Here is a 54,506-nt window from a genome sequence, read left to right as displayed (position 1 = left end):
CCGGAGAAGGTGTTCCGCCGGCTCCTCCCGCGCAACCAGGCCCTCGCCGTGCCGGTCGCGGGGGCCGCGGGCGTCGTGCTGCCCGGGTGCGAGTGCGCGTCCGTGCCGGTGGCCGGGAGCCTGATGAGCCGGGGGGTGGCCCCCGCGGCCGCCCTCGCCTTCCTGCTCTCCGCGCCCGCGATCAACCCGGTGGTGCTGGTGGCGACGTCCATCGCCTTCCCCCGGCAGCCCGAGATGGTCCTCGGCCGGCTGGTCGCCTCGCTGGGGACGGCGGTGGTGATGGGCTGGCTGTGGGTCCGCTTCGGGCGGGACGAGTGGATACGACTGCCCGAGCGGCGCGCCCCGGCCGGCGGGGGCGGTCTGCGGGCTTTCGGCGCCGGCCTCCAGCACGACTTCCTGCACGCCGGCGGTTTCCTCGTCGTCGGCGCGGCGGCCGCGGCGACCTTCGACATCGCCGTCCCGCGGTCCGTCCTCGACCTCTTCACCGGCTCGGCCTGGCTGGCGGTGCTGCTGCTGGCCCTCCTGGCCGTCGTCCTGTGCGTGTGCAGCGAGGCCGACGCCTTCGTCGCCGCCTCGCTCAGCGGCTTCCCGCCCACCGCCCGGCTCGCGTTCATGGTCGTCGGGCCGATGGTCGACCTGAAGCTGATCGCCCTGCAGACGGGGACCTTCGGGCGCGCCTTCGCCGTACGGTTCTCCGCCGCGACCTGGGTGGTGGCCGTGGCGAGCAGCGTGCTGGTCGGGTGGTGGCTGCTGTGACTTTGGGCCAGTACGGTTCCCCCCTCCTCCTCGTCCTCACGGGCGCGGCGGTCCTGCGGATCTCGCTGTTCAGCGAGCTGTACCTGCGGTACGTACAGGCGGGGCTGCGGCCCTACCTGGTCGTGTCCGGGGTGGTGCTGGTGCTGCTGGGCGCGGTGATGGCGGTCGTACGGGGGTCCGCGCACGCGGGTCATGAACCCGCGCCGGACGGTCACGAACCCGCGCGGGAGGAGCACGAAGAGGAGGAGCACGACGGGCACGGTCATCACCACGAACACGGCCCCCGCATCGCCTGGCTCCTCACCCTCCCCGCCCTCGCCCTGCTGCTCTTCCCGCCGCCCGCCCTCGGGTCGTACAGCGCCGGGCGCGAGTCCGCCCAGCGGGCCGCGCAGGGGGTCGGGGCCTTCCCGGCGCTCGCCGGCGGGGACCCGGTGGAGCTGACCCTCGGCGAGTTCGGCTCCCGGGCGATCTACGACAGCGGGCGCTCGCTGCAGGGCCGTACGGTCCGGCTGACCGGCTTCGTCACCCACGGCGACGACGGCACCTGGTACGTCACCCGGCTCCTCGTCAGCTGCTGCGCCGCCGACGCGACGGCCGGCCGGGTCGAGGTGCGCGGGGACGACGCGCCGCCGGTCGACACCTGGGTCACCGTCACCGGCACCTGGCACCCCGAGGGCGCACTCGGCACCGACGCGGCCTGGCCGGCGGTGCTGGACGTCACGTCGGTGCAGCGGGTGAAGCAGCCGACGGATCCGTACGAGCAGCGCTGACCGCGCACGGGTGCCGTCCCGCCGCCTCATTTCCATCCGCCCGGGTACTCGTCGGCCGGACCGTTCCCGGACGGAGGAGGCTCGTCATGACGGATCCCCCCGCAGTGCCCCTTCCCGGCGATCCGGAGCGCGGCGAACAGATCCTGGTCCGGCTGCAGGACCTGCTGCTGGAGTCCGACCGGCTGGACGGCTTCCTCCAGCAGCTCGTCACCCTCGCCGCGACCGCCCTGCCCGTCCCGGTGCACTGCTCGGTGACGCTCGGCACCGAGAACCGCCACGACCCCTACACCGCGGCGGCCGGCGACGAACTGGTGGGCCGGTTCGACCAGCGCCAGTACGAGGTGGGCGAAGGCCCCTGTCTGGAGACCCTGCGGACCGGCTCACCGCACGGCATCGAGGACGTCGACGAGGAGCAGCGCTTCGGTTCCTTCCCCGGACTCGCCCGAGAGCACGGCATACGGAGCGTGCTCGCCCTGCCGCTCGCCCCGGCCCGCCAGCAGGTCCCCGGTGTCCTGAACATGTACTCCGAAAAGCGGCGCTCCTTCACCCCTCAGGTCCGCGAGCAGGCCGCCGTCTTCGCGGGATACGCGTCGGGCGCGCTCGGGGTGGCGCTGAAGTTCGCGGGGCAGCTCCAGTTCAGCCTGGACCTGCAGAACGCGATCTCCTCGCGGACGGTCATCGACCAGGCGCTCGGCATCGTCATGACCCAGGAGTCGTGCTCCTCCGAGCGGGCCTTCGAGATCCTCACCCGGGCCTCCCAGCACCGGAACGTGAAGCTGCGCGACCTCGCCACCGAGATCGTCACCAAGGTCGGCGGTGAGCCGCCCTCCGTCCGCCCGCTGTGGCCCCGTGCCTCACCGCTCGGCGGTGACGGTCCGAGCGCGTTTCGCGGGTCGGACGACGGGTAGTCGACCGGGGCGCTCTCGGTCGCGCCACGAACCCTGACCTGGTCCTGATGAGTCCGCTCCCAGGGCTCACGGACGAGACTGGGTGCGCTGGATCGAAGGAGGCGGTGGCCGTGCGGCCCAGGGACGACCGCGACGGCGCCCCCGGCGACGACCACGGTGCCTACGGCACGTCGGGCGGCGGCGACCCCCGGCTGTCCGGCGACGCCGCTCAGGAGCAGCAGGGCGAGCGGGTGGAGACGGCCCATGTGATCGCCGAGGGGGTGCGGGGCGCCCAGCCCGTGGAGATCCCCGGACGGCTGTGCAGGGTGGCGGTCAAGCTGTTGCCGGTGATCGGCGCGAGCGTGTCGCTGCGCAGTGACGGCATGCCCGTCCAGCTGGTCTCCAGCAGCAACCAGGCCGCGCACCTGTCGGAGATCCAGGCCACTCTGGGCGACGGGCCCTGCATGCACGCCGCCGAAATTGGTGCCCCGGTGCTCGCCTGTGACCTCACGAGCGGGCGGGACGCCCGCCGCTGGCCGGTCTTCGCCCAGCAGGCGACGGAGGCCGGCGTGCAGGCCGTGTACTCGGTTCCGCTCGGGAACGACGCCGTGTGCGTGGGTACGCTCGACCTCTACCGCGCCACCCCCGGCGAGCTCGACGCCCGTGGCCTGCGCACCGCGCAACTCGTGGCGAGTGTCATGACGGTAGCCCTTATGGCGCTGCCCCGGGGGGAAGAGAACGGGCCGGAAGGAACGGAACCCTGGTTGAGCGGTCTGGCCGCGGACCACGACGAGGTCTACCAGGCCATCGGCATGATCATGGTGCAGCTCGGAGTCGGCTCGGACGAGGCGCTGGCCCGGTTGCGTGCCGACGCCTTCGCGCACGACCGCACCGCCGCCGAGGTGGCGCGCGAGGTGGTCTCGCACAGGAAGAGGTTCGACCGCGACTAGGAACTGTCCGGCTCGCCGACCGGCGGACCGGCGTGGTGGTGACGGTGTGAGGAGGCTGGGATGAACCGGGAGGTGCGGCTCATCCGCGCCTTCGTGGACCTCGCGGACACGCTGGGCGCGCACTTCGATCCGCTCGATCTGTTCGCCCGGCTCTCCGAGCACTGCACGGGGCTGCCGGCCGTGGACGCGGTCGGGGTGGTGATGGCCGACGCGCGGGGCGCCCTGCGCGCCATGACGGCCTCCGACGACGACCTCGGCCGGCTGGACACGCTCCAGGTGCGGCAGGGGCGGGGACCGTCCGTCGACTGCTTCCGCACCGGCGATCCCGTCACCGCGGACGATCTGCGCGAGGGCGCCCGCTGGCCCGACTACACCGCTCACGCCCTGTCAGCCGGATACGTCTGTCTGCACGTCCTGCCGCTGCGCCTCGACGGCCGCACGATCGGCGCGGTGTCCCTCGCCAACCGGCACGGTGACGTCCTGCCCGCCGACGACATCGCCGTGGCGCAGGGGCTGTGCGACATCGCCGCGCTCACCCTGTCCCACTGGCCCGCCGAAGCCAGGCGGCCGCACGATCTGCTCACCTCCCTGCAGGCGGCCAAGGGGCTCGTGGCGGAGTACGCGGGTGTCTCCCTCAAGGAGGCGCTGGTACTGCTGCGCCAGTACGCGGAGAAGGAACGGCTGCCCATGACGACCGTCGCCCGCGCGCTGGCGGAGCGCATGCTCGGTTCGGAGGAACTGCTGGAAGGCGTCCCGGGCCGCGCCTAGGATCGTCGATCATGGACACCCTGGGACTGTTCCTGATCGCCGCGGTCGTACTGGTGGGTATCGCCGGTGTGGAGAGCCGCATCTCCCGTGCGGACCGCCGAGTCGCGCGAGTCGAGCGCAAACTCGACCTCGTCCTGAACCACTTGGGGCTGGCCGAGCACGACCCGCGGATGGACGAGGTCGCCTCGCTCGCCCGCGAGGGCAGGACCGTGCAGGCGGTGAAGCGGTACCGGGAGATCACCGGGGACGGTCTGAGGGAGTCCAAGGAGGCGGTCGACCGGCTGGTCTAGATCTCCGCCCGGCCGTGCTTGTGGACCTCCGCCAGACGCCGCGCGCCCAGGTCCACGGCCGCCCCGGTGACGTCGGCCGACACGTCGCCGAGACCGCCGTGGGTGAGGCCGATCGCGTCGGCGCCGACGCGGACGACGGCGACGTCCAGGGTGAGCAGGACCGGTTCGCCGTTCAGCGTGGCGCCGGACACGGTGACCCGCAGACCTTGACGGGCGTCCCCCACCTCCGGCAGCCCCGCGTCGGTGACCTGGACCTCGGTCACGTTGCCCTGGGCGGTCGTCGACGTGAACCGCGCGCACTTCTGCGGCAGGGTCTTCAGCCAGGCCAGACTCCGGTCCACGTCTGCCGGCCTCTGGGTGACGACCTGATAGCGCAGCTGGGAACCGTTCCACACGTCGTCGAGGCCGATCACCGCGCGGGGGCGGGTGTCCGCGCCGAACAGCTCCTCGGTGTAGAGAACGTCGAGCAGGCGCCGGCATTCGGGCCACTCCGCCGTCGCCTTCAGCAGCCCGTCGTGCCAGGTCGCGGACCCCTGCGTAGGAGCCCAGGACTCGCCGAGATCGACCTCCGTGACGAGGGCGGCCTGCGCCTGCGCCTGGGTGAGGCCGGCGGGCGACGGGGCGGCGGACGTCACGGGTGCGCTGGTCGAGCGCCCGTAGTCCGGCTTCTGGGCGGTGGGCGGCGTACTGAGGGCGGAGCAGCCGGCCGTACCGGCCAGGGCACTCAGACTGACGGCGCAGGCGGCGAGCGCGCGGGCCGGGGGCGGGGTCATCGGGGGGGTGCCTCCTTGAGGCCGTCCAAGATCGAGTACGCCCTCCTACGGCACCATCAGCTCCGCCCTCCCACCAGCGAGCCGGGCCGTACGGGTGAGCGGGCCCGGCGCCGGGGCCGGCGCGGGCCCCGAAAACCGATCGCCCGGCTCCCCACCCCCTTGTTACCGTCCCCCCATGCAGCGCGCCCACGTAGTACTCGTGTCTCTCACGACGACGCCGGAGAGTGTCCCGGCGCGCTGACAGCTGACCCAGTCGAAAGCCCCGGGGCGAGTGCCCCGGGGCTTTTTCGTGCGGGGGCTCGCCGCCGGTCACCGTGAGGAGACGACCGCCATGACCACCATCTGCGGACCGCACGACCACCGCCGGCTCGGCCGGGAACTCGGCCTGTTCGACACCGACCCGCTGATGGGCGCGGGCCTGCCGTACTGGCTCCCCGACGGGGCCGTCGTCCGGCACACCCTGGAGGAGTACGTCCGGGAGGCCGAACGCGCCGCCGGCTACCGGCACGTGTACTCGCCGGTCCTCGGCAAACGCGAGCTGTACGAGATCTCGGGGCACTGGTCGCACTACAGCGAGGACATGTTCCCGCCGATGGAGCTGGGCGCGGAGGAGGTCGTGCTGCGGCCCAGCCTGTGCCCCCACCACGCGCTGATCTACCGCTCCCGCTCCCACAGCTACCGTGAACTGCCTTTGCGGATGGCGGAGTTGGGCGGCATGTACCGCTCCGAGCCGTCCGGGGTGCTCGGCGGCCTGACCCGGGTCCGGGCCATCCAGCTCAACGACGCGCACATCTTCTGCACCCTGGACCAGGCCGTGGACGAGGCCCGGGACGCCCTGGAACTGATCGGCCGCGCGTACGCCGATCTCGGCATCCGCCCCGCCCGATACCGGCTTTCCCTGCCCGGCGAGGGCGGCAAGTACGTCGCCGACCCGGCTCTGTGGCGACGGGCCACCGCGCTGCTGCGGGAGGTGCTCGACGCCTCGGGGATCCCCTACGAGGCCGTCGAGGGCGAAGCCGCCTTCTACGGCCCCAAGATCGACGTCCAGATCACCGACCCCGCCGGCCGCGAGAGCACCCTCTCCACCGTCCAGATCGACTTCCACCAGCCCGAACGCTTCGACCTGCACTACATCGGCGCCGACGGCGCGAAACACCGGCCGGTCATGGTGCACCGCAGCATCATCGGCAGCGTGGAACGGGCGGTCGCGCATCTCCTCGAGCAGCACGGCGGCGCGTTCCCGGCGTGGCTCGCGCCCGTGCAGCTGGTGGTGCTGCCGGTCTCGGACGCACAGGAGGAGCGGGCCCACGAGGTCGTCCGGCAGGCTCTGGCGCGGGGGCTCCGGGCGGAAGTCCACGGCCCCGGCGACGGCACCCTCGGCGCCCGGATCCGGGCGGCGCGGCTCGTGCCGTACCAGGCGGTGATCGGGGAGCGGGAGGCCGACGGTGACCTGGCGGCGCCGCGGCTGCGGGACGGGAACCGTCCGGGGGCGATGCCGGTCGGTGAGCTGCTGGACCGGATCGCCGCCCGGGTCGGTGATCGCGGGACCGGACTGTGGGCGGCTGCGTAAGGTCGCTGTCGTAACCCGTCGTAGCCCGGAGAGAGGAACCCAGCCGTGACCGGTCAGCCCATCCCGGTGATCATCGACTGCGACACGGGCGTCGACGACGCCCTGGCCCTGCTGTTCGCCGTACGCCACCCCGCGCTCGACGTGCGGGCGGTGACCTGCGTGGCCGGGAACACCGACGTGGACGGGGTCGTCCGCAACACCCTGACCGTGCTGGAGCAGGCCGGGGCCGGTGACATCCCGGTCGCGCGGGGTGCCGAGCGCCCGCTGATCGAGCCGGTGCGGACGGCGCGGCACGTGCACGGCGAGGACGGGATGGGCGACCTGGGGCTGCCCGCGCCGACCCGCCGGCCGGTCGACGTGGACGCGGTGACGCTGCTGCGGCGGGAGATCCTCGCCTCGCCGACGCCGGTCACCCTCATCCCCATGGCGCCCCTGACGAACATCGCGCTGCTGCTGCGCACCCACCCGGAGGTCGTGCGCAACATCGAGCGGATCGTGTTCATGGGCGGCGCGGTGACGACCGGGAACGCCACGGCGGTCGCGGAGTTCAACGTGTGGCACGACCCGGAGGCGGCCGCGATCCTGCTCACCGCCGGGGTGCCGATCACGATGTACGGCCTGGACGTCTTCAAGCAGGTCCTCGTCCCGGCCGGGGACGTCCAGCGGCTGCGCGCGAGCTCGGAACCCCGCCTCCGGCTGGCCGGCGAACTCCTCGCCCACCGCGACCCGGCCACCTCCGGCGACCCCACCCCCACCGGCGGCCTCGGCGACGCGGGCGCGGTCTGCGCGGTCGTCGACCCGGGCGGCATCACCACCGAACGCCTCCCGGTCGAGGTGAGCCTGGCCCCGGGCGCCACCCGGGGCCAGACGATCGTCGACCGGCGCCCCCGCCCCGGCGAGTCCGAGATCCACGAGGGCACCCGTGAACAGCGGCTGGTGGACGTGGCGTTGAGCGTGGACGTGGAGCGGTACGTGAAGCTGTGGCTGACGACGGTGGAGGGCGTCTAGGGGCCAGGGTCTAGCGGGTTTCCGCCGCCGGCCGTACCGCCCACCGCTGTTCCACCTTCGCGAGCCGCCAGTAGCCGATGGCCGCCGCCCACACCACCACGAACAGGCCGACGATGACGTAGCCGACGCTGTCGAGGTTGATGTCGGCGATCCAGGTGGTGACCGTGTCGCTCAGGTCGAGCTTCTCGTGCAGGACGCCGACGAGTTCGATGGTGCCGATGAAGAAGGCGACGGCGATGGACAGGCCGGTGATCGTGAGGTTGTAGAAGACCTTGCGGACCGGGTTGGAGAACGCCCACTGGTAGGCGAAGTTCATGAACGTCCCGTCGAGGGTGTCGAACAGGCTCATGCCGGCGGCGAACAGGAGGGGCAGGGAGAGGATCGCGTACCAGGGCAGGCCGGCCGCCGCGCCCGACCCGGCCATCACCATCAGGGTGACCTCGGTCGCGGTGTCGAAGCCGAGGCCGAAGAGGAAGCCGAGCGGGTACATCTGACCGGGCCGGGTGATGGACTTGGTGAGGCGGCCCAGGATGCGGTTCATGAATCCCCGCGAGTCCAGGTGCTGTTCGAGCTCCTTCTCGTCGTAGGCGCCCGCCCGCATCGCCTTGAACACCTTCAGGATGCCGAGCAGGGCGGCCAGGTTGAGGGCGGCGATGAGGTAGAGGAACGTGCCGGAGATCGTCGTACCGAGGACGCCGAGCACCTGGTGGGTGCCGGAGTCCTCGTTCATGACCTTTCCGGCGAGCTGGGTGCCGCCCGCGATCAGCAGGGCGAGGAGCACCACCACGCTGGAGTGGCCGAGCGCGAACCAGAAGCCCACCGACACCGGGCGCTTGCCGTCGGCCATCAGCTTGCGGGTGGTGTTGTCGATCGCGGCGATGTGGTCGGCGTCGAAGGCGTGCCGCATGCCGAGGGTGTAGGCGGTGATGCCGAGGCCGATACCGAAGGCCTTGTCGCCGACCTCGTAGTGCCCGGGGACGACGAGGAGGAACAGGATTCCGAAGGCGACGACGTGCAGTGCGGCGACGGCCGACATGAGGCCGGCGGTCTTGAGGGTGTCCTCGCGGCGCCACTTGAAGGACGTCGGGGCGGGGACGGGCGCAGACTTCTGGGCAGGCTTGGGCAGGGTCATCCGGTCACGCTCCAGCACCTCGTGGATCAACTCGTGAGATGCCGTGGCCGGTCTCCTGGCTTACGGGTCGTACGTGTCCGTTCCTGCCTTCCCGGTCGTGCTCGACCAGTGGCCCGGCTGGCGCCGGACGGGACGGAAACTCCCCGATCACAGTGGCGAGGGCCGCTCCGGCATGGACCCCCTGAGGGGTCGTCACCGGCTTCCCGAGCACCACGGCCCGCCCACCGTAGGGTTGCAGGCGGTCTCCTGCATAGCTGCGTACCTGCGCAGGTATGGAAGATCACATGGGGGTGCCTGCGAGGATGGCGGCATGCATCTCGTTCCGGCCGACCGAGCGGATCGCCGAACCATCGACGGGCATCGGGTGTGCGACGCGATCGCCGCGATCGGCGATGCGGGTCATGTACGCACCTGGGCCGACCGCTTCTCCCTGCTCGCCGATCCCAAGCGGCTCGCGCTGCTGCTCGCCCTGCACCGGACCGGCCCGCTGGCCGTATCCGACCTGGCGATCGCCACCGGCATGAACGACCCCGCCGTGTCGCAGGCACTCAGGCTGCTGCGGGCGGCGGGTGTCGTGGAGGGCGAGAAGGAGGGAAGGATCGTGCGCTACCGGGTGGTGGACGCCGACATCGCCTCGCTGCTGAAGCAGTGTGCGACCAGCCCGTCTGGGGGTCCCCCCTCTGGGGGATTTTGAGGACGAGGCCCTTCGGGCCGAAGCGGGGTCTGGGGGCGCAGCCCCCAGGGACGGGACGGGAAGGGGCGGCGGGGGCGAATCCCGTGTCCTCAGCCCGAAGCCGGACGCCGGCCGGGCTGAAACAGCCCGACCGGCGCCGACCACACCGACTGCGCCTGATTACGAGCGGGCGGCCTTGCGACGCCGCGTCGCCAGCACGATGCCCGCACCGCCCGCGAGCAGCACCGCCGCACCGATGGCGATCGGCCCGGTCGCGCTGCTGCCACCGGTCTCCGCGAGGTTGTCGCCGCCGCCGTTCGGGGTGGCGGCGGGAGCGGTGGTGGACTCGGAGGCAGACGGGCTCGGGGCCTCGGTGGACGGCGAGGGGGACTCGGCGGGGGGCTCCGTCGCCGGGGGAGTCGTCTCCTCCGCCGGCGTCGAGGGCTCGGTGGCCTCCGGGGTCGACGGGGTCGGCGTCGGGGTGGCCGGCGGCTCGGACGGAGCCGTCGTGCAGTCCTTCGTGCCGCCGTTCCAGGCAGCGATCAGCTTGTCCTTGATGACCGGGCGGTCCGGACCCTTGGGCAGGTCGCCGTGGACGAAGCCGTCATCGGAGTCGAGGACGCCGTCGAACTTGACCGCGCCGCGGTAGAGGTCTATCTGCGCGAAGCAGCCCGCGTCCGGCACCGCGATGTCGAGGGTGTCGGTCTGGCCCGGCTTGACGGTCACCGTGTCGAAGTCGACGAAGACCTGCTCGCCGGAGGTGCCGAAGGTGGCGCCGTGGGCGAGGTAGGAGGCCAGGGAGGCCGTGCACGTGCTGGCGTCGCCGGCCGTGCGGACCTTGATGTGGACCTTGCCGTCGTCGGTCGGCTTGAGGTTCTGGTCGTCGACCTTGACCGAGTCGTAGAAGCTCGTGCCGTCCAGCGAGAACTGGCAGCGGTCGGTCCCGGTCTCCGTGCCCGCGCCGGTGCCGGGCTTGTAGGTGCCGCCGGAATTCCAGCCGTCGCCACCGGGCGTGCCGGTGGCCCAGGCGCCGGAAGCGGCGGCGACGGAGGCGGAACAAAGGACGAGTGCCGCGGCGCCCGTCCCCAGCAGGCGGCGCGCGGTGACACGTCTGACTGTCGACATGCGGATCCCATCGGATGTGTGTGAGGGGTGGTGAAGTGCTTTGCAGCAGCTCTGAGAAACACTGGGCTCATTGGTCACATGCGCCACAGTGTTCGCACATCGTGGATCTCCCAGCGGAACGCTGTCAACCTGCGGATATGCAGAGGGAGTTCAGGACTCCCTCACAATTCCGACACACAGGGAATGAACCGCTCCGGACGGCGTTCGAGTTCGCTTTCCCGACAATGTGGACAGATACCTGAGTACCGTTGCCACCGTCACGACCGCCACGAGGGAGAACGCCGCGTGACCGACGCGAACCCCGAGCACCGACTCCACCTTCCCGACCTGTCCTCCAGGAACCCCGACTGGTGGCGGCAGGCCGTCGTCTACCAGGTCTACCCCCGCAGCTTCGCCGACGCCGACGGCGACGGGCTCGGTGACCTGCGCGGGATCACCCGGCGTCTGAACCACCTCGCCGCACTGGGCGTCGACGCCCTGTGGCTCAGCCCCTTCTACCCCTCCGAACTCGCCGACGGCGGCTACGACGTCGCCGACCACCGGGACGTCGACCCCCGCCTGGGCACCCTCGACGACTTCGACGCGCTGGCCGCCGAGGCCCACCGCCTCGGCCTCAAGGTGATCGTCGACCTCGTCCCCAACCACACCTCCCACCGGCACGCCTGGTTCCGGGAAGCCCTCGCCGCGGCTCCCGGCTCGTCCGCCCGCGACCGCTACGTCTTCCGCGACGGCCGTGGCGGCCACGGCGAACTCCCGCCCACCGACTGGCAGTCCGTCTTCGGCGGCAGCGCCTGGAAACGGGTGCCGGACGGCCAGTGGTACCTGCACCTGTTCGCCCCCGAACAGCCCGACCTGAACTGGGACAACGAGGAGGTCCGCGCCGACTTCCGCACCACCCTGCGCTTCTGGTCGGACCGCGGGGTCGACGGCTTCCGCGTCGACGTCGCCCACGCCCTCGCCAAGGACCTGGAGGAACCGCTGCGCGACCTCGGCGCCCCCGAGCTCAGCAGCGAGGAGGCGCTGCCCCGCTTCCCGCCCGGCAGCCACCCCTTCTTCGACCGCGACGAGGTCCACGAGATCTACCGCGACTGGCGCAAGATCCTGGACGCCTACCGCCCGCCCCGTATGGCTGTGGCCGAGGCCTGGGTCCAGGGCGCCCGGCGCGTGCGGTACGCCCGCCCGGACGAGCTCGGCCAGGCCTTCAACTTCGAGTATCTGAAGGCCGGCTGGGACGCTGCGGAGCTGCGCCAGGTCATCACCGACTCGCTGGCCACCGCGTCGGAGGCCGGCGCCTCCGCCACCTGGGTGCTGTCCAACCACGACGTCGTGCGGCACGCCTCCCGCCTGATGCTCCCGCCCGGCACCGACGACAACGCCTGGCTGCTGTCCGGCGGTCACGCCCCGGCCGTCGACCTGGCCGAGGGCCTGCGGCGAGCCCGCGCCGCCACGCTCCTGATGCTGGCGCTGCCGGGATCCTCGTACGTCTACCAGGGCGAGGAACTCGGCCTGCCCGAGGTCGCCGACCTGCCCTTCGAGGTCCTCCAGGACCCGATCTGGGAACAGACGGGACGCGTCCGCAAGGGACGGGACGGGTGCCGGGTGCCGCTGCCGTGGACGAGCACGGGACCGTCGTACGGCTTCGGCGCGGGCGGTGCCTGGCTGCCGCAGCCGGAGAGCTTCGCGTCCTACGCCGTCGAGGCGCAGGACGGGGTCGAGGGCTCGACCCTGGAGCTCTACCGCAGGGCCCTCAGGCTGCGCCGCAAGCTGCTGGAGGGCGAGACGCTGACCTGGACGGCCGGCGGCCCGGACGGCGTGCTGGACTTCACCCGCAACGACGGCTGGCGGTGTGTCGCCAACCTGTCGGGCACGGCCGTACCACTGCCGCCGGGCGAAGTGCTGCTCGCGAGCCGCCCGTTGGAGGACGGGCGGCTCGGCCCGGACACGACCGTCTGGCTCGCTCCCTAGGGACCGGCCACCCCGCCGACGGACTCAGGGGGTGATGGTCGGCGTCGCGGTCGCGGTCGGCGGAGGGGTCAGGACGATCATCGGCTCGCCGGGCTGGGGCGCCGGCGGAGTCATGTCGCTCTGGGGCAGCTTCGGCGGGGTGGTCTGCTGGAAGAGGGCCTGGTCGAAGTTGACCAGGTTGGTCTTCTCCATGACCGTGATGTGGTCCAGGACGGTGTTGTTGGCCTGGTCGGCCAGCTGCCGCACCAGCGAGTTCTTGGTGGTGGAGCGGATCTTCGCGATGGTGTTGAAGATCGAACCGTGCGTGATCCGCAGGATGTTCGCGAAGTTCGAGTCGAACGCGTTGCCGGTCGGCGAGGAGTCGATCTGGTTCACGAACGCGAGCTGCTGCGGGCTCGCCACGTTCGGCAGGGTGATGTTCAGCAACGGGCCGATCTTGCGGCAACTGGCGTCCAGTGCCGCGTGGCCGTCGATGAGGTGCTCGGACGCGGTCTTGACCTCCGGGGCCGTCCCCTTCTTCAGGCCGATCACGCCGAGGGGGTACTCCCACAGCCCGGCCGCGCGCACTGCGACCACGAAGGCACGGTCCTGCTCGGTCAACGGCCCCCACTGCGTCTGCGCGATGACCCTGTCCTGCGCGCTGGACACGGTGTCCAGGCCGAGCATCGAGGGGTAGGCGAGCGCACCCAGGGTCAGTGTGAGGGCACCACCCACGAAGAGAGTTCCCATCGAGTTCCGCGAAAGTCGCACCGTGTCTCCTGCCCGGTAGGGGTCCCGCCGGCAGGCGGGTCGGACGCTCAGAGATACGGACACGGAAGCGTCAAGAACCTTTTGAATTGGTAAAATCTTCGGCGCGGGTGCGCGGGAGTCCTACGACGGGATCCCGGCACCTCGCCCGTGGATCCGTATGGCCGTACCGCCTCGCCCGTACGGCCCACAGCACACGCCACCCGCCCGGACGGGCCGCGAGAATCGCACGCGTCGGGGTCCACGACGTCCGGTGAGGAGCGGTGCCGACGATGAGCATGGCGAACAAGGCGACGAGGGTCGCGCTGGCGGGGATCGCGGTGGTGGGCACGCTGGCCGTGTCCGGTCTGTCGCCGGAGGCCGCCGCGCATGGGCGGGAGCTGTGGGGAGAGGTGACCATCGTCCCCGGACGGGAGGGGGTCGTCGAGGTCTCGGAGTACGCCGGGGCGGCGACGCCGGGCACCGGGTCCGCGCTCACCCTGACGGCGCCCGACGACAGCGCGGTCACGGGCGTGCCGCTCACCGGCAACGGCTATCGCGGGGCGGTGACGTCCGGCGGGAGCGGCGGGACGTACACCTTCACGGGGGTCGCGGAGACCACGGGCGCCACCGGGTCCGGGGCGGCGGCCCAGGCGTGGCGGGGGCGGGTCTTCCCCTTCGTCCTGGCCGTGGATCCGGACGCGGTGCCGGGGACGCGGCTGCGGGGCTGCGCGCTGCGGCTCACGGACGCGCGGGGTGCGGTGCGGGAGCGGGGCACGTGCGAGGTGACCGTCGGCCTGCCCGGCCCCACGCTGACCCGGCCCGAGTCGGGAGTACCGCTGCCGGAACGGCCGGAGTTGGCCGGTACGGCGTATCCGGGGTCCCAGGTCACCGTCCGGGACGCCCTCGAGAGCGAGGTCTGCGCGGCGACCGCGGCGAGTGACGGCTCGTGGTCCTGCGTGCCGGGCGCGGCACTTCCCGCGGGCGCGGGCCGGCTTCAGGCGACGGCCGCGCTGAACGGCGTGAGCGCGGCGAGCGAGCAGATCGCCATCACGGTGGGCGTCAGCTGACGAGCGCCAGCTCGTGCGAGGTGCTGTTCAGCCGCCGCCCGCCCGTCTCCGTGCAGGTCACGATGTCCTCGATCCGGACGCCGAAGCGGCCGGGCAGATAGATGCCGGGCTCGATGGAGAAACACATCCCGGGTACCAGCGGCCGCCGTTCGCCCGCCACGAGGTACGGCGGCTCGCGCGTGGTGACACCGATGCCGTGGCCGGTGCGGTGGACGACGTACGCGCCGTACCCGGCGTCCTCGATCACCGTGCGGGCCGCCTTGTCGATCTCCGCGCACGGCACGCCCGGCCGTACGGCCTCGAAGGCGGCCTGCTGGGCCCGGCGCACGATGTCGTGCACCGCGCGTTCCTCGTCGGTGGGCCGGCCCACGTGCACGGTCCGCGTGGTGTCCGAGCCGTACCCGTCCTTCAGGCCCCCGAAGTCCAGGACCACCATGTCGCCGTTCTCGATGGTGCGTTCGCCGGCCGCGTGGTGCGGGTCGGCCCCGTTGGGCCCGGAGCCGACCACGGTGAAGTCGACCTGGCCGTGGCCGTGCGCGAGCAGCAGGCGGGCGAGGTCGCCGGCCACGTCGGTCTCCCGGCGCCCGGCGAACCGTACGGCGAGGATCTCCTCGTACGTCGCGTCCGCCGCCGCACCGGCTGCGGCGAGCCGCGCCAGTTCGTGCTCGTCCTTGACGGCCCGCAGCATCGGCAGCGACATGCTCAGCGCCCGGTACGTGGTGAGGGGCAGCGCCTCCTGGAGGCCGAGGAGGTGCAGGGCCCAGGTGGCGTCGGAGACGCCGTAGTGGCCGTTCGGTCGCAGCAGTCCGGCCGCCGCCGCGTACGGGTCCTGGCCCTCGCGCCACTCCGACACCCGCAGGGCGCCCGCGCCCGGGGCCGCCTCCGCGTCCGGGCGTTCTGGCGCCGGCACCAGCAGCCGGGGTTCCGACTCGGGGACCAGCACCAGCAGGGTGAGGCGTTCGGTGAGCGCGGTGGGCCGGTGGCCGCACAGCCGGACCAGGTCGGGGCCGGGCGTGACGAGCACCCCCGAGAGCCCGGCCTCGGCCGCGTCCCGGGCGGCCCGGACCATACGGTCTTCGTAGTCGTGCTCGGTGAAGGCAATCGGTGTCTCGCTCATCGCCCTGCCTTGTCGTCGCGGTGTGCGTCACGGTCCTGCGGGGTCGGCGCCTCGTTGAGGGCCCCGCATGCCGGACGGGCCCCCGCATGCCGGACGGGCCCCCGCATTCCGGACGGGCCCCCGCATGCCGGACGGGTCCGTGCGGCACGCAGGTCACCCGGATGGCCCGCTCCCCTGGCGGCGCACCCCGTGCCGCCCGATCGTCGAAGGGTCGTAGGACTCGAAGCATTCGCAGACTCGGAAGAAACGGGACCCGCCCATGAGCCAGCAACCGCACGCGACGCAGCCGCCGACCGGCGGAGGGCAGCAGCCGACAGGAGGGCAGCGACAGCAGGGCGCCTGGGACGACCAGCGGTCGACGGACATGCCCGCCGGCCGGTCCGACTACGGCTATGCGCCCACGTCGGCCGGGCCCGGCTGGGCCACGGGCGGGGTGGTCTTCGCCGGCGTCCTGATGCTGGTGAACGGCATCCTGGCGATCTTCCAGGGCATCTCCGCGCTCGCCGAGGACGACGTGTGGGCCAATCTCGGCGACTACGTCTACAAGATCAACCTCACGGGCTGGGGCGTGATCCTGATCGTCCTCGGTGCCGTGGTCGCGCTCACCGGTGGGGGAATCCTCAAGGGCGCCGCCTGGGCCCGCATGACCGGCATCTTCCTGGCGTCCCTGCACATGGTCGCCCAGTTCCTGTTCCTGCCGTACTCGCCGGTCTGGTCGATCGTCATGATCGCCGTCAACGTCTTCGTGATCTGGGCGCTGGCGGTGTACCGCCCCGCCTCCTCGGCGCGCGGCAACGCCTAGTCCGGCCGGCTCCACCCGGCGGCCGGTCCCACCCGGCGGCCGGTGTCCGTCCCAGCCGGCGGCCGGTCCCACCCGGCCGTCGGTCACACGTGCCCGAGGCCGCCGCCGCCGAAGGAACCGCTGGAACCGGGCAGCCAGCGCTTTCGGCGCTGGTCCTTGCCCCGCCGGGACGCGGCGGGATGGAGCTGGTACGGCATGAGCCGTTCCCGGCTGTCCTCGGGTATCGGCATCTCGTCCGGCTCCCGCATCTCCCGCATCTCGCGGACCGGTCCGGTCGCGGGAAGATGCGCCTGCTCCTCGGGCCGGGGCCGGGGCGATTCCCGGTCCTGGACCCGCATCCCGAACTGCACGGCCCACACCAGCGCACCGGCGATGAACAGGCCCCCGGCAAAAGCGGCGATCACGTTGAGCACGTCGCCCGACGTGGCCGCAAGGACAAACGTTGCGGTACTCATGCTTCCGATTATCGCCCATATGGGCGATTGATGTGTGTCCCGGGCCACGCGAATTCGACGAGCACGCCGACTGAGCGAACCGACTGCGGTGTGGGCGGAGAAGAGAGACGGCAGACTGCCACCGTGCGGATACCAGTGGCAGTGACCGTGTTGCTCATCGTGCTCGCCTCGGCTTCCGCCGTCGTCCAAGCCCGCCGGGGCCGGTGGTGGACCGCTGTGGCCGTCCTTCTGCCGTCCTTCGGCGTGGCGGCGCTGCTTGCCGGCCTGCAGGGACCGAGGCCGTCCCTCCTCTGGCTGGCGGGCTTGCTCGTAGTGGCCGGCTTCGGGGCGGAAGGCATGGCTCACTGGAGGGCCCGGACGCCTGGGAGGGCACAGGCGGGGCAGTAGGCGGGGGAGCCGCAACGGACGCGGAGCCGGCGGCCACGGCATCGCGATCGGCCTCGGCCTCGGCATCGAACTCGGCCACTTCGGCGCCTAGTTCGCGTCACTTCGCGGCACTCCACTTCATTTCGTCCTCACCGAGCAACCCCGGCACGGCTCCCACAGGTCTCACAGGCTGATCACAGGCTTGATCGAGAACACACCCTGGGAGAACTCGTACCGATGAAGCACTTAAAGCGCTCCGCGCTCGCCGCCGGAGCCGCGCTCGCCGTCGTCGTCACCGGAACCGGAGCCATCCCCGGCACCGGGGCGGAGGCGGCGGCGGCAACCCCCGGCAAGCCGCAGCTGAAGCTGATAGCCGCGTCGAACTCCGTGACGCTCGACCGCTACGAGTGGGACTCCGGCGTCTACCTCGACCTCGGCACGTACGTCACGGTCGACAACGCGCCGCTCGAGTTCAAGGTGACCCGGAAGTCGTACAAGGACCCGGTCGTCGCCCGGCAGATCCTGCGGGACGGGACGAGCACGCGGACCAGGACCCTGCCCGCCGGGCTGGTGAAGGACTTCTCGGGGCTGACGGGCTTCCTCGACATGACGATCACCGACGCGGCAGGCAAGGAGGTGACGACGAGCCAGGGGACCTTCTGCCCGAACAACGCCTCCGGCCGGCTCCGTCCGGACGCCCCCGCGACCTCGCACTATCCGGAGAGCTGCCCCACCAACCCCTGGACACTGGGCTCGGTGTGGGGGGTGGAGAAGGGCTGGGCGTCCAACTCCACCACGGTCGACTACGACAAGCCGGTGGATCTGCCGGCGGGCGAGTACACGGCCAAGGTGTCGGTGGCGAAGAAGTACCGCGACCTGTTCGACATCCCCGACGACCAGCCGACCGTCAAGGTGACGGTGCGGGACATGGGTGACGGCGAAGGGGAAGGGCTGGCCTCCGCCCGCCACGGCGGGCACGGCGCCCACACCGACGCCAAGACCTCGGCCTCGGACTCGGACTCCCACCACTACGGCCCCCGCGGCGCCGACGCACCCACGGCCCCCGCCCTCTCCCACGCCCTCGAAGACCGCGGTACGGCCCACCACCTGGGCGACGGCCGCGGCCACACCGACGGCTCCCGCATCGCGCCCGCGCTCACGCCCAACGCCAAACGGCCCACCGGCCGGTCCGGCGTCGCGGCGAGCGTGCCCAAGCCGGACCTGCGGTCGCTGCCGGCGTGGGACATCGCCATCACCGACGGCGAGGACGGGGACGTGCCGGGCAAGGACTACCTCGCGTTCAGCGCCAACGTCTGGAACGCCGGTCCCGCTCCGCTCGTCGTGGACGGGTTCCGCAGCCCCGGCAAGGACCTGATGGACGCGTACCAGTACTTCTACGACGCGGACGGCAAGCAGGTCGGGTACACGCCCACCGGCACCATGGAGTGGGACCCGCGCAACGGCCACGAGCACTGGCACTTCACCGACTTCGCCAGCTACCGCCTGCTGAGCGAGGACCAGACCAAGGAGGTGCGCAGCGGCAAGGAGGCGTTCTGCCTGGCCAACACCGACGCCGTCGACTACACGGTGAAGAACGCCAACTGGCACCCGGACAACACCGACCTGTCGACCGCCTGCGGCCAGCAGAACTCGATCTCCGTCCGCGAGGTCCTCGACGTGGGTTCCGGCGACACGTACACCCAGTACCGTCCCGGCCAGTCCTTCGACATCACCGACCTGGCGAACGGCACGTACTACATCCAGGTGATCGCCAACCCGGAGAAGCGGCTCCAGGAGACGAACACCGACAACAACGTCGCGCTCCGCAAGGTCGTCCTGGCCGGTGAGCCGGGCGCCCGCACGGTGACCGTGCCGCCGCACGACCTGATCGACGTGCCGTAACGCCGACGGCGGACAAGGCCGACGTCCGCCTCGGCCGTGACGCCGTCCGGGACGCGGTCCGGCAACGCGGCTGAGGCGTGCGGCGCATGCGGCGCACTGCGGCTGCGTCTGCGGCGCGACCGGCCCCCGTCACACACACGGCCGCCGTCGGCCCCTCATCGAAGGGGGCGACGGCGGCCGTCGGACGTGTGCGTACGTGCGGGCCGGTGTCCGGGGGTCAGCCGGGCTCGTCGGTGTGTGCGCGTCGGCCCTTGGACCGGCTGCTGACCAGCCAGTTCGAGGGCTCGGGCGGTGCCTCGGCGGTGTGACCGGTGTCGACCGTCAGGTGGAGCAGGGTGCCGAATCCGTCCGGGCCCGTCGGATAGCTGCGCGGTTCGTCGCACGGGAACACCTCGCGCAGGACCAGCGCGACCCGCTGGGCGACATCCGGGTCCGCGGCGATGATGCGAACCTCGGCGAGGCCTTCTGCCTCGGGCGGGCGGTCGGACGTCGAGCCCATGAAGTCACCGATTTCTTCTTCTGCCGCAGGTCTGCCGCATGCCCCCGGTCGAGTCCACGGTACTCCCGAGAGGTCATCGCCCCCTGCGGGCATCACACATCTGTGTCCGCCGCGGCAGAGATTCCACCCGGGCGACTAGAGTTCTCGCGCAGGGAATCTGCCCCATGCGGCGGGCCGCGCCCCGGCGACCCGCGGGAAGGCGTACATGTCCTCGGAAGACCTGTCGCAGGCCGCCGGCCGGCTCGACGACGACCACTACCCGGCGTACACCATGGGCCGGGCGGCCGAGCTGATCGGTGCCACGCCCGGCTTCCTCCGGGCCCTCGGTGAGGCGAACCTGGTCGCCCCGAAGAGATCGGGCGGCGGCCACCGCCGCTACTCGCGCCACCAGCTGCGCCTGGCCGCCCGGGCCCGCGAGCTGGTGGACCAGGGGACCCCGATCGAGGCCGCCATGCGCATCATCGGCCTCGAGGACCAGCTCGAAGAGGCCCTGCGCGACAACGGTGACCTGCGGGTGGACCAGAAACCTGACGTGGCCGGAGAAGAAAACTGATGTGACCGTGGAAGAAATTCGAGCAGATCCGGGAAAAAGATTCTCGGATGACGCGGAGCGTCTCCCACGTGCGCTTTTCCGCTAGGTCGGCACGCCGAAGTCTTCCCCTGGCGTCGCATTCTTTCCGTGCTAGGCTCGACGCAGTTGCAGTTGTGGTTACCTTTTTGCTGTCGGTTTTCCGGGCAGGTGATCATCACGGCGATGAGCGAGACTCGCGAAGTGCGAGTCCCTAGCACTGCCTCAGGAGATATGACATGGCCACCGGTACCGTGAAGTGGTTCAACGCGGAAAAGGGCTTCGGCTTCATCGAGCAGGACGGCGGCGGCGCCGACGTTTTCGCTCACTACTCGAACATTGCCACCCAGGGCTTCCGCGAGCTGCAGGAAGGCCAGAAGGTGACGTTTGACGTCACCCAGGGCCAGAAGGGCCCGCAGGCGGAGAACATCGTTCCCGCCTAATTGCTCGCACGATCGGGGCCCGCACCTTGGGTGCGGGCCCTCTTCGTTTTCCCTGAACAGGCCGTGCGACATGGCATCGGCCTCGCGCTTCCCCGCGCTTCCCCGCGCTTCCGCCATGCTCCGCCCGAACCCTGGTGAGGCACCCATGCGCTGTGTGATCGCCCGTTTCCCCTTCGACCTCGTGAAGTCCGAGGTGGAGAGCAAGATGGCCGGCATCCGTCCCGAGGAAGTCACCGGGGCCTGCGTGGTCATCGGACGCAAGGTGTACCCGGTCAAGCAGGTCGGCGAGATCATCACCCGCCAGGACCGCCGCGACTTCACCGCGGGTGAGGTGACCCGGGCCCTGGTCCGCCTCGGCTTCACCTGCCACGCGACACCCCCTCAGGCACCGCTCTCGTCCGGCTCGACGACGGAGCCCTCCGGCGGAACCGGCGCCTGACGCCGACGCGTTCCCGGTCTTCCGCCCCTTTGACCAGCCCACTCACCCCGGACGACCATCTGGTCGGGCCGGGGTTCCTGTCGTGGTGGCGTGGTCGCGTTTCTTCAAGAGGCCGCCGTGTCGTCCTGCCTACCGTGGGGTCATGGAACTTGCAGCTGTGATGACCCGGGCCTCGGCCGCCGCCGTGGACGTCGTGCGGGGCGTCCGGCCGGGTGACTTCGCCGGACGCACTCCGTGCGAGGAGATGACCGTCGGCGCTCTCGTGAACCACCTGATCCTCTGGACCGCCGTACGGGGACACGCCGCCGGACTCAGGCAGTCACCGCCGGAACAGGTCGCGGAGGGGTACGACTTCACCGCGGAGCCGGACTGGGCCGAGAGATACGCCGAGCGGTCGGCGGCGGCCGCCGCCCTGTGGAGCGAGCCGCGGGCGTGGGCCGGTGAGACGGGTCTCACCGGCGGTGGCCTCATGCCCGCCCCCTTCGTCGGCGGAATCCTGCTGTGCGAGTGGCTGCTGCACGGCTGGGACCTGGCCGTGGCCACCGGTCAGGACCTGCGGGTGGACGACGATCTCGCCGCGGCGGTGTACGAGAACGTGGCCGCCAGGGCCGAGACGGCCCGACGGTACGGCGTGTTCGGCCCCGAGGTCGCGGTGCCCCGGGCCGCCCCGCTGTTCGACCGCGCCCTGGGCCTGGCGGGCCGGGACCCCGCGTGGAAGCGCGGAACCTGACCGCGGGGCGGGCGGGACCACGCCGGTAACGTTGTCCCAACCGGTTCCCGTCGTCCGCCGCAATGGAGCACCAGCGTGAGCAACTCCCTGTTCGTGAAGATCTGTGGCCTGAAGACCGAGAGGGACGTCGACACGGCGGTCGAGGCGGGGGCCGACGCCATCGGGTTCGTGTTCTCGGAGAGCCCGCGCCGCATCGACGTCGCCACGGCCGCACGGCTGTGCCGACGGGTGCCGGAGGGCGTACTGACGGTGGGTGTCTTCCGCAGGGAGCCCGCGCACGAGGTACGGTCCGTGGCCGCCGACGCGGGAATCGGCGCCGTACAACTGCACGGGCCGGAGGACCGCGGGTACTACGACGAACTGGCCACGGGCGAGTGGACACTGATCCGGGCCGCGGCGTTCGGCGACCTGGTGCCGCGCTTCGGGGACATGGGCGAGGACATGCTCCTCCTCGACGCGCCCGTGCCGGGCTCCGGCGTCGCCTGGGACTGGAACAGCAAGCCGCTGGCCGGTTCGGGGGAGAAGTGGCTGCTCGCCGGCGGCCTCAGCCCGGACAACGTCCGGCACGCCGTCGACGCCACGGACCCGTGGGGTGTCGACGTGTCCAGCGGGGTGGAGCAGAGCCGGGGGGTCAAGGACCCCGCCCTGATCAAGGCGTTCGTGAAGGCCGCCCGCGCACGGTCCTGACGCCGCTCAGCCCGAACCGCGGGACGTCTGGCCCGCCGAGCGGCGGTACTCGGCGTTGATGCGCTGAGCCTCCTCGAGCTGGTCCTCGAGGATGACGATGCGGCAGGCGGCCTCGATCGGCGTGCCCCGGTCGACGAGCTCGCGGGCACGGGCGGCGATCCGCAACTGGTACCGGGAGTAGCGGCGATGGCCGCCCTCGGAGCGGAGCGGTGTGATCAGACGGGCCTCACCGATGGCTCGGAGGAAGCCCGGCGTGGTGCCGAGCATCTCGGCGGCCCGGCCCATCGTGTACGCGGGATAGTCGTCATCGTCCAGACGACCGCTGAGCGGAGTATCTGCTGTCATGTCACCTCGTCGAACCAACGCGTCGAGGGGCCCTGGCGCCGTACGGCACCAGGGCCCCGAAGGAAATTGAACACCATCTGTCGGCCCTACTGCTGTGCCGACCTACTGGATCCGCCGCCCGGCCCAGAAGGGCGGGACTGCGGGGATCGCGGCTGCCTGACCGGGGACCACCTTCCAATCCGGGGTCTTGCGGTACCCGTCCCGAGCACGCTCGGTCCGGGCGATCCTGATGGCGTCTGCTCCTCCGTCCTTCCTCCTACCAGGCAGTTCGTGTCTGCCGGGCTTCGCTGAACCATGTCTACGGGAGAAACGCTACCTGGGGCATCGGCCAATGTCTACTCCCTCAAAAGTAGATTTCGGCGCAGGGGGGTGCCAGGTATTCTGTGGTCCGTCCGGGGGCCGCGCAGCCCGCGCCGGCCGCCGCATAGAATCGGCTTTCATGCCGAACCCTGACGAGCTGCTCATCGCCATCTCCGCCATGGTGGAGTCGGAGCAGAGCAATCAGATGTCGCTGACCGTGGTCGTCGGAGGTGCCGTGATCACCGGCCGACTGGCACCCGAGGCCGTATGGCGTGAGCGGGTGTCGGAGGTGCTGAAGGACTCGGACCACCTGGGCCCGTTCGCCGACGTCTTCACCGCGGGCCGGGCGGAGCGCCGGCCCGAACCCGGCGAGACGCCCACGCATCTGCACTTCCATCTGGCCCGGATCCTGCAGGGCACCGTCGGGATCCCCGACACGGGCGGAATGTACCGGGTCGCGATCAAGGACGTCAGTGCCTGGACCGTGGGCGACTTCAGCTACTCCGACCAGTGAGAACAGCAGTGAGGGCCCTGCCGACGTCGGTCGGCGGGGCCCTCACTGTGTCGTCCTGAGGCGGCTTGCGCCCGTCCTCACGCCTCCTGGTGCTCGGGGGTGCCGAGCAGCGCGGAGGCGGTCTGGAGCGGGCTGAGGACCGGTGCCACGGGCACGGCCTCGGGGTGCTCGTGACAGGTGAAGCCGAGGCGGGCCATCGCGCGGGTGACCTCACCGGCGGAGAAGTCGCGGCGGTCCTGACGGGTGAGGATCTCGCCCACCTGCTTGACGGGGTACCGGCGGCGGCCGATGGTCACGGACTCACCCGTGACGAGTTCGGGCTTGATGCCCTTCATCGAGTCCAGGACCCCCATCTTCGTGAGGTCGAAGGGGTAGCGGGCGATGACACAGCGCATGATGCCTCACAGGGAGAAGGGGAACGGGCTGACCGCGTGTCCGCCGAGGACGTCCCGCAGCCGGATCCGGTCCGTGTACGTGGAGCCGGCCCGGAGGCGGGCGAGCTGGGCCCGGGTGATCGAGCCGGTGCTCTCGTCGTCCCCGTCGCACACGAGCAGATACTGGACACGGGCGCCGGCCATGACCGACAGCGCCACTTCGACCGTCATGTCGTCACAGACCCGCGGCCCGGACACGTCCACGTCGACCACAGTAGTGGCGTCGGGAACCGCAGAGTGCCGCTGCATCTGAACCGATGTCAAAGAGTGCCTCCTGCGAGATGGCGGACAGGGTGGACAGGGACAGAGACCGGTGAGCGGGGGACGGCACGCCGCATGGGCGTGCCGTCCCCCGAGTCACCGTACGAACGCCGGACAGGTCCTAGGCCGCCGAGCCGTAGGAGGTCCTGCGGCTCGCGGTGCGGCGTCCGGCCTCGCCGGCGGACCGGCTCTGACCGCCCTGGCCGCCACGGCTCTGGCCGCCACGGCCCTGTCCGCCCTGGGTACCGCTCTGGCCGCCCTGCGCGCTGCCACGGCCACGACGGCCCCGGGAGGAGGACGAGGACGCGGAGCGGCGGGGGCGTTCCACCACCGGGTTGGTGATGACCACCGGGATGCCGGACGGAGCCTGGGCGCCGGTGATACGGCTCAGCTCCTCCTCGCCCGAACGCACCGGGGTCACCGTGGCGTTGATGCCGGCCGACATCATCAGCCGGGTCATGTCGCGACGCTGATCGGGCGTCACCAGGGTGACGACGCTGCCGGACTCGCCCGCACGGGCGGTGCGGCCGCCGCGGTGCAGGTAGTCCTTGGGGTCGGTGGGCGGGTCCACGTTCACGACCAGGTCGAGGTTGTCGACGTGGATGCCGCGGGCCGCCACGTTGGTCGCCACCAGCACCGTCACATGCCCGTCCTTGAACTGGGCGAGCGTACGGGTGCGCTGCGGCTGGGACTTGCCGCCGTGCAGGGCCCCGGCGCGGACGCCGCTGCTCAGCAGGTGCTTGGTCAGCCGGTCCACCGCGTGCTTGGTGTCCAGGAACATGATCACGCGACCTTCGCGGGCCGCGATCTCGGTGGTCGTCCGCTGCTTGTCCGTGCCGTGGACGTGGAGCACGTGGTGCTCCATCGTGGTGACCGCGCCCTGGGACGGGTCGACGGAGTGCACCACCGGGTCGGTCAGGTAGCGGCGGACCAGCAGGTCCACGTTGCGGTCCAGGGTTGCCGAGAAGAGCATCCGCTGGCCGTCGGCGCGCACCTGGTCGAGCAGGGCGGTGACCTGGGGCATGAAGCCCATGTCCGTCATCTGGTCGGCCTCGTCGAGGACCGTGATGTCGACGTCGTCCAGTCGGCAGTCGCCGCGGTCGATCAGGTCCTTGAGCCGGCCGGGCGTCGCCACGACGACCTCGGCGCCGCCGCGCAGCGCGCCGGCCTGCCGGCCGATCGACATTCCGCCGACCACGGTGGCCAGCCGCAGCTTCACTGCGCGGGCGTACGGGGTGAGCGCGTCGGTGACCTGCTGGGCGAGCTCGCGGGTGGGCACGAGGACCAGGGCGAGCGGCTGCCGGGGCTGGGCGGTGCGACCCGCCGTGCGGGCCAGCAGCGCCAGGCCGAAGGCGAGGGTCTTGCCCGAACCGGTGCGGCCACGGCCGAGGACGTCACGGCCGGCGAGCGAGTTCGGCAGCGTCGCGGCCTGGATCGGGAACGGTACGGTCACGCCCTCGTGGCCCAGTGCGGCCAACAGCTTCTCCGGCATGTCGAGTTCGGCGAACGCCTCGACGGCGGGCAGGGCGGGGGTGACGGTCTTCGGCAGGGCGAACTCGCCCTGCACTGCGGTCTGTCGACCGCCGCGGCCGGGATTGCCGCGCTTCTTGGAGGCCGAACCCGAGGACATGCCTCCGGTGCGGGTACGGGCGAAGCGGTCGTTTGTACGGGTGCGCGTGTGGGCGCGGTTCATAGGGAACCTTCCTTGATGCGGCACGTACCAAGGAATTCCCGCAGCAGGTGAGCAGCGCAGAGAATTGCAAGAACGAGCCGAATGTGAATTCCAACCGATATGGTCGAGCAATGGATATCGGGAATTCGATATCCGGTTTCGGGCGCGGTATCTCTACGTGGCGCCCGGGAACGCAGCGAGCTGGGGCCCGCACCCCAAGGTGCGGGCCCCAGCTGCGAAATCAGCGTCTGATTCAGTGTCAGGCGGTGACGATGTTCTCGGCCGTCGGGCCCTTCTGGCCCTGAGCGATGTCGAAGGACACCTTCTGACCCTCCTGAAGCTCACGGAAGCCCTGGGCGGCGATGTTCGAGTAGTGGGCGAAGACGTCGGGGCCGCCGCCGTCCTGCTCGATGAAGCCGAAGCCCTTTTCCGCGTTGAACCACTTCACGGTGCCAGTAGCCATGATGTTCTCCTTTGGGACGGTGTTCGGAGTTCGCCGTGTGCGGACTCCGGTCGCCGTGATGATCAGCCCGTCGGAAAAAACCTTCTGGCAACCACACCTGCAACTGAGATCGACAGTAGCAGGTCGCGATCGGCCGTGCACGGTCGATGATTTCGCCTGGTCGGCCGTTGCGGGAATACTCATCGCGCGTCGCGTCGATTTCTCACTTCACGGCCACAGATATTGCTCTCGTGGTCAGCGAATCGGCCGTCGGCGGACCCGTCGGGCCCCTCGTGCCGTGATGAAGACCACATCGGCCACGAACAGCACGATGCCGATGGCCAGCAGGTATCCCAGACCGTCCGCCGCGGCGCCGATGATGCCCAGCGCGACGGCCACGAGGACGAGCAACAGGAAGATCACCATCGACTCGTACACCTCCGGTGCCGCGGCTGAGGGGTCAGCGGCGCGCGAGTTGGCGTTCGCCGTTGAGGCCGGGCCGGTAGGTCATGCCGTAGTGCTGGAAGATCGCTTCCTCCTGCTCGGCGGGCAGTACGTCGTCCGTCCCGATGGAAGGGGCCTTCCGCACCTCCCCCTTGGGGTGGGAGACCTTGACGTAGCCGGGGCCGAGGACCGCCTCGTCGAGCGGGACGAAGACCAGTCGCCGGCGGGACGGGAGTCCGGTGCGGACCGTGACCACGGCCGGTTCGTCGGTGGTGGTGTCCACGTAGACCGCTTCGAGCATGCCGATCCTGTGGCCCTTCGGGTCGACCACGTCATGGTTGCGCCACTCGCGGATGTCGGCTGAACGGATCATGCCTGCTCCCTGTGTGCTGGCCCACTTGTCATCGTAGGACCGGCGCCCCTTTCCGGCATCACCCGCGCACGGCCTCCGCGCAGATGGCCCCTCAGCCCAGCCGGACCGGCAGTTCGGCCAGGCCCCGCAGCAGTGTGCTGGTCCGCCAGGTGAGTGTCGCCGGATCGGCGGCGAGGGTGAGGGAGGGGCGGTGTGCCAGGAGCAGGCGTACGGCGGTCTCGGCTTCCAGGCGGGCCAACGGGGCGCCGAGGCAGTGGTGGAGGCCGTGGCCGAAGCCGAGGTGGCCCTGTACGCGCCGGGTGATGTCGAAGCGGTCGGGGTCGGGAAAGTGCAGCGGATCGCGGGAGGCCGCGGCGAGGGAGACCAGGACCGCGTCGCCGGTGCTGATGCGGGTGCCCGCGAGGTCCAGGGGCTCGGTGGCGAACCGGAACGCCGTGGCGTGGACCGGTGAGGTGTGGCGCAGCGACTCCTCGACGGCGCGGCCGGTCAGTCCGGGGTCGGCGCGGAGCAGGCCGAGCTGGTCCGGGTGGGTGAGCAGGCCGTGGAGGGTGCCGGAGATCAGGTTGACCGTCGTCTCATGGCCGGCGACGAGGATGAGGAAGGCCATGCCGAGGAGTTCCTCGCCGGTGAGGGGCGCCCCGTCCGCTGTCGTGCCGTCGGCGGCCACCGGCTCGCGGGACGCCGCGGCCAGATCGCTGAGCAGCGTGCCGTCCGGAGTGTCCGCCTTGCGGTCGATCAGCTCGGTGAGACAGCCGGCCAGCGCGCCCGCGGCCGAGGTCGCCGTCTCCTGAGATGTGGGCATGACCAGCTCGTTCGACCAGGTGTGGAAGGCGGCACGGTCCGCCGCGGGGACACCGAGGAGATCGCAGATCACCGTCACCGGCAGCGGGAGCGCGTATCGGCTCACCAGGTCCGCGGTCCCCCGCGCGGGCAGCTCGGCGAGCAGGTCACGGGCGGTGTCCCCGATCCGCGGGCGCAGCGCGGCGACCCGGGCGGGCGCGAAGTGGCCGGCCACCAGGCGGCGCAGCCGGGTGTGCTGCGGGGGATCGCTCTGGAGCATGTTGCGGCCGAGGGCGTGGCCGCCGTCGGTCCGCCAGGACGAGGAGTGCCGGATGTCGTTGCGCAGGCGGGGGTCGGTCAGCGCGGCACGTGCCGCGTCGCGGGTCACGACCAGCCAGCACTCTCCGCTTCCCGGGACGAGCACGCGGTGTACGGGGCCCTCGGCGCGCAGGGCCGCATAGAGGGGATACGGGTCACGCGTCAGGTCGTGGCCCTCGGGGGCCAGTTCCTCCAGGGTGGGGGCCTGCATGACATCGCCTTTCGTCGGGGGCCGTCGGTTCGCTATCGCTCGCTCCGACGGCCGTGCCACACGTCGGCCACGGTGTCCGCGAGTGCGGTGGCCTGGGCGTGCCCGGCGAGGGCGGCGTCCAGGCGGCGGGAGTCGGCGGTCAGGTCGCGGCCCATGGCCCGGCGGGAGGCACGGTCCGGCGCCAGGAGCGTGACGGCGACCCCCTCGGCGGCGAGTGCGGCGGCCTCCTGCCGCGCGTGGGGGTGCGGTCCGACGGCGGACGGAATCGGTGCCACGGCCACCACCCGCCGACAGCCCCGGGCCAGGTGCAGGTTGGTGGTGGAGCGACTGCCCCCGTCCATCCAGCGGCGACCGGCAGCCGCGACGGGCGGCCAGACCAGGGGCACCGCGCAGCTGGCGGCGACCGCCTCGGCCAGGGTGAGCGTCGAGTCCGGGCCGAAAGCCTCCACCTGCCCGGTGCGGGCGTCGACCGAGGCGATCCGCAGGTCGCGCGCGGGCCAGTGCGAGGCCCCGCGCAGCAACGGCCGGAGGACTTCCGGCAGGCCGGGTCCGGGGGCGGGCCGGGCGGCCAGGGCGGCGCGGCCGAGACGGCGTACGGAGCGGTCGGGGTCGCGGGAGCCGAGCGCCGCCCACAGGAAGCGGAGGGTCTGGGCCGCGGTGACGCTCATGACCAGCCGGTCGGCGCCGGTGAGTTGACGCTCGTACATCTCGCGCGGCGGCTCCCCGCAAGCGAGCCGGGAGCCGAATATCGCGCCGGCCGAGGTGCCGATGACGACGTCGGCCCGGTCCAGGTCGACGCCGGCGTCCGTGAGCCCGGCGAGCACGCCGGTCATCCAGGCGCCGCCGACGGGGCCGCCACCGCCGAGTACGAGTGCCGTGCCGCCCGTGCCGCTCATGTCCTGCCCTCCGCACTTAAAATGGGGAGTACTCCCTGTTTCGAGTTCAGACGATAACATCGACACCGGGGAGTGCTCCCCACTTCCGGGATTCCTGGCCCCATGGGTTCCTCACTTTGTGCGGAGGGATGATGACCGTCGAAGGACACCGCGCGACGCCCCCACGGCGACGCGACGCGCGGCGCAGCTGGGAACTCCTGGTGGCCGCGGCACACGAGGTGTTCGCCGAGCAGGGACTCGAAGCGCCGCTGGACGTGATCGCCCGCCGGGCGGGCGTCGGAAACGCGACGCTCTATCGGCACTTCCCCACCCGCGCCGCCCTCATCGACGCCGCCTTCCATGACCTGCTGACCGACACGATGACCGCGGGCGAGCGGGCCCGGACCGCGTCGGACGCGTGGGAGGGCCTGAACGCCTACCTCCGGGCCGTCTTCACCACGCTGGCCGCCGACCGCGGCACCAACGACCTCATGACCACCCGGCTGGAGGGCGTGGACGCGCTGCAGGCCGTGCACGTCCACAACCGGGAGACGGTGGAGCTCCTGCTGCGGCGCGGCCGCGACGAGGGCACGGTCCGGCCCGACGTCACCGTCGAGGACGTCCTGTTCGCCCTCGCGGCCCTCGGCCGCGCCGTTCCGGCCCTGGCGACCGCGACGACCTCCGACGCCTGGCGTCGCCCCCTGGCCCTGCTCCTCGCCGGTCTGCAGACCTCGCCGACGGCCTCACGGCCCCTTCCCGGTCCGGCCCTCACCCCTGACCAACTCGGTGATGTTCTTCAGGAGCTGGGCCCGCATCGCAACAGCAGGTAAGTGCAGACAACAGCAGAAAGCCCCCAGGCCGACGGCCTGGGGGCTTCTCCTGCTGCTACTTCTGCGGGGACGGGGACGCCGTCGCCGCGTCCGAGGGCTTGCCCGGCAGCGGCTCGAAGGCCAGGGCGTCCCAGGCGATCGAGTCGTCACCGGTGCCGTCGGCCGTGTCCGAGCTCAGGGAGACGCTCGGGGTGCCGTGGAACTCGTACGCGTCCAGGGAGACCCAGGCGTTCTTGCCGCCGGTGTCCTGGGAGATCGTTTTGTCCACGACCGTGCCGTCACCGAGGTCGATGCGGTAGGTCGCCTGACCGGTGTCGGCCTCGTGGTCGGGCAGGTGGACCATGACCCGCGCCCAGCCCTTGATCGACCGGTCGGGCGTCCAGGTGCCGGTGACGACCGAGTCGGTGAAGGTCGGCACCCGGGTGTGGGTGAACCAGAAGTGACCGCCGAAGCCGGAACCGAGCTGATGGAAGTCGATCTTCGACGGGTAGACGGTCGCGCCGTTCTGCACCGCGGAGCCGAAGGTGAACGTCAGGGTGCCCCGGCTGGTCCAGTTCTTCTGGTCGGCGCAGGGGTTGGTGCCGCCCACCCGGAACTTCACCGTGTTCGGCACGTCGTCGACGATCAGCGCGTTCGCCGGGAGGGTCGACGTGCAGGACGCCGGACGGGGTGACGTGGCCTTCGGTTCGGGGTCGGTCGCCTGGTAGGCCAGGACCTCGGTGCCGCACGTGGTGGTGCAGTCCGTCCAGGTCGACGACTCGTGCCACCAGCACTTGAAGTCGTCGCGCTGGCAGGGGCCTTCGGGCTGGCTCGAGCCCTCGACCTTGTGCGGCTTGGAGGTGTCGCACTCGTTGCCGGCGGGCTTGCAGAAGGCGTCGTGCGGCGGTTCGGCGTCCGGCGCGCCGCCGGGCCAGTCGCCGACGGTGAAGGCCGCACCGGACGCGCCGGTCGCCGGGTCGGTCTTCTGCTGGGAGTACGCGGCCCAGCCCAGGACCCGCTCGGGGTAGGTCCACAGATTGGGGTTACGGGCGTCGTCGTAGCCGGAGGACAGGAACATCTTCCGGTCCGGCGGGTAGAGGCCGTTGGCAGGGTTGTTGAACCAGCCCAGGCCCCAGGGGGCGGTGGCGTCCGACGTGCTCGGCTCGTTGAAGCCGCTGTTGTACGCCCACAGGGCGTACCACCAGTTCTCCAGATACCGCGGGTCACCGCCGTTGGCGAGGATGCCGTGCGTGTACAGCTGGTTCCACTTGCCCTGGAGGATCTGCAGACCGGCGGCGATGTTGGCCGCGTAGTCGACGGTGATCGCCTTCTGCTGCTCGGCGGTGTAGGTGGTGTCCGAGCGGGCCATCCCGCTGGTCACCTGGGTGATGCCGTAACCGCAGTCCACAGCCGACCAGTCGACGGTGTGGACGCTGCCGCCGTTGCCGTAGTAGCCGCCCTGGACGAAGTTGCCGCTCTCGCCGGCGGCCGCCCGGGAGGTGGCCTGTACGAGGTTGGACTCCTGGGTGAGCACGCCGAGCATGATCTGCGCGGGCACCCGGCCGCCGCCCTTGAGTTCGACGGGCGGGAACATCCCCTGGGGGGTGTACGACGAGAGGTCGGTGCCGTTCCATCCGCTGCGGCGGCGGACGTCGAGCTTGCCCTGTACGGCGAGGTCCGTCGCCCATTCGACCATGGCCGGTGACGGCTGGAGCGTCTGGAGGCCGGGGTCGTTGCGGGTGACGGCGCAGGTACGGTCCGGGTCGGTGGTGGTGTGCTCCGGGTCGTCGTCGACGCTGTCGAGCCGCATGCCGGCCGAGGGGCTGCCGAGGCTGTTCGTGCGCATGCCGGCGGACGCACTGTCGAGGCTGTCGGTGTGCATCCCGGCCGACGGGCTCTCGCCGCTGACCGCGGTGGTGAGGGCGGCCAGGGCCGGGGACTGCTCGCTGCCCCGGCCCTCCTGGGGGGCCTTGGGCTTCACCCGGAAGTCGAAGGTGGCGCCGGTGCCCGGAGCCAGGGCGTTGATGCCGACCGGCTGGGCGGTGCCCGCGGCGAGGGCCCTGCCGACGCCCTTGCCGCCGGCCGCCTCCGCGCCGTTGCCGACACCGGTCAGGGCGAGAGCGCCGGTGGTGGACACCTCGGACGCGGCCGGGACGTCGAGGACCTTCCAGCCCTTCGGCCAGCTCTGGGGAGCGTTCTCCGACGAACTCCCGGGCGAGTCCTGCGGCGAGTCCTTCGCGGAGTTCTCCGGGAGTGCGGAGCCCCGGATGTCGTCCTGGGCGTCCGTCCCGGTGACGAAGACCCGGCCGCCGGTGCCGTGCACCGCCAGCGAGCCGAGCGCGCCGGAGCCGAGCAGCCGGTCGGAGCCGCCCGCCGTGACCCGGCGGACCTGCACCTTCTTCCCGGCGGCCGGGGCCTGGTAGGCGAGGCCGCCGTGTGCGTCCGGCACCAGCCGGAAGGGTGTTCCCGCCGTACGGGCCAGGGTGTGGATGTCTCCCTCACGGTTCACCGAGACCACCGAGGTGCCGTTGGCCGCCGCGATGCCGGTGCCGAAGGGCACGGCGGAGGTCAGCTGGCCGGGGACGGTCTGCTGACGCGTCAGTTTCCCCTGCCGCGCGTCGACGGTGAGCAGTTGGGTGCCCTCGCCCTGCGGCCTGGAGAGCACGGCCTGCTCGCCGTCCCCGCAGCCGGGGTTGAAGTAGGCGAGGGAGACCAGTTGCGGCAGCTTGGTCACGGTGCCGTCGGCCAGGTCGACCACGGCCGCGAAGGCGCCCTGCTGGAAGCCCTGCTGATCGTTGATCGCCTGTCGGGGCGCGTAGACGACCACGGCACGGTCGCCCGACGCGGTCACACAGCTCTGCCCGATCCACTGGTCGGTGTCGATGCCCGGCTCGGACAGGGTGGCCGCGGTGCGCCAGGCGTAGGCGTGCGCGGCGTCGGCGACCAGTACGTGCAGTCCGGTGCCGTCTCCGTCGTACGTGACGATGCGGTCGTCGGACTGCCGCCATCCCGAGGGCAGTTCGGAGGTGTCGGTCACCCGGTCCGGCGGTGGCGTGGTGCCGGTCGGGGAGGAGGGGTCGGTGAAGGCCGCCGACGCCAGCGGGGCGACGAGCGCCATCGCCACTACGGATGTCGCGCCGGCCGCGAGTATTCGGCCGCGTCGGCTCTTCGGCACCCGCCAGCGGTGCCTTCCTCCTGCATTTTCACGAGAAGTGCGCAAGGCATTCCGTCCGGGTTCACTTGTCAAGGTCTGGTACCGGCTTCGATGGTTCCCCCGGGCCGGTGAAGCGGAAGCTATCAGTCCATATGGCGCCAGTTGACGCCCGAGGACCCCTACCGGGGGGTATCCACGAAACATCCACGAGAGGTGAAGAAGTCTTCATCTCCCGCCTTCCGGCGCCCAGTTGGCGCTGCTTCTCCCGCCGTCCGGATCGTCCGTACGGCCGATCCGCCGGGTGCCGACCGCGGCCTACGATGCGGTCCAGTTCACTCAAGCGAATCCGAAGGATCAGCGAACGTGTCGTCGAAGAACAGTCGTCTCAGGGTCGCTCTCGTGGCCCTCGTCGTGGCCGTGGCCGGTCTGGCCGCGGCCGGCCCCGCCGCCGCGGTCGCCCAACAGGCCCCCGCGGCCGTGTCCACGGCCCTGCCCGAGCAGGCGCCCGCCATACTCACCGGCTTCGTGGACCTGCCCACGAGCCCCCTCCCGGCCGACAGCCGCAAGCACAGGTTCACGGTCACCTACCGCAACGACTCCTCGGTGGACCAGACCGTCGCCCCGCAGCTCCTGGTGGAATCACCGGACGCGGGCCCCTTCCTGAACCCCTCGGACGTCAAGGCCGAGCGCCGCACCGCGACCGGCTGCTGGGAAGCCGTCCAGCTCGGCAGCCAGACCGGCACCCTGTACACCGACCTCTCGACCGCACAGCGCCCGCTGCACGCGGGCGACACCCTCACCGAGCAGTACCGCCTCACCGTCCTCGACCCGGACGCCCAGGGCACGGTGCAGCCGCGGGTGGCCCTGTACGGCTGAGCCTGACGACTGATCACCTCCGCACATGACGAGAAGGCCCGGGTCTCGGACCCGGGCCTTCATGCGTGCTTCAGGACGTGCCCGTCGGAGACCGGGCCGCCGCCGCGGGCCTCGTCCGCCGCCCGCGGGGCACTCAGCCGGGAACGTGGGGACTCCACTCGTCCCGCCTCCACTCGGAGTCACCGAGCGGATAGTTGTACGCGGGCCGCCCCACGTTGCCGCTCGTGCGGAAGGGGTTGCCCCGGTCGTCGATGCGCAGGGTGCCCTGCTTGCCGCCGCTGGACCATTCCAGCTCCAGGTACCAGCTCACGTTGTGCGCCCGCGCGTCCGCGAAGAGGTGGAAGACCTCGGGATCGGACTCACTCACCTTGTACGGGAAGTCCCGCTGCCCGGCCTTGGGGGAGACCGCGGGCCGCCCGGCGTCGAGGTCCACACCGAACGCCGCCGTGTCCACGCCGCCACCGCACCCGACGCCCATCGCGAAGTCGTTCCAGGAGAGCGGCGCGCTCTTCTCCACCACCCGCACGTGCAGTTCATCCAGGACGACGGTGGCCTTCCCGGTGCCCTGCACGGTCACCGCGAGCATCTGCCGCCCGCCGGCGACCCCGCCGAGCGCGGTGACCCATCCGCGCGCGTCGGGTTCGCCCGGCGGCGGAGGCACCTGTTCGGGCTCCTTGTCGACGAGGTAGTGCTGGCTGCACGGCCCTTCCCACTTGTACGGATCGACCGCGACGGCGGGCGCGGTGGCCCCGTCCTCGGCACCGCCCCCCTGCGCCGCCCCGGCCGCCGCACCGCTCCGGGAGGCGGAGGCAGAGGCGGAGGCGGAAGCCGTGGGACTGCCGCTGCGCGAGGCGGACGGCGAGGCCGACCTGTCCTTCCTGCCCGCCGACGCGGAAGGGGCGGGACTGTCGTCGACGGACTCGGAGGCGGAGCCCACGGACTTCTTCCCGCCCTGGTCGTCGTCGCCCGTGCCGGGCACGAGCTGCGCCACGAGCGCGGCCGACACGAGGGCGGCCACCACCGCGGCACCGACCAGGACGGCGGTACGCCGCCGCCGCGCCACGGGCGTCTTGGCCGGAGCCCGCAGCTCGACCTCGGGCACGGCCTCGTCCGCCGCCGCCGGGGTCTCGTCCTCCGCCGCCGTCGGCACCGTCCCCCGCGGCGGCTGCTCCTCCGCAGCGGCCCCCTCCGCCTTCTGCCCTCGCCGGGCATCCGCGAGCACCCACCGCCGGTGCAGCTCCACCAGCTCCTCGGGTGTCGCCTTGCAGACCCGCGCGAACCGCTCCACGGGCGCGTAGTCCGTCGGTACGGCGTCCCCGTTGACGTACCGGTGGAGCGTGGACGCACTCGTGTGCAGCCGCTTCCCGAGCACCCCGTAACTGAGCCCGGACCGCTCCTTCAACTGCCCCAACAGCGCCGAGAACTCGTCCCCCGCCACCGTTCCTCCCACTCCCCGCGTCCCGGGACCCCGTTCCAGGGGCAGGTCATTCCCCCAGGTCAGAGCCGTTACAAGCATTCCAGCGTCCCGTATGCCCCGGCAGCCGTGGCGGCCGGGACGGATCACCGCACAAGCTTGGGCCATCCAAGCACGCCGCTCCCGGCACCCGGTCGAGCGGCCCGCAACACCCGTACACACCAGGGGGATTCACTCATGTCCGCACGCACCACCCGCGTCCAGATGCTCGCCGCCGCGATCACCATCGCCACGCTCACCCTGACGGGGTGCAACAACGGAGAAGGCGTCCAGGACGAGGGGGCGTCGGCTGGCTCCGCGTCCACGTCGGCGCCGGCGGCCTCCAAGACGCCGTCGCCCAAGGCGAGCGGCGGAACGTCCACGGGGGCCGGACAGACCGACGCCGCGGGCTCGGCCGGCGGCGCCGGCGGTACGACGGGTTCCACGGGCACGTCGGGCACCGGGAGCTCGGGCTCCTCGGGCACCTCGGGTTCCCAGGGCACCGCGGGTTCCTCCGGTACCTCGGGTTCCTCCGGTACCTCGGGAACCTCGGGAACCTCGGGTTCGAAGGACTCGGCGTCCGTCCCCGTCGCCTGCTCCAGCACCGCCACCCGGACGACCGCCACGGTGGTCTCCCGTCCCCTGAACCACCTCCTCCTCACCGTCACCAACACCGGCTCGAAGAACTGCAACCTCACCGGATACCCCGTCGTCCGGTTCGGCGAGGCCCAGTCCGTCCCGCCGGCCTTCGAGGACTCCAAGCCGCAGGCGGTCGTCACCCTGGCCCCCGGCGAGTCCGGCTACGCGAGCGTCCTCCTCGCGGCCGCGGACGGCAGCGGCTCCAACGGCTACACCACCACGTCCCTCACGGTCTCCCTCGGCAACGGCGCGGGCAGCGCCCGCCCGTCCCTCCCCGCGAAGGGCGTGTACGTCGACGACTCGATCGGCGTCTCGTACTGGCAGTCGACCATGGCCGACGCCCTGGCCTGGTGACACACCGGTGAGCCGGCATCCCGACTTCTTCGCCCGGTTCGCCCCGGTCGCCGCCGACGACGACCGGCTGCTCGCAGCGGCCCTGTGGGTGTACTGGGGCTTCGCGTTCGACGACGCCCGCTGCGACAGCGGGCCGCTGAGCAGTCGCCCCGCGCAGTTCAACGCGCTGGCCGGTCAGGTGCAGCGGGCCTGCGAGGCGCACTCGGCGCGGGGCGAGGACCGCTTCGTCGCCGCCCTGCAGGACATCGTGGGCCGCTTCCGCTCGTTCGCGCCGCCCACCCAGGTGTGCCGCTCGCTGCCAGCCCCGCATGTTGAGGGCGGCCGCGAAGTACCGCAGGTTCTCCAGCACGGTCAGGTCCGCGTACACCGACGGGGCCTGGGTGACGTAGCCGACGCGGGTACGCAACGGCCAGGCGCCCGCGGAGTGGCCGAGGACCTGGACGTGGCCGGCGGCGGCCTGCCGGACGCCGACCACACAGCGCAGCAGCGTGGTCTTGCCGCAGCCGCTCGGGCCGAGCAGGCCGACGATGCAGCCCCTGGGGATGGTGAACGTGATGTTCCGCAGGACCGGGTGGGCGCCGCGCGTCACCCGCAGTCCGTAGGCGGCGACGGCCGGGAGGTCACTCGGAAGGGCTGTGCTGTGCTCGGTGTCCTGCACGGCTCCACTGTGTTTCGTCGGGAGAGGGACTGCTGTGGGAGGCCACGGGCGGCCGGGAGGGTCGGGCGAGGCCGCCGACAGGACAACGGCACGGCCCGGCGCGAAGTCACGGGGCCTGCCCCGCCCCGGACGGCGGTCCGGCCCGGTGGTGGGGCGGCGGCGGGGACGTCAGGATTCGCGCCGGGTCATGGCCTGGGCGATGTCGTGGAGTTGCCGGTAGGCGTCCGCCGTCGGCTGCGCGAACGACAGCGAGCGCAGGGCGGCCGTCATCTGGCGCCGTGCTTCCTGCTCGGCGGTGTCCCGGCCGCCCGCCTCCTCCACCAGGCGGAGTGCCACCTCGACGTCCTGCTCGTCCAGGGGGCTGGTCGAGCGGTACAGGTCCCGCAGACGCTCCGAGGCCGCGCCGGTGCCGGCCAGGGCCGCCACGACGGGCAGCGACTTCTTCCGCGCGGCCAGGTCCGCGCCCACCGGCTTGCCGCTCCGGGACGTCCGGCCCCAGATGCCCAGGACGTCGTCCGCGCACTGGAAGGCGACGCCCAGCCGCCTCCCGAACTCCCGCAGCCCGCGCACCCGGGCGGCGTCCGCCCCGGCGAGCACTCCGCCCAGTGCGCAGGCGCAGCCCATCAGCGCGCCCGTCTTTCCCTCCGCCATGGCCAGGTACTGCGCGACCGACACCTCGTGTCTCTTCTCGAACGCCACATCGAGGCTCTGGCCCTGCATCAACTCGTGGAGCGCCGCGACGAGTTCCTGCACCGCCGAGCCGGCCCGCCGGGGCGGCGCGGCGGCCAGGGCGCGCATCGCCATCACCAGCAGTGCGTCGCCGGTGAGCACCGCGGCCGGCGTGCCGAACAGGGACCAGACGGCCGGCCGGTGCCGGCGCAGCGCGTCACCGTCGATGACGTCGTCGTGGATCAGCGTGAAGTCGTGCACCAACTCCACCGCCACCGCGCCCGGCACGGCGATCGACGGGGGCCCGCCCACCGCGACCGCCGACAGCAGCGTCAGTGCGGGACGCACCGACTTGCCCCGCCCGGCGGACGAGGCCGGCGTGGCCGTACCGTCCGCCTCGCACCAGCCCCGGTGGTATCGCGCGACTCGGCTCTCCGCCGCGGGCAGCGCCTCGACTGCCGTCCGCAGGGCCGGGAACAGCAGATCGTCGACCCAGCCGAGTCGCGGAAACGTGTGCACCGGGGCCGGGTCGGTGATCTGCGGCATGCACTGCTCCTCACAACGGCAAGGACATGGGGGAGGGCGCACAGATATGCGCCGGATGTCCCGCCAGTCAATCGGTTGCCGCGCCGCGCCGGAAACCTCGGCGCACCCACCGGCGTAAGGAGATCACTGAAGCAGCCCAGCCCTACGACGATGCATCCAGCCGACAATCAGGCCGCCTCCGTCGGGGTCAGCCCGGCCGCAGGACGACGGCCTGGCCGCCCGCGGCGGCCATGACCACGTCCAGCGTGGTCGCCGAGGTGACGGTCTCGGTACGGACCACGACCGGCGTCCGGTACGGGGCGGTGCCCGGCGTGCCGTCGGCGTACACGGTCGCCGTGTAGGTGCCCTCGTCCAGGAACGACAGCGGGAGCGACAGCGTCCGGGCCGTTTCGTCGGTCATCGCCCCGAGGTACCAGGTGGAGCCGTTGCGGCGGGCGACGGCCACGTACTCGCCGATCGACCCGGCCAGGGTCCTGCTCTCGTCCCAGGTGGTGGGGACGGAGTTGAACCAGGGAAGTCCGGGCCAGGCCGCCGGGTTGGCGTACTTGGACGGCTTGTCGTACCAGAAGAGGAAGTTGAGCGGCTGGTAGTAGACGGCGGCCATCGCCATCTGGTGGGCGTTGGTCGTCTTGTTGCGCGACTGGCCGTAGCAGATGGTGTAGTCGATCGGGCCGCCGATGTTGCGGGTGAAGGGCAGGGTCACGTTGTGGGTGGCGGTGGGGAACTGCTCGTTGCCCCGGACGCCTTCCAGGCTGATGTAGTTCGGGTACGTGCGCTCGTAGCCGAACGGCCGGACGTCGTCGTGCATGTCGATCAGCAGCCGGTACTTCGCGGCTGTCGCGGCCCAGCCGGTGATCTGGTTGGTCATCGCCTGGGTGCCCTCGTTGATGAAGCCGAGCTTGATTCCGGCGACGCCCCAGCTCTTGTAGAGGCCGAACAGCGCGTCCGCGTCGGACAGCGCGATCCGGTTGACGTAGAGGAAGACGCCGATGCCCTTGCCGGTGGCGTACGAGATGACCGAGGGCAGGTCGATGGCGGCGATCGGGGTCGTCGCGTCGGTGGTGGTGAACTCGGGCCCGTACCAGCCGGCGTCGTACTCGATGTAGTCGATGCCGCGGGCCACGGCGAAGTCGACGCCCGCGAGGCCGGCGGCGGTGGACAGTTCGCAGCGGAAGACCTTGCCCGGCTTGATCCACGAGGTGTCGGTCAGGGCGGTGGGCGGGGCGAGATTGAGCACCAGCTCGGCGTTGTCGACCAGTTCGGCGTGCGTGGCCCCGATCACCACCGCGCGCCACGGCGTCGCGAAGGGGGTGCCGACCGTGGACGTCGTCTCCACCGGTCCGGTGCCGCGGGCGGTGTGCTCCATCAGGAAGGCCGACAGGGTGTCCGGCTGCCCGTCCACCGAACCGAGCATCAGGCGGGGGTAGTCCACCCGGGACGACTCACAGACGCAGGCGAGGAACCCGTTGGAGAGGGAGGCGGTCAACGGCAGGTCCGTCAACGGGCCCTGGTCCGTGCTCGGCGTTCCGGTGACCGGGATCGAGCCGGGAGCGACCGGGAGGTAGGCGTCCTCGTCACGGGCGCTGTAGACGGTGGTGCCGGCCGGGAAGGCGAAGGTCGTCAGCTCGTCGGCGATGGTGGCGGTGCCCTCGTCGAGCAGGAGATAGCGGAGGGCGACGCCGGTCCGGTAGGCACGGACCTGGACACCGAAACGGATGCCCGAGGCAGTGTCCCGGAGGTGCCGGCGCTGCTCCTGGTAGAGGTCGGTGACGGTCGCGTTGCGCCCGTACACCGGCGACCAGGTGTCGTGGACGGTCCGGTACCGGTTCCCGGTCACCGTCACGCCGCCGCCGCCGAGGACGGTTCCGTCGCTCAGCCTGAGCCCGAGGGCCGAGGTGTCGATGACGGTCGTGCCGTTGCGCTTGGCGGACCACCGCAGTGCCCCGTCCACCAGCGACAGGGTGATGGACGTGCCGCCCATGCGCGCGGTCGCAACGACCGGGCCGGCCGGGGCGTCCGCCGCGTGGGCCGGCTGCGTGGTGCCGAGCCCCACCGCCGCCGTCCCGGCGGTGACGACCGCGCCCTTGAGCACGCCCCGGCGTGACAGCGCGGGCTCTCCCGGGTCTCCTGCAGTTCTCATCGTGAAGGGACCTCTCCTTCGAGGATCGCGTCGATACGCGCTCGCAGGCGGACGGAATTTTGGTAGTAACCGGTTACTGCCGTGGGGAACGTACGCGCCGGGGAATCTCGGGTCAAGGGTCCAGTCACCTGCGGCCCGCCAGAATATATGTATGGAATACAGTTAAAAAGGGTGATCTGTTCACAAACAGGGCAGGTGGAGCTCAACGAGAGCGAGATGAGCGGCCATGGAGCGGCGTATCGTCGACGACCGGAATGCGAGTCCCGCCCCGGACGACCTCCGGGGCGTGCTCACCGCGCGCGCCACCGTCGACGAACACGGCACCGTGACCGGCTGGAGCGAGGGCGCCGAGCAGCTGCTCGGGTACTCGTCGGCGCAGATCCTGGGCCGGCCGGCCGCCTCCCTGCTCGCCGGGGAGCCCACGGCGAGCGACCTCCCGTCCCCCTCCGAACTGCCGAGGTGGCTCGGCACGCTCGCGCTCCGGCACCGGGACGGCCACCGCGTCGAGGCCAGGGTCCTGGCCCATCACAGGGCGCCGGACGACGGGACACGCGACTGGCTCCTGGTCTCCGCCGTGCGCGGGTCGCAGCCCCACCCCGACGACGACGCACTCATGAGGCAGGGGCTCCTCCTGTCCCCGTTCTGCGCGACGTCGGTGCACGACACGGACCTGCGCATCCGCCGGTCGAACCGCGCCTCGCGCGGCGCACTGGGCCTGAGCGACGACGACCTGCGCGGACTGCGGCTGTCGGACGTGCTGGACGACCCCGTGGTCCCGGAGGTCGAGCGGCTGATGCGGCGAGCCCTGGAGACCGGCGAGCCGCAGTACCTGGAAAACCACGCGCGTGCCCCCGGCGAGACCCGTGAGCACGCCTGGTCGGTCCACATCTACCGCCTGGAGGGCCCGGACGGCCGCGTCCTGGGCGTGGCCTCCACCGGGCACGACATGACGGAGCAGTACTGGGCCCGCACCCGCCTGCAGCTGATCGCCGAGGCCGGCCGGCGCATCGGCAGCACCCTCGACGTGACGCGGACGGCACAGGAACTGGCGGACGTGGCGGTCCCCGACCTCGCCGACTTCATCAGCGTCGACATGCTGGCGTCCCTCATCGACCTGCATGAGGAGGGGCCAGTGGTACCGGCGGCGGCCGGTTCCCTCGCGCTGCGGCGCATCGCCCACCAGTCCGTGTTTCCGGGGAGCCCCGAGGCGGTCGTGGCGCCGGGCGACGTGGACCAGTACCCGGACGGCTCCCCGCCGGTGGAGAGCCTGCGGTCGGGACGCGCCGTGATGCGCCGGGTGACCGAGCCCGCGATCGCCGACTGGGTGGCCCAGGACCCGCTCCGGACCTCCCGGATCCGCGAGTTCGGCTTCCACTCGGTGATGGCGGTGCCCCTCTCGGCGCGCGGAACCACCCTGGGCGTCGCCGTCTTCGCCCGGCACCGGCACCCCGACCCGTTCCAAGGGGACGACCTGGTGCTCGCCGAGGAACTGGCGGCCCGGGCGGCCGTCTGCATCGACAACTCGCTGCGCTACACCCGCGAACGCGGCACGGCCGTCACCCTGCAGCGCAGCCTGCTGCCCCAGAGCCTGCCCGACCAGGCCGCCGTCGAGGTCGCCTCCCGCTACCTGCCGGCCGGCGCCCGGGCCGGAGTGGGCGGGGACTGGTTCGACGTCATCCCGCTGTCCGGATCCAGGGTGGCGCTGGTCGTGGGCGACGTGGTGGGCCACGGCATCCACGCCTCCGCCACCATGGGCCGGCTGCGTACCGCCGTACGCACCCTGGCCGACATCGATCTGCCCCCCGACGAACTGCTCACCCACCTCGACGACATGGTGGGCCGCCTGGCCACCGAGGCGGAAGGCACGGAGCGGCGGACCGCCGGGGACGCGGAAACCGCGGGAGACGTCGGAGCGACCTGTCTGTACGCCGTCTACGACCCCGTCTCCCGGCACTGCACGCTCGCCCGGGCCGGGCATCCGCCGCCGGCCGTGGTGAGCCCCGACGGGACCGTGGAACTGCTCGACCTTCCGGCGGGACCGCCCCTGGGCCTGGGCGGACTTCCCTTCGAGTCGGTCGAGATCGAACTCCAGGAAGGCAGCCTGCTCGCCCTCTACACCGACGGTCTGGTCGCCTCCCGCGACCACGACATCGACGCCGGCATCTCCCGGTTGTGCCTGACCCTCGCCGGTCCCGCCGCATCCCTGGACGTCCTGTGCGACACGGTACTGGGAGCCGTACTCCCCGGACGCCCCACCGACGACGTCGCCCTCCTCGTCGCCCGCACCCGCGCACTGGACGCCGACCGGGTCGCCGCCTGGGAGGTCGCCCCCGACCCCTCCGCCGTCGCCGAGGCCCGCAAGAACGCCGTGGCCCGGCTGGAGGGCTGGGGACTGAACGATGCGGCCTTCATCACGGAACTGGTCGTCAGCGAACTGGTCACCAACGCCATCCGGCACGCCCAGCCGCCCATCCAGCTGCGCCTCATCCACGACACGAGCCTCATCTGCGAGGTCTCGGACGCCAGCAACACGGCACCCCACATGCGCCGTGCCCGCGCCTACGACGAAGGCGGCCGCGGCCTCCTCCTGGTCGCGCAGCTGACCCAGCGCTGGGGCACCCGCCCCACCTCCAGTGGCAAGACGATCTGGGCGGAACAGAGTATCGATCCCGTGCCGCGGCCTTTCGCCGACTGAACCCGGTGCCGACGTCCCGGAACTCACTCCGGCCGTCGGGTGTGCCGGTGCGGGCGCCGGCGCAGCGTGAGGACGCAGGCGAGCATGCCGAGGCCCCAGGCGATCAGCAGGGCGCCCCACAGCGGCATGGTCACCTCGGGGATGAGAAGGCGGATCTTCACACTCGTGCTGTTCTCGAAGATGAAGATCAGAGCGATCACGGTGATCAGAACGAACGGTATGAGGCGGCGGACGCCGGGGCGGGACAGAAACGGCGTGTGCGCCTTGTGGTCCGGGCCGGTCTGAGCCATGGGGTGCCTCTCCCTCGGGTTGCCCCCGCATCCAGCGTCCACTGTCAACACGTGACCCGCCACCGAAAGGGCCCTCTGATCGGGGCGAGCCCCTTCAGTGGTCCCTCCTCCGTGCTCCTTTTCAGCCACCTGTCACCACTGGTCCGGGCCGGGCAGCGCAAGGATTTCTGGAAGCCGCACCGCAACCAGAGTGGCTGAAAGTGTGTCTTTGGGTGCATGCTCCGTGCTCCGGGGCTGGTGAGTTTCCGGCAGCGCGTGCGGCCTTGGGGGGCTGGTATGAACACATGGGCAGTGCCCGGATACACCGAGTCACTGGAACTCGGGTCAGGGGCGAGCGGGCGGGTCATCCTCGCCGTGCACGAGGAGACCGGCGTCGAGGTCGCGGTGAAGTACCTCAGCGAGTCACTGCGCACCCGGCCGGGCTTCGTACGCGACTTCAGGGCGGAGGCGCGGCTGCTCGGCGGCCTGGAGAGCCCGTACGTCACCGGGCTGTACGAGTACGTCGAGAGCCCCGACGGCGCGGCCATCGTGATGGAGCTGGTGGACGGTGTCTCGCTGCGTGCCCTGCTGACCAGGCAGGGGCCGCTCGATCCCGAGGCCGCGCTCGTGGTCCTCAAGGGGTCGCTGCTCGGCCTGGCCGACGCGCACCGCGTCGGCGTGGTCCACCGCGACTACAAGCCGGCGAACGTCCTGGTCGTGCCGGACGGATCGTCCAAGCTGGTCGACTTCGGGATCGCGGTGGACGCCGGCACCAGCGTCGGCGTGGCGGGCACCCCCCACTACATGGCCCCGGAGCAGTGGACCGGCGCGCCCGCCTCTCCCGCCGCCGACGTGTACGCGGCCACGGCCACGTTCTTCGAGTGCCTGACGGGCCACAAGCCCTTCGCGGGCGACAATCTCGCCGAACTCGCGCTGCAGCACGTCGACGCGCCCGTCCCCGCCGAGGAGGCGCCCGAGGCGGTGCGGGAGCTGGTGCGGCGCGGTCTGGCCAAGGACCCGCGGGAACGGCCCACACACGCCGAGGCGTTCGTCACGGAGCTGGAGACGGCCGCCCGCACCGCCTACGGGCCCGACTGGGAGGAACGCGGCCGCGGCCGGCTCGCCGCGCTGGTGGCCCTGCTGCCGCTGCTGCTGCCCTCGGCCCGCAGCGCCCCGCGGACCACGACGGACACCGCCCGCACGGTCCTGAGCGGCGGACCGAACCCCGGCTGGGCGCGGTCGTGGCGTCCCGGCCGGCCGGGGATGCTGGTGGCCGGTGCGGCCCTGGTCGTGGCCGTCCTGCTCTCCTACGGCGTCCAGGACGCCCCGGGAGCGGATCCGCAGCAGGCGGGGCAGGCCCTGGCCACCACCAGTGCCCAGCCGGGCGTGGAGCCGGGGGAGCCGGCCTCTCCGGCCGCGTCGGACGACTCCTCCTCCCCGTCCCCGACGTCCTCCACCGTGTCCTCCAGCCCGTCGCCCTCGGACCTCGCGACGGCCGGCACCGATGAGCCCTCGGCGTCCGCCGCCACCACCGCTCCGGCCCCTGGAGCGACGACACCCGGCGCGACGGCCACCGAGGCGACGCCCACGACCGCCTCCCCCACCTCTCTGGCCGCTCCCGCCGTCAAGGACGTCGCCGTGGCGGGTTTCCAGCAGACGGGTACGACGACCGGCACGGCAACGATCGACATCACCACGGACGGCACCGGGCCGATCTCCCTCACCGTCTCGTGGTTCACGGGCGACACCGGCCTCCAGCTCGGCACCACCCCGGACGGTGCGTCCCAGACGTTCGAGCGCAGCGGCGCCACCCACTACACGCTCACCGTCGACCACACCTTCCAGGGCAACGGCTGCTACTGGTCGGTGCAGGCCACGACCACCCCGGCCTCCGCCGACGGCGGCGCCACCCAGCAGCTTCTGACCAGGCGGTGTGACATCCGATGACCGCTTACCACGACCGCGCTCCCGTGCCTGGCGAGGACGGGGAGCCCACCCGGGTGCTCGGCCCTGGCGACGAGCACACCTCCACGGTTCGCTTCGGCCCCGCCGACGAGCGCACCTCCACGGTTCACTTCAGCCGCGCTCCCGTGCCTGGCGAGGACGGGGAGCCGACCCGGGTGTTCGGCCCTGGCGACGAGCACACTTCCACCGTTCGCTTCGGCCCGGCCGACGAGCGCACCTCCACGGTTCACTTCAGCCGCGCTCCCGTGCCTGGCGAGGACGGGGAGCCCACCGTGCTCGGCCCTGGCGACGAGCACACTTCCACGGTTCGCTTCGGCCCTGCCGACGAGCGCACCTCCACGGTTCACTTCAGCCGCGCTCCCGTGCCTGGCGAGGACGGGGAGCCCACCCGGGTGCTCGGCCCTGGCGACGAGCACACTTCCACCGTTCGCTTCGGCCCCGCCGACGAGCACACTTCCACCGTTCGCTTCGGCCCGGCCGACGAACGCACCCCGGGCCCCGAATCCGTCCCGAGCGACGAGCCCGGTCCCGTCGGTCCCGTCGCTCCCGTCGCTCCCGTCGCTCCCGTCGCTCCCGTCGCTCCCGTCGGCCCCGTCGGCGCCGAGTACAGCGCCACCGTGCTGGGCAGTCACTGGATTCAGCGGCCCGAGCCGGACGCCACCCTCCTCGCGCCGCCCACCACGCGCATCCCGGCACCGCCGGCGCCGCCGACCCGGCCGGATCGCGTGGAAGGCACCGTGCTGCGTTTCGGTCCGGGGGTGACAGCGGCCGTCGCGCACCGCACCCACATGACGCTGCCGGCGGTGCCGCCGCCCGTCGTGCCGCCTCCGCGCCACCGTCTGCGCAGACACGCACTGCCCGCGCTGGTGCTGGTCTCGGTCATCGCCTTCCTCGCCTGGCAGCGCCACGGGCCCTCCGTCGCGGTGCGCTCGGTGGCGGCCACCGCCCGGCCGGCGGTTCTGGGATGCGACGCGACCGCGGACATCGTCGCCCTCGTCGCCACGAACGGCCGGCCGGGCACGCTCTCCTACCGCTGGACCCGAAGCGACGGCACCGCCTCGGGCGTCCTGCGGGAGGTGGTGGTCCGGGACCAGAGTCAGGCCCGTCTGCACCTGCTGTGGACCTTCCAGGGCAAGGGCCACTACACGGCACGGGCCGAACTGCGCATCCTCACGCCCACCCCCCGCACGGTCACTGCCCACCTCACGTACAACTGCCGCTGACCTCGGCGGCCGGCCCGCGGGAGCCGAAACGACCGCGCCGGACGACGGCACCCGCCAGGTCGCCGGTGAACCGCGGTCCTGCGCGATATTCCGGTCCTCAATTGTCACTGGCATGCCATACGCTGCCTTCCTCGGCAGCGTCCACACACCCGTCGTCGGTGTGAGGGGGGACGCGCGGCCGGCTCATCTCCGCCCGGCGACCACCGGGCATGCAGGTCCTTCGCGGCCTCGTCGTGCCGGGTTACGGGTGGCGCCGGCATCCCGCCGTCCGGATGTGGGCGGGATACGAGGAGGCGCTGGTCCGGTACGGCCTGGAGGTCTGCGCGGTGTGGTGCGACCAGGGTCATCAGGACACCTGTGCGGCCACACTGGTCGCCGATCTGACCGCCTTCCGCCCGGGAACACCGATGCGTGAGCAGCCACGACTGGCGGCCGCCGGGGAGCTGCCTCCCTGGCTCGGCGAAGACGCCTTGCACCTCAGTCACCGGTCGGCGCTGGTACGCAAGGACCCTGCCGCCTACGCGCCGCTCTTCCCCGGCGTGCCGGACGATCTGCCGTACATCTGGCCGACGTCGGACCGGGAAAGCGACGCACCTTCCGCCGGGAAGCCCAGCCCGGCCCGGTAGGGCCACCGCCGGTGTCCTGCGGACATGCGGGGGGCTGCGCTCAATGGTCGTCGCGGATGGTGGTCGCGATGCCGTTGCTGACCACGACCTCGGCGCTGAAGCCCTTCTTGGCGGCCGCCTCGAGTTCGGCCTCGGTGCACTCGACGCCGCCCTCTCCGCCCGGGCCGGTGTTCACGGCGTCGCAGATGTCGTCGTTGCCCACGATCTTGGTGTCGTCGGTGACGAGGGACTGCTGCTCGGTGCCCTTCATGTCGGAGACGGTGTACTTGCCCGGCGCCAGGTAGGAGACGTTGCCGAACCAGGTGCCGTTGACACCCTTGCCCTGGTTGATGCCTTCGATGACGGTCTCGCGGGAGTCGGAGTCGGAGGCGGAGTCGGATCCCGAGTCGGGGGCGGAGCCGGCGTCGTCTCCGGCGTCCTGCTGAGCGGCACGCCGCTCGGCCACCAGGGTCGCGACACCGTTCTTCATGCCGTTCTGGCACGCCGTCATCAGCAGCCCGGCGGTGATCGCGGCGGCGGCGACGATGCCCCGGCGCAGGTGGCGGTTCATCACGGGAGGTTCCTTCCGAGGCAGGGGTCGTGCCGTACCGGCGGGCGTTCTCGGCCGGTTTCCCGCTCTGTGCTGACTTGAGGGGTCCCGGACCCGCAGGTCACGCCCGTCTTCCCTTCAGGACGCCGCCGTGGCACAGCCGTGACACGGCAACACCTGAGCTGTGGAGGGCCGTTGGCCGATGCGCCGCCTTGTGTCACGCAGGTGCACGTGGCCACCCGGAGCCGCCCGCAGGGATGTACGGCCTCCATGGCGGGCGTCGGGTCTGCGACGCTGTGCCGTGCCAGTCATCAGAGGTGAGGAAGTGCGAGCCGCCGTACCCGTCATGGCGGGCGTCGCGGGCGGCAAGGCGCGTCCAGGACGCGTGTGGCGCAGGTCACGGGAAGCCGGTGTGCGGTGCCGGACAGCTCATTGAGGTGAGCACTCATATGCGTACCCGGATACGGGCTGGTGATTCGAGCGCGTTCGCCGAGCTGTTCGACACGTATGCGCGCGCGGTCTACAACCATGCCTTCCGGCTGGCCGCCGACTGGTCGACGGCCGAGGACGTGATGGCCGCGACCTTCATGGAGGCATGGCGGCTGCGCGACAAGGTCGACCCGGAGGGCGGTTCCCTGCGGCCGTGGCTGCTGGGCATCGCCACCAACACGGCGCGCAACCAGTTCCGGAGCAACCGGCGGTACCGGGCGGCGGCGGAGGCGGCCGCGGCGGCCGAACTGTCGGTTCCCGACCATGCCGAGGAAGTGGCCGACCGGCTCGACGGCCGGCGGCGCCTCGCGACGGCGCTCACCGCGCTCGCGGCGCTGCGCCGGCCGGAGCGTGAGGTCATCGCGCTCTGCCTGGGGGAGGGCCTGGACTACGAGGCCGCGGCGGAGGCGCTCGGCATTCCGGTGGGCACGGTCGCCTCCCGGCTGTCCCGCGCCCGCAAGAAGCTCCGCAAGGTCGCCGAGGCCGCCGAGGCCGCCGAGTTCGGACTGAGCGGACTCCAACTGGCGGGCAACAGAGGGGAGTTGGTGCGTCCCGCTGCGGCGACCTCGTCCGGGAAAAGTTTCCGGAATCGGGAAGTCGGCCGCCTCGGCAGACAGACAAGAGGCGATCACGCACACGTGATCCGGCCCGCACAGGAGGGAAACCGATGAACGCGAACACGTCCCGGCAGAGCGCTGCCGAGTGGGAAGAAGGCGCAGAGCTCTTCGACCGGACGACGCGCGACCTGCCGCCGGGCCGTCACCAGTTCCACAAGGAGCGCATGATGGCCCAGATCCACGAGGCGCAGCAGGCAGAGCACACGGGCGTGGGGGAGAAGGCGGTGGCCCCGGCGAAGATCCGGCGCCTCCGGCTGCCGCGCCCGGCGATCGCCCTGCCCGCGCTGGTCGCCGCCCTCGCCGGGGTGGTCGTGACCGGGGTGGTCACGTCCGGTGGCGGCACCGGGATCGAAGACGGCGGCGTCGCCACCGGACCGGCCCTGACCACCACCGTCGGCGTCGCGTCCACCAAGGGCGTACCGCAGCTGCTCGACCAGATCGCGTTGGCGGCCGCCGACGCGGACCATCCGACCGTCAAGCCCGGCCAGTACGTCTACGTCGAGTCCAAGACGGCCTCCTCCTTCATCAGGACCATCGACGACAAGAGCTTCCTGGCCAGCCACGAGCTGCACCGCCGCCAGGTGTGGCTGTCGGCGGACGGCACCAAGGGCTGGCTGATCGACCCGGCCGTCAACGACACCAGCGAGGGCGAGACGCTGAGCCTTCCCGACGAGAGGGGCAAGACCCCGGAGGCGGACCTGAACTCTCCGTCGTACGACTATCTGACCAAGCTGACCACTGACCCCGACGCCCTTCTGGCCAAGATCTACAAGGAGACCGAGGGGGACGGCAACTCCCCCGACCAGCAGGCGTTCGCCACCATCGGTGACCTGCTCAGCGAGACCTACCCTCCGGCGGAGCTGTACTCGGCCCTGTTCAAGGCCGCGGCGAAGATCCCGGGTGTCGTCGTGGTCAACGACGCGACGGACGCGGTGGGCCGGCACGGCGTGGCGGTGGCCCGGCTGGACGAGACCAGCGGTCAGCGCGAGGAGTGGATCTTCGACAAGAAGACCCATGTCTTCCTGGGCGAGCGCTCGGTCCAGGTGAACAAGATGAGCGGCGAGGACGCCCTGATCACGCCCGGCACCGTCACCTTCACCAGCGCCATCATCAACCGCGCCATCGTCGACGGCGAGAAGCAGACCCCGTCACAGAGCGGCTGACCGGGGGCGTCCACTCCCGCGAGGCCGGGCCGATGACACGGGACGGCCGCTCCCGACGGCCGCTCCCGACGGCCGCCCCGACGGCCGCTCCCGCCCTCGCTCAGCCGTTTCGCCAGGCCGATGCGAGGGCGGTGCGGTTGGTGCGCAGAAGGTCGTCCAGGTCCGTCTCGCAGAGCGAGTCCGGCACGTTGTCGGAGAAGATCTCCAGGACGCACGGGCCGCGGTAGCCGACGTCGTAGGCCGCGTGCAGCAGTCGGCCGACCGGGATGTCGCCGGTGCCGACGCTGCGCCGGTCCATCCGCGAGCGGGGCGTGCGCCAGTCACTGACCTGGAGCAGGAACAGGCGGTCGGGAGCGTCGGCGAGGCGGGGGACGAGATCAGGGTCCTGCCACAGGTTCCACAGGTCGAGGCAGACGCCCACGTTCTCGCGGTCGACCTCCTGGACGATGTCGAGCGCCTGCCGGTAGGTCCAGATGGCGGTCTCCGCGTTGAGCAGGACGGGGTTGAGGGGTTCCAGCGCGATCCGTACGCCGTGGTCGGCGGCGATGTCCGCCAGTTCGCGGTGATGGCCGACGACCTGGCGGATCGCCTCGTACAGGTTTCCGTCGGGCGCCGGCCCGGTGTTGGTGACGAAGGCCGCGCCCGGCGCGAACGGTGCGATCAGCTCCACGCTGCGGCGGAAGCGGGCCAGCCGGTCACGTCGGCCGGACGGGTCCGGCTGGGTCTCGCTGGGGAACACGGTCCGTACGACGGGCTGGACCGAGCTGATCGGCAGTCCCGTCCCGGCGACCGAGGCGAGTTGCGCCTTGGCACGGTCGGGATCGTGGTCGAGCTTGGTCTCGCACAGCTCGATCGCTTCGACGCCGAGGCCGGCGTAGTGCGTCACGTCCTCCTCGAAGGACCAGGGCATGGTCGTGAACTGGTTGACGCCGTAGGGGAAGGCGAACGGGGGCGTGGGGCTGTCCGTCGGAGTCATACGAGTACTTCCGTGTCGTTCCTGCCGTCGTTCCCGCCGTCGTTCCTGCCGTCGTTCCCGCCGTCGTTCCTGCCGTCGGTCAGGAAGCCGGTCACCGTCCGGTGGAACTTCTCCGGCTCGTCGAAGAACAGCGCGTGGCCGCCGTGCTCGAAGAAGACGGTCCGGGCACCCGGGAGCGCCTCACCGACCCAGGCGGGGCCCTGCCAGGGGAACACCTGGTCCTGGCGTGCCACCAGAACCAGGCCGGGCAGGCGGATCGTGCGCAGCAGGTCGCGCCAGTCGTGGCGGGTGTGGTCGGCCATCAGCGCGTTGCGTGCGTACGGGGGTGACTTGGCCATCTCGGCCAGCAGCAACTCCCGCTCCGGCGCGGTGGGTTCGCCCGCGAAGATGGTGCCGATCTGGTCCTCGTCGAAGGCCGGAGGATCGCAGGTGAGCTGCGTCTGCAGGGCGGCCAGGGAGGGTTCGTCGTAACAGGTGGCGTGTGCGTGTTTCCAGTCCGGTGCGTAGTACTGGCGGGGTGCCTGCTGGACGTACACCGCGCGGGCCAGGCGGTGGCTGCCGAACAGTTCCAGATAGCTCCAGACGACCGGGCAGCCGAGTGACCAGCCCAGCACGGTGACCTCGCGCAGGTCGAGTGCTTCGAGGAGGTCGAACAGATCCTTGGCGAGCCTCGACACCCGGTAGCCGTGGCGGGGTTTGCCGGAGTCGCCGTGACCGCGCAGATCGACGGTGATGACGCGGGCGTGTTCGGCGAGGGCGTCCACGTTGCGGGTGAAGAAGCGGCTACTGAAGCCCCAGCCGTGGATCAGCACGAGAGGAGGGCCGGAGCCCTGTTCCTCATAGTGGATCGTGACGCCGTCGCTGGTGGTGATGTCGCCCATGGCTCTCCTTCGGCGTGGGTGTGTCCCGCCGCGCGGTGTCCGCGTCGGCGGTGGGGCCGGGGTGTTCCCGGAGCGCTCGTCTCAGTGGTGCCCGGGCCGGTGCCGCCCTGCGCCCGGCCCCGGCGGCACCGGGGAGAGGCCCTCACCGAGCGCGGCCACGGCGGCGGCACCGTGCCCGGCCGCGAGCAGCGGCGTGCGGATGTCCTGTTCCAGGTCGGGCAGGTAGCCGAGGAGGACATCGGCGGGCCCCTGGATCCGTACGCGGCCCAGCGCGGCCGGCAGCAGCAGGCTCCGGGCGCGCCCGAGCCGCTCGGAGCGGTCACCGGACTCCACGGTGACCGGGGCGCCGGCGTTGCTGACGACCAGCGCGGTGGAGAAGTCGTGCACCAGTGGGGCCGTTGCACCCGCCCGCCACCGCTCCAGGGCGAAGTACGGGCCGGCGCACAGCACGGTTCGCTCCACCCCGTCGTCGATCTGGACACTCAGGCCGGAGTGGAACTCGGGGCGCGGTCCGGGACGCCACTCGTCGAGGAGCCGCCCCAGGTTGGCGTGCCACTCCTCGTCGGCCAGTTCCGAGCCGTCCTCCATGTGCCGGCGCATGGCGTGCTGCTGGATGTCGGAGGTCTGCTCGATCTCGTAGACCAGGGTGCCGGGGCCGAAACCGTGCAGGGTGCCGCCGGGCACGTAGACGGTCTGCCCGGCCCGCACCGGAAGCCGGCGCATGACCGCGTCGAAGTCCTGCGCGAGCAGGGCCCGGTGCAGGGTGTCCCGGTCCACACCGGCCTGCACCCCGACCAGGGCGGTGGCTCCCGGGGCCGCGTCGAGGACGTGCCACGCCTCGGTCTTGCCGTGGGGCTCGCCCTCCAGCCGGCGTGCCGTGTCGTCGTCGGCGTGCAGATGGACCGGGAGGGTGCCGGTGCCGTCGATGAACTTGGTCAGCACCGGGAAGTGCGGGCCGCGCCACCCGCGTCCCACGAGTTCACCGGGGTGATCCTCGACGAGCCGGCGCAGTGGCCGGCCGGCCAGCGGGCCGTCCGCGACGCGCGCACCCTCGCCGTCCACATCGCTGACCTCCCAGGTCTCGGCGACCGGGCCGTCGGGCAGGCCGGTACGGCCCAGCCGTTCGGCGATCGCCCGGCCACCGAAGAGGTGTTGCTTGACGGGGGTGGTCAGCGGCAACGGATACCAGTCCACGGTCACTCCCATTGCCTGACGGTGGGTCAGAGAATGGGCTGGCCGCCCGTGACGGCGATGCGCGCACCCGAGACGTACGCGGCCTCGTCCGAGGCGAGCATGACGTACACGGGGGCGAGTTCGGCCGGCTGCCCGGCACGCCCCAGTGGCGTCCGCCCGCCGAAGTCCTCGACCTGCTCGGGCGGCATCGTGGCGGGGATCAGCGGCGTCCAGATGGGCCCCGGGGCCACGCTGTTGACCCGGATACCCCGCTCGGCGAGCGACTGGGACAGCGAGCCGACCATGTTGGCCAGGCCCGCCTTCGTCGCGTTGTACGCCAGCAGGCCCGGCGGCGGCGAGTCGGAGTTCACCGAGCTGGACGCGATGATCGACGCACCCGGCTTCATGTGCGGCACCGCCGCCTTGCAGAGGTGGAACATGGCGCTGAGGTTGGTCGACAGCGTGTGGTCCCACTCCTCGTCCGGGATCTCCTCGATCGAGTCGCGGAACATCTGGAAGGCCGCGTTGCTGACCAGGACGTCGATGCGGCCGAACGCCTCGACGGCCCGCGCCACCACCTCCCGGCAGTGGGCGGGATCGGACAGGTCGCCCGGCACCAGGACGGCCTTGCGGCCGGCCTCCTCCACCCAGCGCGCCGTGTCGCGGGCGTCGTCCTCCTCCTCGTTCAGGTGCGAGAGGAGGACATCGGCGCCCTCGCGGGCGTAGGCGATCGCGACGGCCTTGCCGATCCCGCTGTCACCCCCGGTGATCAGGGCTTTCTTCCCGGCCAGCCGGCCCGATCCGCGGTAGCCGCGCTCACCGTGGTCGGCCTGGGGTCGCAGGGACGCCTCGGTGCCCGGAGGCTGCTGCTGCTGTGCGGGCTTGCTCATGGGGACGTACCTCGTTCTTTCCTGGCGTCTTGTGGTCGCGTGGCAGGGCACGTGCCCTCCCGCTCCTGGCCGGGCCACGTCGCAGCGGGCCGCGGGCCGCAGGTGCCGACCGGCGCACTCGGGCGAGCGGGGGGTGACTCACCGGGACACCCGGACGGAGATGGCGGAGCCGTCGGACTTAGGGGTCCTTTCACTATGCCCGTCCGGGTCGCGCGGCCTGGCACCGCACCTCGCCGCGTTGCCGAAACGCCCACGTGGCTCCTCCCCCACGC

The 54,506-nt window shown here is 71.8% G+C and carries 53 protein-coding genes, 2 pseudogenes and 1 riboswitch (1 of these 56 running past the window's edge); of the genes and pseudogenes, 28 read left to right on the top strand and 27 right to left on the bottom strand.

Annotated elements, in window-relative coordinates; genetic code table 11:
- The 6 genes from ACZ5XS_RS29575 to ACZ5XS_RS29550 all read left to right on the top strand — a co-directional run.
- Window positions 1–756: the 3' portion of a permease gene (locus tag ACZ5XS_RS29575; protein WP_468656375.1), read on the top strand. Its footprint begins 249 nt before the window's first position; 756 of the gene's 1,005 nt are visible here — the last part of the coding sequence; its start codon lies off the left edge, out of view; its stop codon occupies window positions 754–756.
- A gap of 2 nt (window positions 757–758) precedes the next feature.
- Window positions 759–1,526, top strand: coding sequence for a TIGR03943 family putative permease subunit (locus tag ACZ5XS_RS29570; protein WP_468656511.1), 768 nt, complete (start codon window positions 759–761; stop codon window positions 1,524–1,526).
- 86 nt (window positions 1,527–1,612) lie between these two features.
- Window positions 1,613–2,434, top strand: coding sequence for an ANTAR domain-containing protein (locus ACZ5XS_RS29565; protein ID WP_468656373.1), 822 nt, complete (start codon window positions 1,613–1,615; stop codon window positions 2,432–2,434).
- A 104-nt stretch (window positions 2,435–2,538) separates the two neighbouring features.
- Window positions 2,539–3,363, top strand: coding sequence for a GAF and ANTAR domain-containing protein (locus tag ACZ5XS_RS29560; RefSeq protein ID WP_468656371.1), 825 nt, complete (start codon window positions 2,539–2,541; stop codon window positions 3,361–3,363).
- Window positions 3,364–3,423: 60 nt separating this feature from the next.
- A complete protein-coding gene (locus tag ACZ5XS_RS29555; protein WP_468656369.1) occupies window positions 3,424–4,131 on the top strand; it encodes a GAF domain-containing protein in 708 nt (235 codons plus the stop codon).
- A gap of 11 nt (window positions 4,132–4,142) precedes the next feature.
- Entirely contained in the window at window positions 4,143–4,421 is a 279-nt protein-coding gene (locus ACZ5XS_RS29550; protein ID WP_468656367.1) for a hypothetical protein, read from the top strand.
- Here the strand turns inward: ACZ5XS_RS29550 and ACZ5XS_RS29545 are convergent.
- Window positions 4,418–5,194, bottom strand: a complete 777-nt coding sequence (locus ACZ5XS_RS29545) for a hypothetical protein (protein ID WP_468656365.1) — start codon at window positions 5,192–5,194, stop codon at window positions 4,418–4,420. The genes ACZ5XS_RS29550 and ACZ5XS_RS29545 overlap by 4 nt on opposite strands.
- A gap of 331 nt (window positions 5,195–5,525) precedes the next feature.
- On the opposite strand from ACZ5XS_RS29545, the gene thrS reads away from it, so the two are divergent.
- Both thrS and ACZ5XS_RS29535 read left to right on the top strand, forming a co-directional pair.
- A complete protein-coding gene (gene thrS / locus ACZ5XS_RS29540) occupies window positions 5,526–6,764 on the top strand; it encodes a threonine--tRNA ligase (protein ID WP_468656363.1) in 1,239 nt (412 codons plus the stop codon).
- A 45-nt stretch (window positions 6,765–6,809) separates the two neighbouring features.
- Complete coding sequence (locus ACZ5XS_RS29535; protein WP_468656361.1) at window positions 6,810–7,772, top strand: nucleoside hydrolase; 963 nt, start codon at window positions 6,810–6,812, stop codon at window positions 7,770–7,772.
- Between the two features lie 10 nt (window positions 7,773–7,782).
- On the opposite strand, the gene nicT is transcribed toward ACZ5XS_RS29535, so the two are convergent.
- Window positions 7,783–8,904, bottom strand: coding sequence for a Nickel transporter NicT (gene nicT, locus ACZ5XS_RS29530; protein ID WP_468656359.1), 1,122 nt, complete (start codon window positions 8,902–8,904; stop codon window positions 7,783–7,785).
- Window positions 8,905–8,932: 28 nt separating this feature from the next.
- A riboswitch (cobalamin riboswitch) is annotated at window positions 8,933–9,134 on the bottom strand.
- A gap of 80 nt (window positions 9,135–9,214) precedes the next feature.
- Here nicT and ACZ5XS_RS29525 point away from each other — a divergent pair.
- Entirely contained in the window at window positions 9,215–9,598 is a 384-nt protein-coding gene (locus tag ACZ5XS_RS29525; protein WP_468656357.1) for an ArsR/SmtB family transcription factor, read from the top strand.
- Between the two features lie 159 nt (window positions 9,599–9,757).
- Here the strand turns inward: ACZ5XS_RS29525 and ACZ5XS_RS29520 are convergent, their stop codons facing one another.
- A complete protein-coding gene (locus ACZ5XS_RS29520; protein WP_468656355.1) occupies window positions 9,758–10,702 on the bottom strand; it encodes an LAETG motif-containing sortase-dependent surface protein in 945 nt (314 codons plus the stop codon).
- Window positions 10,703–10,987: 285 nt separating this feature from the next.
- Here ACZ5XS_RS29520 and ACZ5XS_RS29515 point away from each other — a divergent pair, with 285 nt between their 5' ends.
- Window positions 10,988–12,667, top strand: coding sequence for a glycoside hydrolase family 13 protein (locus ACZ5XS_RS29515; RefSeq protein ID WP_468656353.1), 1,680 nt, complete (start codon window positions 10,988–10,990; stop codon window positions 12,665–12,667).
- Between the two features lie 24 nt (window positions 12,668–12,691).
- Here ACZ5XS_RS29515 and ACZ5XS_RS29510 read toward each other — a convergent pair whose 3' ends face one another.
- The gene (locus ACZ5XS_RS29510) at window positions 12,692–13,396 is read right to left on the bottom strand and encodes a DUF4142 domain-containing protein (RefSeq protein ID WP_468656351.1); all 705 of its coding nucleotides are present in this window, start codon (window positions 13,394–13,396) and stop codon (window positions 12,692–12,694) included.
- A gap of 290 nt (window positions 13,397–13,686) precedes the next feature.
- On the opposite strand from ACZ5XS_RS29510, the gene ACZ5XS_RS29505 reads away from it, so the two are divergent.
- Window positions 13,687–14,463 (top strand): Ig-like domain-containing protein, encoded by a 777-nt coding sequence (locus ACZ5XS_RS29505; RefSeq protein ID WP_468656349.1) that lies wholly within the window; start codon window positions 13,687–13,689, stop codon window positions 14,461–14,463.
- Here the strand turns inward: ACZ5XS_RS29505 and ACZ5XS_RS29500 are convergent.
- Window positions 14,456–15,580, bottom strand: coding sequence for a M24 family metallopeptidase (locus ACZ5XS_RS29500; RefSeq protein ID WP_468656347.1), 1,125 nt, complete (start codon window positions 15,578–15,580; stop codon window positions 14,456–14,458). The two genes, ACZ5XS_RS29505 and ACZ5XS_RS29500, sit on opposite strands and share 8 nt — an antisense overlap.
- A 259-nt stretch (window positions 15,581–15,839) precedes the next feature.
- Here ACZ5XS_RS29500 and ACZ5XS_RS29495 point away from each other — a divergent pair, with 259 nt between their 5' ends.
- Window positions 15,840–16,382 carry a DUF7144 family membrane protein gene (locus ACZ5XS_RS29495; protein WP_468656345.1) on the top strand — a complete coding sequence of 181 codons (543 nt, stop codon included), beginning with the start codon at window positions 15,840–15,842 and terminating at the stop codon, window positions 16,380–16,382.
- Between the two features lie 83 nt (window positions 16,383–16,465).
- On the opposite strand, the gene ACZ5XS_RS29490 is transcribed toward ACZ5XS_RS29495, so the two are convergent.
- Window positions 16,466–16,837, bottom strand: coding sequence for a DUF6479 family protein (locus ACZ5XS_RS29490; protein WP_468656343.1), 372 nt, complete (start codon window positions 16,835–16,837; stop codon window positions 16,466–16,468).
- A gap of 603 nt (window positions 16,838–17,440) precedes the next feature.
- Between ACZ5XS_RS29490 and ACZ5XS_RS29485 the strand changes: the two genes are divergently transcribed.
- Window positions 17,441–19,105 carry a lysyl oxidase family protein gene (locus ACZ5XS_RS29485; RefSeq protein ID WP_468656341.1) on the top strand — a complete coding sequence of 555 codons (1,665 nt, stop codon included), beginning with the start codon at window positions 17,441–17,443 and terminating at the stop codon, window positions 19,103–19,105.
- A gap of 217 nt (window positions 19,106–19,322) precedes the next feature.
- Here ACZ5XS_RS29485 and ACZ5XS_RS29480 read toward each other — a convergent pair whose 3' ends face one another.
- Window positions 19,323–19,604 (bottom strand): hypothetical protein, encoded by a 282-nt coding sequence (locus ACZ5XS_RS29480; RefSeq protein WP_468656339.1) that lies wholly within the window; start codon window positions 19,602–19,604, stop codon window positions 19,323–19,325.
- A 205-nt stretch (window positions 19,605–19,809) separates the two neighbouring features.
- On the opposite strand from ACZ5XS_RS29480, the gene ACZ5XS_RS29475 reads away from it, so the two are divergent.
- From ACZ5XS_RS29475 to ACZ5XS_RS29455, 5 genes are all read left to right on the top strand, one after another.
- Window positions 19,810–20,157 (top strand): helix-turn-helix domain-containing protein, encoded by a 348-nt coding sequence (locus ACZ5XS_RS29475; protein ID WP_468656337.1) that lies wholly within the window; start codon window positions 19,810–19,812, stop codon window positions 20,155–20,157.
- A gap of 254 nt (window positions 20,158–20,411) precedes the next feature.
- Window positions 20,412–20,615 (top strand): cold-shock protein, encoded by a 204-nt coding sequence (locus ACZ5XS_RS29470; protein ID WP_010986199.1) that lies wholly within the window; start codon window positions 20,412–20,414, stop codon window positions 20,613–20,615.
- Between the two features lie 145 nt (window positions 20,616–20,760).
- On the top strand, window positions 20,761–21,054 hold the full coding sequence (locus ACZ5XS_RS29465) for an SCO5918 family protein (RefSeq protein ID WP_468656335.1): 294 nt from the start codon (window positions 20,761–20,763) through the stop codon (window positions 21,052–21,054).
- A 142-nt stretch (window positions 21,055–21,196) separates the two neighbouring features.
- On the top strand, window positions 21,197–21,784 hold the full coding sequence (locus tag ACZ5XS_RS29460; protein ID WP_468656333.1) for a TIGR03086 family metal-binding protein: 588 nt from the start codon (window positions 21,197–21,199) through the stop codon (window positions 21,782–21,784).
- A 75-nt stretch (window positions 21,785–21,859) separates the two neighbouring features.
- On the top strand, window positions 21,860–22,471 hold the full coding sequence (locus ACZ5XS_RS29455) for a phosphoribosylanthranilate isomerase (protein ID WP_468656331.1): 612 nt from the start codon (window positions 21,860–21,862) through the stop codon (window positions 22,469–22,471).
- Window positions 22,472–22,477: 6 nt separating this feature from the next.
- Here ACZ5XS_RS29455 and ACZ5XS_RS29450 read toward each other — a convergent pair whose 3' ends face one another.
- Complete coding sequence (locus ACZ5XS_RS29450; protein ID WP_468656329.1) at window positions 22,478–22,816, bottom strand: MerR family transcriptional regulator; 339 nt, start codon at window positions 22,814–22,816, stop codon at window positions 22,478–22,480.
- A gap of 439 nt (window positions 22,817–23,255) precedes the next feature.
- On the opposite strand from ACZ5XS_RS29450, the gene ACZ5XS_RS29445 reads away from it, so the two are divergent.
- Window positions 23,256–23,630, top strand: a complete 375-nt coding sequence (locus tag ACZ5XS_RS29445) for a hypothetical protein (RefSeq protein ID WP_217242925.1) — start codon at window positions 23,256–23,258, stop codon at window positions 23,628–23,630.
- A 77-nt stretch (window positions 23,631–23,707) separates the two neighbouring features.
- On the opposite strand, the gene ACZ5XS_RS29440 is transcribed toward ACZ5XS_RS29445, so the two are convergent.
- The 8 genes from ACZ5XS_RS29440 to ACZ5XS_RS29405 all read right to left on the bottom strand — a co-directional run bounded on the left by ACZ5XS_RS29440 (window position 23,708) and on the right by ACZ5XS_RS29405 (window position 29,461).
- On the bottom strand, window positions 23,708–24,025 hold the full coding sequence (locus ACZ5XS_RS29440; protein ID WP_468656327.1) for an SCO5918 family protein: 318 nt from the start codon (window positions 24,023–24,025) through the stop codon (window positions 23,708–23,710).
- A gap of 6 nt (window positions 24,026–24,031) precedes the next feature.
- Entirely contained in the window at window positions 24,032–24,313 is a 282-nt protein-coding gene (locus tag ACZ5XS_RS29435) for a CBS domain-containing protein (RefSeq protein WP_468656509.1), read from the bottom strand.
- Window positions 24,314–24,446: 133 nt separating this feature from the next.
- Complete coding sequence (locus ACZ5XS_RS29430) at window positions 24,447–26,018, bottom strand: DEAD/DEAH box helicase (protein WP_468656325.1); 1,572 nt, start codon at window positions 26,016–26,018, stop codon at window positions 24,447–24,449.
- A gap of 238 nt (window positions 26,019–26,256) precedes the next feature.
- Window positions 26,257–26,460 carry a cold-shock protein gene (locus ACZ5XS_RS29425; RefSeq protein ID WP_020113641.1) on the bottom strand — a complete coding sequence of 68 codons (204 nt, stop codon included), beginning with the start codon at window positions 26,458–26,460 and terminating at the stop codon, window positions 26,257–26,259.
- Between the two features lie 234 nt (window positions 26,461–26,694).
- Window positions 26,695–26,865 carry a hypothetical protein gene (locus ACZ5XS_RS29420; protein ID WP_217242922.1) on the bottom strand — a complete coding sequence of 57 codons (171 nt, stop codon included), beginning with the start codon at window positions 26,863–26,865 and terminating at the stop codon, window positions 26,695–26,697.
- 34 nt (window positions 26,866–26,899) lie between these two features.
- Window positions 26,900–27,256, bottom strand: coding sequence for a PRC-barrel domain-containing protein (locus tag ACZ5XS_RS29415; protein WP_468656323.1), 357 nt, complete (start codon window positions 27,254–27,256; stop codon window positions 26,900–26,902).
- A gap of 91 nt (window positions 27,257–27,347) precedes the next feature.
- A complete protein-coding gene (locus ACZ5XS_RS29410; RefSeq protein ID WP_468656321.1) occupies window positions 27,348–28,565 on the bottom strand; it encodes a cytochrome P450 family protein in 1,218 nt (405 codons plus the stop codon).
- Window positions 28,566–28,597: 32 nt separating this feature from the next.
- Window positions 28,598–29,461, bottom strand: coding sequence for a patatin-like phospholipase family protein (locus ACZ5XS_RS29405; RefSeq protein WP_468656319.1), 864 nt, complete (start codon window positions 29,459–29,461; stop codon window positions 28,598–28,600).
- A gap of 131 nt (window positions 29,462–29,592) precedes the next feature.
- On the opposite strand from ACZ5XS_RS29405, the gene ACZ5XS_RS29400 reads away from it, so the two are divergent.
- Window positions 29,593–30,270 carry a TetR/AcrR family transcriptional regulator gene (locus tag ACZ5XS_RS29400; protein WP_468656507.1) on the top strand — a complete coding sequence of 226 codons (678 nt, stop codon included), beginning with the start codon at window positions 29,593–29,595 and terminating at the stop codon, window positions 30,268–30,270.
- 55 nt (window positions 30,271–30,325) lie between these two features.
- Here ACZ5XS_RS29400 and ACZ5XS_RS29395 read toward each other — a convergent pair whose 3' ends face one another.
- On the bottom strand, window positions 30,326–33,367 hold the full coding sequence (locus ACZ5XS_RS29395; protein ID WP_468656505.1) for a golvesin C-terminal-like domain-containing protein: 3,042 nt from the start codon (window positions 33,365–33,367) through the stop codon (window positions 30,326–30,328).
- A gap of 399 nt (window positions 33,368–33,766) precedes the next feature.
- On the opposite strand from ACZ5XS_RS29395, the gene ACZ5XS_RS29390 reads away from it, so the two are divergent.
- Entirely contained in the window at window positions 33,767–34,279 is a 513-nt protein-coding gene (locus ACZ5XS_RS29390) for a signal peptide protein (protein WP_468656317.1), read from the top strand.
- Between the two features lie 133 nt (window positions 34,280–34,412).
- Here the strand turns inward: ACZ5XS_RS29390 and ACZ5XS_RS29385 are convergent, their stop codons facing one another.
- Window positions 34,413–35,717 carry a helix-turn-helix domain-containing protein gene (locus tag ACZ5XS_RS29385; protein ID WP_468656315.1) on the bottom strand — a complete coding sequence of 435 codons (1,305 nt, stop codon included), beginning with the start codon at window positions 35,715–35,717 and terminating at the stop codon, window positions 34,413–34,415.
- A gap of 213 nt (window positions 35,718–35,930) precedes the next feature.
- Here ACZ5XS_RS29385 and ACZ5XS_RS29380 point away from each other — a divergent pair, with 213 nt between their 5' ends.
- A complete protein-coding gene (locus ACZ5XS_RS29380; protein WP_468656314.1) occupies window positions 35,931–36,725 on the top strand; it encodes a DUF4232 domain-containing protein in 795 nt (264 codons plus the stop codon).
- Window positions 36,726–36,969: 244 nt separating this feature from the next.
- On the opposite strand, the pseudogene ACZ5XS_RS29375 reads toward ACZ5XS_RS29380, so the two are convergent.
- The 3 genes and pseudogenes from ACZ5XS_RS29375 to ACZ5XS_RS29365 form a co-directional block, all read right to left on the bottom strand.
- A pseudogene (locus tag ACZ5XS_RS29375) lies at window positions 36,970–37,314 on the bottom strand (ATP-binding cassette domain-containing protein); the annotation flags it as partial.
- Between the two features lie 237 nt (window positions 37,315–37,551).
- A complete protein-coding gene (locus ACZ5XS_RS29370; protein WP_468656312.1) occupies window positions 37,552–38,598 on the bottom strand; it encodes a polyprenyl synthetase family protein in 1,047 nt (348 codons plus the stop codon).
- Window positions 38,599–38,785: 187 nt separating this feature from the next.
- On the bottom strand, window positions 38,786–40,738 hold the full coding sequence (locus ACZ5XS_RS29365) for a glycoside hydrolase family 97 protein (protein WP_468656310.1): 1,953 nt from the start codon (window positions 40,736–40,738) through the stop codon (window positions 38,786–38,788).
- Between the two features lie 226 nt (window positions 40,739–40,964).
- On the opposite strand from ACZ5XS_RS29365, the gene ACZ5XS_RS29360 reads away from it, so the two are divergent.
- On the top strand, window positions 40,965–43,433 hold the full coding sequence (locus ACZ5XS_RS29360) for a SpoIIE family protein phosphatase (protein ID WP_468656308.1): 2,469 nt from the start codon (window positions 40,965–40,967) through the stop codon (window positions 43,431–43,433).
- Window positions 43,434–43,456: 23 nt separating this feature from the next.
- Here ACZ5XS_RS29360 and ACZ5XS_RS29355 read toward each other — a convergent pair whose 3' ends face one another.
- On the bottom strand, window positions 43,457–43,723 hold the full coding sequence (locus tag ACZ5XS_RS29355) for a LapA family protein (protein ID WP_468656306.1): 267 nt from the start codon (window positions 43,721–43,723) through the stop codon (window positions 43,457–43,459).
- Between the two features lie 276 nt (window positions 43,724–43,999).
- On the opposite strand from ACZ5XS_RS29355, the gene ACZ5XS_RS29350 reads away from it, so the two are divergent.
- The 3 genes and pseudogenes from ACZ5XS_RS29350 to ACZ5XS_RS29340 all read left to right on the top strand — a co-directional run.
- Window positions 44,000–45,649, top strand: a complete 1,650-nt coding sequence (locus ACZ5XS_RS29350; protein ID WP_468656304.1) for a serine/threonine-protein kinase — start codon at window positions 44,000–44,002, stop codon at window positions 45,647–45,649.
- Entirely contained in the window at window positions 45,646–46,890 is a 1,245-nt protein-coding gene (locus ACZ5XS_RS29345; RefSeq protein ID WP_468656302.1) for a hypothetical protein, read from the top strand. The genes ACZ5XS_RS29350 and ACZ5XS_RS29345 overlap by 4 nt, the downstream gene beginning before the upstream one ends.
- Window positions 46,891–47,096: 206 nt before the next feature.
- A pseudogene (locus tag ACZ5XS_RS29340) lies at window positions 47,097–47,516 on the top strand (MSMEG_6728 family protein); the annotation flags it as partial.
- Window positions 47,517–47,556: 40 nt separating this feature from the next.
- Here ACZ5XS_RS29340 and ACZ5XS_RS29335 read toward each other — a convergent pair.
- Window positions 47,557–48,066: a hypothetical protein gene (locus ACZ5XS_RS29335; RefSeq protein WP_468656503.1), complete on the bottom strand. Its 510-nt coding sequence runs from the start codon at window positions 48,064–48,066 to the stop codon at window positions 47,557–47,559.
- Window positions 48,067–48,494: 428 nt separating this feature from the next.
- Here ACZ5XS_RS29335 and ACZ5XS_RS29330 point away from each other — a divergent pair, with 428 nt between their 5' ends.
- Together ACZ5XS_RS29330 and ACZ5XS_RS29325 are read left to right on the top strand one after the other, a co-directional pair.
- On the top strand, window positions 48,495–49,205 hold the full coding sequence (locus ACZ5XS_RS29330; RefSeq protein WP_468656300.1) for an RNA polymerase sigma factor: 711 nt from the start codon (window positions 48,495–48,497) through the stop codon (window positions 49,203–49,205).
- Window positions 49,202–50,314, top strand: coding sequence for a CU044_5270 family protein (locus ACZ5XS_RS29325; protein WP_468656298.1), 1,113 nt, complete (start codon window positions 49,202–49,204; stop codon window positions 50,312–50,314). The genes ACZ5XS_RS29330 and ACZ5XS_RS29325 overlap by 4 nt, the downstream gene beginning before the upstream one ends.
- 100 nt (window positions 50,315–50,414) lie before the next feature.
- On the opposite strand, the gene ACZ5XS_RS29320 is transcribed toward ACZ5XS_RS29325, so the two are convergent.
- From ACZ5XS_RS29320 to ACZ5XS_RS29305, 4 genes are all read right to left on the bottom strand, one after another.
- Window positions 50,415–51,290 (bottom strand): sugar phosphate isomerase/epimerase family protein, encoded by an 876-nt coding sequence (locus ACZ5XS_RS29320; protein ID WP_468656296.1) that lies wholly within the window; start codon window positions 51,288–51,290, stop codon window positions 50,415–50,417.
- The gene (locus tag ACZ5XS_RS29315) at window positions 51,287–52,171 is read right to left on the bottom strand and encodes an alpha/beta fold hydrolase (protein ID WP_468656294.1); all 885 of its coding nucleotides are present in this window, start codon (window positions 52,169–52,171) and stop codon (window positions 51,287–51,289) included. Before ACZ5XS_RS29315 ends, ACZ5XS_RS29320 begins: the two co-directional genes overlap by 4 nt.
- An 81-nt stretch (window positions 52,172–52,252) precedes the next feature.
- A complete protein-coding gene (locus ACZ5XS_RS29310) occupies window positions 52,253–53,377 on the bottom strand; it encodes a class I mannose-6-phosphate isomerase (RefSeq protein ID WP_468656292.1) in 1,125 nt (374 codons plus the stop codon).
- Window positions 53,378–53,391: 14 nt separating this feature from the next.
- Window positions 53,392–54,234, bottom strand: a complete 843-nt coding sequence (locus tag ACZ5XS_RS29305) for an SDR family oxidoreductase (protein ID WP_468656290.1) — start codon at window positions 54,232–54,234, stop codon at window positions 53,392–53,394.
- Between the last annotated feature and the right edge of the window lie 272 nt (window positions 54,235–54,506).

This window comes from Streptomyces sp. NPDC033131 (genome assembly GCF_055578365.1).
The sequence above is the reverse complement of the archived record's forward strand: the minus strand, read 5'-3'. Positions and strand labels throughout refer to the sequence as shown.

Bases quoted from the DNA above. Each gene is read 5' to 3' on its own strand.
- ACZ5XS_RS29565 (WP_468656373.1), top strand. From the start codon at position 1,613: ATGACGGATCCCCCCGCAGTGCCCCTTCCCGGCGATCCGGAGCGCGGC.
- ACZ5XS_RS29555 (WP_468656369.1), top strand. From the start codon at position 3,424: ATGAACCGGGAGGTGCGGCTCATCCGCGCCTTCGTGGACCTCGCGGAC.
- ACZ5XS_RS29550 (WP_468656367.1), top strand. From the start codon at position 4,143: ATGGACACCCTGGGACTGTTCCTGATCGCCGCGGTCGTACTGGTGGGT.
- ACZ5XS_RS29545 (WP_468656365.1), bottom strand. From the start codon at position 5,194: ATGACCCCGCCCCCGGCCCGCGCGCTCGCCGCCTGCGCCGTCAGTCTG.
- thrS (WP_468656363.1), top strand. From the start codon at position 5,526: ATGACCACCATCTGCGGACCGCACGACCACCGCCGGCTCGGCCGGGAA.
- nicT (WP_468656359.1), bottom strand. From the start codon at position 8,904: ATGACCCTGCCCAAGCCTGCCCAGAAGTCTGCGCCCGTCCCCGCCCCG.
- ACZ5XS_RS29525 (WP_468656357.1), top strand. From the start codon at position 9,215: ATGCATCTCGTTCCGGCCGACCGAGCGGATCGCCGAACCATCGACGGG.
- ACZ5XS_RS29520 (WP_468656355.1), bottom strand. From the start codon at position 10,702: ATGTCGACAGTCAGACGTGTCACCGCGCGCCGCCTGCTGGGGACGGGC.
- ACZ5XS_RS29510 (WP_468656351.1), bottom strand. From the start codon at position 13,396: ATGGGAACTCTCTTCGTGGGTGGTGCCCTCACACTGACCCTGGGTGCG.
- ACZ5XS_RS29505 (WP_468656349.1), top strand. From the start codon at position 13,687: ATGAGCATGGCGAACAAGGCGACGAGGGTCGCGCTGGCGGGGATCGCG.
- ACZ5XS_RS29500 (WP_468656347.1), bottom strand. From the start codon at position 15,580: ATGAGCGAGACACCGATTGCCTTCACCGAGCACGACTACGAAGACCGT.
- ACZ5XS_RS29495 (WP_468656345.1), top strand. From the start codon at position 15,840: ATGAGCCAGCAACCGCACGCGACGCAGCCGCCGACCGGCGGAGGGCAG.
- ACZ5XS_RS29490 (WP_468656343.1), bottom strand. From the start codon at position 16,837: ATGAGTACCGCAACGTTTGTCCTTGCGGCCACGTCGGGCGACGTGCTC.
- ACZ5XS_RS29485 (WP_468656341.1), top strand. From the start codon at position 17,441: ATGAAGCACTTAAAGCGCTCCGCGCTCGCCGCCGGAGCCGCGCTCGCC.
- ACZ5XS_RS29480 (WP_468656339.1), bottom strand. From the start codon at position 19,604: ATGGGCTCGACGTCCGACCGCCCGCCCGAGGCAGAAGGCCTCGCCGAG.
- ACZ5XS_RS29475 (WP_468656337.1), top strand. From the start codon at position 19,810: ATGTCCTCGGAAGACCTGTCGCAGGCCGCCGGCCGGCTCGACGACGAC.
- ACZ5XS_RS29470 (WP_010986199.1), top strand. From the start codon at position 20,412: ATGGCCACCGGTACCGTGAAGTGGTTCAACGCGGAAAAGGGCTTCGGC.
- ACZ5XS_RS29465 (WP_468656335.1), top strand. From the start codon at position 20,761: ATGCGCTGTGTGATCGCCCGTTTCCCCTTCGACCTCGTGAAGTCCGAG.
- ACZ5XS_RS29460 (WP_468656333.1), top strand. From the start codon at position 21,197: ATGGAACTTGCAGCTGTGATGACCCGGGCCTCGGCCGCCGCCGTGGAC.
- ACZ5XS_RS29450 (WP_468656329.1), bottom strand. From the start codon at position 22,816: ATGACAGCAGATACTCCGCTCAGCGGTCGTCTGGACGATGACGACTAT.
- ACZ5XS_RS29445 (WP_217242925.1), top strand. From the start codon at position 23,256: ATGCCGAACCCTGACGAGCTGCTCATCGCCATCTCCGCCATGGTGGAG.
- ACZ5XS_RS29440 (WP_468656327.1), bottom strand. From the start codon at position 24,025: ATGCGCTGTGTCATCGCCCGCTACCCCTTCGACCTCACGAAGATGGGG.
- ACZ5XS_RS29435 (WP_468656509.1), bottom strand. From the start codon at position 24,313: ATGCAGCGGCACTCTGCGGTTCCCGACGCCACTACTGTGGTCGACGTG.
- ACZ5XS_RS29430 (WP_468656325.1), bottom strand. From the start codon at position 26,018: ATGAACCGCGCCCACACGCGCACCCGTACAAACGACCGCTTCGCCCGT.
- ACZ5XS_RS29425 (WP_020113641.1), bottom strand. From the start codon at position 26,460: ATGGCTACTGGCACCGTGAAGTGGTTCAACGCGGAAAAGGGCTTCGGC.
- ACZ5XS_RS29420 (WP_217242922.1), bottom strand. From the start codon at position 26,865: ATGGTGATCTTCCTGTTGCTCGTCCTCGTGGCCGTCGCGCTGGGCATC.
- ACZ5XS_RS29415 (WP_468656323.1), bottom strand. From the start codon at position 27,256: ATGATCCGTTCAGCCGACATCCGCGAGTGGCGCAACCATGACGTGGTC.
- ACZ5XS_RS29410 (WP_468656321.1), bottom strand. From the start codon at position 28,565: ATGCAGGCCCCCACCCTGGAGGAACTGGCCCCCGAGGGCCACGACCTG.
- ACZ5XS_RS29405 (WP_468656319.1), bottom strand. From the start codon at position 29,461: ATGAGCGGCACGGGCGGCACGGCACTCGTACTCGGCGGTGGCGGCCCC.
- ACZ5XS_RS29400 (WP_468656507.1), top strand. From the start codon at position 29,593: ATGACCGTCGAAGGACACCGCGCGACGCCCCCACGGCGACGCGACGCG.
- ACZ5XS_RS29395 (WP_468656505.1), bottom strand. From the start codon at position 33,367: ATGGCGCTCGTCGCCCCGCTGGCGTCGGCGGCCTTCACCGACCCCTCC.
- ACZ5XS_RS29380 (WP_468656314.1), top strand. From the start codon at position 35,931: ATGTCCGCACGCACCACCCGCGTCCAGATGCTCGCCGCCGCGATCACC.
- ACZ5XS_RS29370 (WP_468656312.1), bottom strand. From the start codon at position 38,598: ATGCCGCAGATCACCGACCCGGCCCCGGTGCACACGTTTCCGCGACTC.
- ACZ5XS_RS29365 (WP_468656310.1), bottom strand. From the start codon at position 40,738: ATGAGAACTGCAGGAGACCCGGGAGAGCCCGCGCTGTCACGCCGGGGC.
- ACZ5XS_RS29360 (WP_468656308.1), top strand. From the start codon at position 40,965: ATGGAGCGGCGTATCGTCGACGACCGGAATGCGAGTCCCGCCCCGGAC.
- ACZ5XS_RS29355 (WP_468656306.1), bottom strand. From the start codon at position 43,723: ATGGCTCAGACCGGCCCGGACCACAAGGCGCACACGCCGTTTCTGTCC.
- ACZ5XS_RS29350 (WP_468656304.1), top strand. From the start codon at position 44,000: ATGAACACATGGGCAGTGCCCGGATACACCGAGTCACTGGAACTCGGG.
- ACZ5XS_RS29345 (WP_468656302.1), top strand. From the start codon at position 45,646: ATGACCGCTTACCACGACCGCGCTCCCGTGCCTGGCGAGGACGGGGAG.
- ACZ5XS_RS29335 (WP_468656503.1), bottom strand. From the start codon at position 48,066: ATGAACCGCCACCTGCGCCGGGGCATCGTCGCCGCCGCCGCGATCACC.
- ACZ5XS_RS29330 (WP_468656300.1), top strand. From the start codon at position 48,495: ATGCGTACCCGGATACGGGCTGGTGATTCGAGCGCGTTCGCCGAGCTG.
- ACZ5XS_RS29325 (WP_468656298.1), top strand. From the start codon at position 49,202: ATGAACGCGAACACGTCCCGGCAGAGCGCTGCCGAGTGGGAAGAAGGC.
- ACZ5XS_RS29320 (WP_468656296.1), bottom strand. From the start codon at position 51,290: ATGACTCCGACGGACAGCCCCACGCCCCCGTTCGCCTTCCCCTACGGC.
- ACZ5XS_RS29315 (WP_468656294.1), bottom strand. From the start codon at position 52,171: ATGGGCGACATCACCACCAGCGACGGCGTCACGATCCACTATGAGGAA.
- ACZ5XS_RS29310 (WP_468656292.1), bottom strand. From the start codon at position 53,377: ATGGGAGTGACCGTGGACTGGTATCCGTTGCCGCTGACCACCCCCGTC.
- ACZ5XS_RS29305 (WP_468656290.1), bottom strand. From the start codon at position 54,234: ATGAGCAAGCCCGCACAGCAGCAGCAGCCTCCGGGCACCGAGGCGTCC.